We start from the raw sequence: 55,638 nt of genomic DNA, 5'->3' as shown, positions 1-55,638 counted from the left end.
GGCGAAGCCATCAAGGAAAACGGCAAAGTCATCGTCACCGGCTGCATGGGCGTGGAAGAAGGCAACATCCGCAACGTGCATCCGAGCGTGTTGGCCGTGACCGGCCCGCAACAGTACGAACAAGTGGTCAACGCCGTGCACGACGCAGTGCCACCGCGCCAGGACCATAACCCGCTGATCGACCTGGTGCCGCCACAGGGCATCAAGCTGACCCCGCGTCACTACGCTTACCTGAAGATCTCCGAAGGCTGCAACCACAGCTGCAGCTTCTGCATCATCCCGTCGATGCGCGGCAAATTGGTGAGCCGCCCGGTGGGCGATGTGCTCGACGAGGCCCAGCGCCTGGTCAAGGCCGGCGTCAAAGAGTTGCTGGTGATTTCCCAGGACACCAGCGCCTACGGCGTCGACGTGAAATACCGCACCGGTTTCTGGAACGGCGCGCCGGTGAAAACCCGCATGACCGAATTGTGCGAAGCCCTCAGCACCCTCGGCGTCTGGGTCCGCTTGCATTACGTCTACCCGTACCCGCATGTCGACGAGCTGATCCCGCTGATGGCGGCCGGCAAGATCCTGCCGTACCTGGACATCCCCTTCCAGCACGCCAGCCCGAAAGTCCTCAAGGCCATGAAGCGCCCGGCTTTCGAAGACAAGACCCTGGCCCGCATCAAGAACTGGCGCGAAATCTGCCCGGACCTGATCATCCGTTCGACCTTCATCGTCGGCTTCCCCGGCGAAACCGAGGAAGACTTCCAATACCTGTTGGATTGGCTGACCGAAGCCCAGCTCGACCGCGTCGGTTGCTTCCAGTATTCCCCCGTCGAAGGCGCACCGGCCAACGACCTGGACCTGGACGTGGTGCCAGACGACGTCAAGCAGGACCGTTGGGAGCGTTTCATGGCGCACCAGCAAGCCATCAGCTCGGCGCGCCTGCAAATGCGCATCGGCCGTGAAATCGAAGTCTTGGTGGATGAAGTGGACGAGCAAGGTGCCGTGGGGCGCTGCTTCTTCGACGCGCCGGAAATCGATGGCAACGTCTTCATCGACAACGGCAGCAACCTCAAGCCAGGCGACAAGGTCTGGTGCAAGGTGACCGACGCCGACGAGTATGACTTGTGGGCTGAACAGATCGGTTGATCTGTCGAACCCCAACCCCGCAGTAAATTTCAAAAGCCCTGCCCTTGCGACAAGATGCGGGGCTTTTTTACGGCTATCGTATGGAGAAACACCGGATATCCAGCATAAGGAACAGGCGGGCATGCGGCAGCATTCGGTCATCCATACACCGAAACCAGGCGATTATCAGGAACTGACCCAGGTTTGGGAGGCATCTGTGCGGGCCACCCATGATTTCCTGCCGGACAGCTACATCGAGCTGCTGAAGAACCTGGTGCTGACCCGTTACCTGGACGCGGTGATGCTCATTTGCACCCGCGACGCTCGCCAGCGGATCACCGGTTTCGCCGGCGTCGCGGCCGGCAAGATCGAAATGCTTTTCATCGCCCCACAGCACCGTGGCCAGGGCCTGGGCAAGCAACTGCTGCGCTACGCCATGGAACAGTTGAACGCCGATCAACTGGATGTCAACGAACAGAACCCGCAAGCCCTGGGCTTTTACCTCAAGCAAGGCTTCGAAGTGGTCGGTCGCTCGGAACGGGACGGCATGAACCAGCCCTACCCGCTGCTGCACATGCGCTACAAACAGCCGGACCTCAAGGCCCGACGCGGCTAAAAGCCACGCGAGGCAAATGGACCCGCGATTAACCGGCGCCAGGCAGGTACAATGCCCACCCTCTTTTTGTTACGGCCCTGTCATGACTGACCCGATTCGTCTCTCCAAACGCCTCATCGAACTCGTCGGCTGTTCCCGTCGGGAGGCTGAGCTGTTCATCGAGGGCGGCTGGGTCACCGTGGATGGCGAAGTGATCGACGAGCCGCAGTTCAAGGTCACCACCCAGAAGGTTGAACTGGACCCCGAGGCCAAGGCCACCGCGCCGGAACCGGTGACCCTTCTACTGAACGCCCCGGCGGGCATGGATGTGGACACCGCGATGGCCTCCCTTGGGCCACAGACCTTGAGCGAGGAGCACCGCTTCGGCAAACGGCCGCTCAAGGGCCACTTCCTGCGCCTGACCGCCAGCGCCGACCTGCAGGCCAACGCCAGTGGGCTGCTGGTGTTCACCCAGGACTGGAAGATCTTGCGCAAGCTCACCGCCGATGCCGCCAAGATCGAGCAGGAATATGTGGTGGAAGTCGAAGGCGACATGGTTGCCCATGGCCTCAATCGTTTGAACCATGGCCTGACTTACAAGGGCAAAGAGCTGCCAGCGGTCAAGGCCAGTTGGCAAAACGAGAACCGCTTGCGCTTTGCCATGAAAAACCCGCAACCGGGCGTAATCGCACTGTTCTGCCAGGCGGTCGGCCTCAAAGTGGTCGCCATCCGCCGCATCCGCATCGGCGGCGTGTCCATCGGCAAGGTGCCGCTGGGCCAGTGGCGCTACCTGTCTACCAAAGAGAAATTCTAATTTTCCGGCGCCGCACCGAGTTGGGGCGCCCACTGCCGATTAATCAGGATTGCACACATGATTCACAACGACGTACTGCGCAGCGTGCGCTACATGCTCGACATCAGCGACAAGAAAGTCATCGAGATCATCAAGCTTGGTGGCCTGGACGTGTCCCTGGCGGACCTGGCGGGCTACCTCAAGAAAGATGAAGAAGAAGGCTTTGTGTTCTGCCCTGACGACGTCATGGCGCATTTTCTCGATGGCCTGGTGATCTTCAAGCGTGGCAAGGACGAAAGCCGTCCGCCGCAGCCGATCGAAGTGCCAGTGACCAACAACATCATCCTCAAGAAACTGCGGGTGGCCTTCGAGCTGAAGGAAGACGACATGCACGCGATCCTCAAGGCCGCCGAGTTCCCGGTGTCCAAGCCGGAACTGAGCGCGCTGTTCCGCAAATTCGGCCATACCAACTACCGCCCGTGCGGCGACCAGTTGCTGCGCAACTTCCTCAAAGGCCTGACGCTGCGCGTCAGAGCCTAAATAACAGCCATAAGCTGCAAGCGACAAGTTCAAAGCTTGCAGCTTGCAGCTTGCAACTTGAAGCTTTCAAAATGGCCTACAACGTCTCCCCCATCGGCTTCGTCCGCTCCTGTTTCAAGGAGAAGTTCGCCATCCCCCGCCAACCGCAACTGGCCCCGGCCGCACGCGGCGTGCTGGAGCTGGTGGCGCCGTTCGATCAGGGGGATGCGGTGCAGGGCTTGGAGCAGGTCAGTCATGTCTGGCTACTGTTCCTGTTCCACCAGGCGCTGGAAGACAAGCCACGCTTGAAGGTCCGTCCGCCGCGCCTGGGCGGCAACAAGTCCATGGGTGTATTCGCCACCCGCGCCACCCACCGCCCCAATGGCATCGGCCAGTCGGTGGTGAAGCTGGAACGGGTCGAGGCCGGTCGGCTCTGGATCTCGGGCATCGACCTGCTGGACGGCACGCCGGTGTTGGACATCAAGCCCTACGTACCTTACGCCGACATCATCGACGCGGCGTCCAACAACATCGCCAGTGCAGCGCCTGAGCTGATCCCCGTGCAATGGGTAGACACAGCCCTGCTACAAGCCCAGGATCATGCCACGCGCCTGGCAGAGCCCTTAGTGGAGCTGATCGAACAGTGCCTGGCCCAAGACCCACGCCCGGCGTACCAGATTCCTACAGCCGAACGGGAATATGGCGCGCAGTTCTGGGACCTGGATGTTCGCTGGCATTACCCGCAGCCGGGGTTGATCCGGGTGTTGGAAGTCGTTCCTGTCGTTAAATAAACCCGGAAACGAAAAAGCCCGCGCGGCCTTTATCAGGCGGCGCGGGCTTTTTTATGCTCTGTCAGCTGGACCGAGTCGCTGCCATCGCGAGCAAGCTCGCTCCCACATGGGTATTTGGATTGAATCCAAACGCGTGAACAACCTGTGGGAGCGAGCTTGCTCGCGATGGCGATCTATCAGTCACCACAACACCTTACTTCTCTACAAACGCCCGCTCGATCAGGTAATCACCCGGCTCACGCATGCGTGGCGAAACGGTCAGGCCGAAGCTGTTGAGTACTTCGCTGGTTTCGTCGAGCATGCTCGGGCTGCCGCACAACATCGCACGGTCGTCCTGCGGGTTGATCGGTGGCAGGCCAATGTCGCGGAACAGCTTGCCGCTGCGCATCAGGTCGGTCAGGCGGCCTTCGTTCTCGAACGGCTCGCGAGTCACGGTCGGGTAATAGATCAGCTTGTCCCGCAGGGCTTCGCCGAAGAACTCATTCTGGGGCAAGTGCTCGGTAATGAACTCGCGGTAGGCGACTTCATTGACGTAACGCACGCCGTGGCACAGGATCACTTTTTCGAAACGCTCATAGGTTTCCGGATCCTGGATGACGCTCATGAACGGCGCCAGACCAGTGCCGGTGCTGAGCAGGTACAAATGCTTGCCAGGCTTGAGGTCGTCCAGCACCAGCGTGCCGGTGGGCTTCTTGCTGATGATGATCTCGTCGCCTTCCTTCAGGTGCTGCAACTGGGAAGTCAGCGGACCGTCAGGCACCTTGATGCTGAAGAATTCGAGATGCTCTTCCCAGTTCGGGCTGGCAATCGAGTAAGCGCGCATAAGCGGGCGGCCATTGGGCTGCTGCAGGCCGATCATCACGAACTGACCGTTCTCGAAGCGCAGGCCCGGATCGCGGGTGCACTTGAAGCTGAACAGAGTGTCGTTCCAGTGATGAACACTGAGGACACGCTCGTGGTTCATGTTGCTCATGTACGGGGACTCCTGGGAATGATGCCTGCGTCGTCAATGTGCGCAATTGCATCGCATTCTAATGGCGGCGACAATATCTGTTAAATGGATTATTAAGATAAGGGTTATCGGTTATATCGATATGCGATTTACTCTACGTCAACTTCAAGTCTTCGTCGCCGTCGCTCAGCAAGAGAGTGTGTCCCGTGCTGCGGGCTTGCTCAATCTTTCGCAGTCGGCCGCCAGCACCTCCATCACCGAACTGGAGCGTCAATCCAGCTGCCAATTGTTCGACCGCGCCGGCAAACGCCTGAGCCTCAATGCCCTGGGCAAGCAACTGTTGCCCCAAGCGGTGGCGCTGCTGGACCAGGCCAAGGAGATCGAAGACCTGCTCAACGGCAAGTCCGGTTTCGGCTCACTGGCGGTCGGTGCGACCCTGACCATCGGCAACTACCTGGCGACCCTGCTGATCGGCGGCTTCATGCAGCGCCATCCGGAAAGCCAGGTGAAGCTGCACGTACAGAACACTGCCAATATCGTGCAACAGGTTGCCCACTATGAAATTGATCTGGGTCTAATCGAAGGCGATTGCAGCCATCCGGACATCGAAGTACAGAGCTGGGTCGAGGACGAATTGGTGGTGTTCTGCGCACCTCAACATCCGTTGGCCAAGCGCGGCCAGGCGACCATGGAGGAGCTGACCCATGAAGCGTGGATTCTACGCGAACAGGGCTCCGGCACACGCCTGACCTTCGACCAAGCCATGCGCCACCATCGCAGCGCGTTGAACATCCGCCTGGAGCTGGAGCACACCGAAGCCATCAAGCGTGCCGTGGAGTCCGGCCTGGGGATTGGCTGCATCTCACGCCTGGCCCTGCGCGACGCTTTCCGCCGGGGCAGCCTCGTCGCGGTGGAAACCCCGGACATGGACCTGGCCCGGCAATTTTATTTCATCTGGCATAAACAGAAATACCAGACATCGGCCATGCGTGAGTTCCTCGAACTGTGCCGAGCCTTCACCGCCGGGGTCCAGCGCAGCGATGAAATCGTGCTGCCGGCCATTGCCTGAACGCCTGAACGCTTAAAGCAGCACCACGCCCCACACCAACGCGATCATCGTCAGCGCCACCAACTGGGCGGCGCTGCCCATGTCCTTGGCGTTTTTCGACAGTGGGTGCAGTTCCAGCGAAATGCGATCGATGGCCGCCTCCACCGCAGAGTTGAGCAATTCCACAATCAACGCCAGCAGGCAGACCGCAATCAACAGCGCCTGCTCGACGCGGCTGACATTCAGGAAAAACGACAACGGAATCAGCACGGCATTGAGCAACACCAACTGGCGGAAAGCCGCTTCGCCGACAAACGCTGCACGCAGCCCGTCCAAGGAATAGCCAGAGGCGTTGAGGATGCGTTTGAGGCCCGTTTGGCCTTTAAAAGGTGACATATGAGTAGGCAACTGATCGAAAGGAGTGGGAGAAGCTAATTCAAAACCGGTCAAAAAAGCGTGAATAAAGGCATTAAGGCTGCGGTGAAATTGACTCAAGTTGTTGCAACAACAAGGCCGCCTGGGTCCGGGTGCGCACGTTCAGTTTACGGAAGATAGCCGTTACGTGGGCCTTGATGGTGGCCTCTGACACGCTCAGCTCATAGGCAATCTGCTTGTTCAGCAAGCCTTCGCAAACCATGGTCAACACTCGGAACTGCTGCGGCGTGAGGCTGGCCAGGCCTTCGCTGGCGGCTTTGGCTTCGGCGGACACGCTGACCGCTTCGAACGCCTGGGGCGGCCAGGACGCATCGCCATCCAACACAGCCTTCACGGCTTTTTGAATCTGTTCCAGAGAGCTGGATTTGGGAATGAAGCCGCTGGCACCGAATTCCCGGGCCTTGACCATCACCGACGCTTCTTCCTGGGCCGAAACCATCACCACCGGGATCTGCGGGTATTGACCACGCAATAGCACCAAACCTGAAAAGCCATAGGCACCTGGCATATTCAAATCCAACAGCACCAGGTCCCAGTCGGCCTTTTCGGTCAACTGGACCTCCAGTTCCGCAATGCTGGCCACCTCCGTCAGCCGGACATCCGGGCCAAGACCCAGGGTCACTGCCTGATGCAACGCACTGCGAAAGAGCGGGTGATCATCAGCAATCAGGATTTCGTATGTGGCCATTTTTAAAATGATCCTGTTTTTTAATGGCAGGCCCGATGCATTCGCGCCTCGCCAAAACCACTCAAGATACCGCCCAGCAGCGGTATCCACAGGGGCCTGTTCAACGCCAAACACAGCGTTTCAAACTTGGGCCGCACCCTGGTCGGCGCTCAGCATGCCCAGCGAAGCCAGGGTGGTCAAGCAGCACTGCCACCGCTGCGTGCAGTATGGGCCACTATTGGGCCAACACTGCTTGCGCCGTACGGATAAAGGGCTGCAACTGCGCATGGGCCGGGGTCGATACATTCACCTCCTGCTGGCGTTTGGCGCCCAGGTAATGCTGGCTGAACACATCGAAATAGGCGTCCAGGGCCGACGCGGCATCGCGGTCCCCTGCCAACTCCAGGCACAACGCCGCCACTTCGGCGGTGCACAGGTGCTCACTGCGGGTGGAACGGCGCAGACGGTAGCGCGACAACTTGTCGGGCAGCAGGCTCAGGATCGGCAGCCGATCAAAATAGGGGCTTTTACGGAAAATCTTCCGCGCCTCGGTCCAGGTCGCGTCCAACAGAATGAACAGCGGACGCTTGGCAGAATCGAGTTCCACCGTGTGGGTGACCCGAGATGGCTCGACGTATTCGCCAGGAAATACCAGGTACGGCTGCCATTGCGGGTCCTTCAGCAGCGCCAGCAATTGTGCGTCGACCTCGGTGCGTGACCAGATGAAGGCGTGATTGTCGCGCACCACGTCGGCAATCAACCAACCGGTGTTGCTCGGCTTGAACACTTCCTTGTTGGTCATGATCAGGCAGATCCCGGAGCGGGTCTCGACGCTTGGACGCCAGGCACACAGGCAATGACTCTCGATCACCCGACAGGCGCCGCAACGGGGAGCGCGCCAACCACGGGCCTGAATCGGCTTGATACCCTCATCGATGCGCTGGTCGCGCAGGCGGGCTACGGCGTTAGGGGCATGATTCATCGTAGGCGACGCCGACAGACAGGAAAACTCGACACGAACAACACTCGGCAAGGCAATTGAGGCCGGCAGTCTATCAGAGCGCGCAAGCCTGTACCGTGCGCCCGGGCTCCCCTATAATTTCCCGCCACTGAACGCACAGTCATGTGATCGGTCGAACCACCAGTCACTGAACCAGGAGAGTTTCATGCTGCGCCTTATCGTCCCTACCGTTGCCGTTCTGCTGGCGACGTCCCTCAGCGCTCAGGCTGCTTCGCTGAAAGAACTCGAACTGAACAAGATGCTGCAGAACGTGGCCACGCAAAGCAGCGTCGGCACGCCACGGGCGATCAACGAAGACATTCTCGACCAGGGTTATACCGTCGAAGGCACCGAGCTGATCAACCACCTCAGTGTGCAAAGCAGCCACGCCCAGAAAATGCGTGCCGACCCCAAGGCCGTGTATTTCCAGCTGGGCTCCACGGTGTGCACCAATCCAGGCTTTCGCAAGCTGATGGCCAAGGGCGCCACCATGCGCTACGAGTTCACCGAGGTTAAGACCAATCGCCCGGTCGCGACCGAACGCTTCCAGGAATCGGACTGCCCGAAACCGGCCAAGACGAAGAAGTAATCAACCCGAACGTGCGCGCCGCTGTTCATCGTCGGCGCGCAGTTCCGCCACCAGCGCCTGCAGATAACGCGAGCGCCACGCCCGGCCTTCCAACCGTCGGCAGCATTCCTCTTCAAGACTTACCTGATTGGCCTGAGCCGCTTCCAGCAATGTCAGGTACAACTGCCTGTCGAGTTCCAGAGTCACCCTGGTCATCTCTCCCGCCTCCATGCCCGATCCCGTTCAGTCCATCGCGTGGCGCCCAGCCCTGAGCGCCGAATTGCATTGGCACGCTTACTATCAGTAAATCAGAGCGGCACCTACCCGGTCGGCCATCTGACGAGCGGCAGGTATTTCAGCGCGTGTATCCAGCGGTTGCCAACGGTCACTTTTGAGCGCCATGATCAGGACAGCGAAGATCAGCTAGATTCAGAAGTATCTGTGTTTCATCGGGCAGAACGAGGCTGCCCCGCCAACACCTTGCTGTGTGATTGTTCTTTCATTCAAGGAAAAAGCAGGACCCGCAGGATGGCTTGATCGCCTGCCATAGATCGCGTCGAGCCAGGTCGAACGTCCAGGCACAGGCCTGGGCCGACAACGACACACGGAGTGTCGTGGCCCTGACGAATCTCTCGTTCGGGCCGGGGTCCTGTTAAGAAGGAGAAGTTGAATGCCTTATAAACCGAATGACCTGCTCAGTCGGCATTTTGAGAGCCATGGCCACGACCTCACCCGCAAGGTCGAAGAGCAACTCAACCTGGTATCACCCAACAGCCCGAACCTCCCCATCTACCGCGACATGATCCTGACCGTGCTGCGCATGGCCCAGGAAGATCACAACCGCTGGAATGCCAAGATCACCTTGCAGGCCCTACGGGAACTGGAGCACGCGTTCCGCACGCTCGAACAGTTCAAGGGTCGACGCAAGGTCACGGTCTTTGGCTCGGCCCGCACGCCCATCGAACATCCGCTGTACGGCCTGGCTCGAGAGCTGGGGGCGGCGCTGGCCCGTTCGGACATGATGGTCATCACCGGCGCCGGCGGTGGCATCATGGCCGCCGCCCATGAAGGCGCGGGGCGGGACCACAGCCTGGGTTTCAACATCACCCTGCCCTTCGAACAGCACGCGAACCCGACCGTTGAAGGCACACCGAACCTGCTGCCGTTCCACTTTTTCTTCACCCGCAAACTGTTCTTCGTCAAGGAGGCCGATGCACTGGTGCTCTGCCCGGGCGGCTTTGGTACCCTCGATGAAGCGCTGGAAGTCCTGACACTGATCCAAACGGGTAAAAGTCCCCTGGTGCCCGTGGTACTGCTGGACGTTCCAGGCGGCAAGTTCTGGCAAGGCGCCCTGGATTTCATCCGTGAGCAACTGGCGGAAAACCGCTACATCCTGCCCACTGACATGAAATTGATGCGCCTGGTGTACAACGCCGAAGAAGCCGTGGAAGAGATCAACCAGTTCTATCGCAACTTCCACTCCAGCCGCTGGCTCAAGCACCAGTTCGTGATTCGCATGAATCACAAGCTCAGCGAGCAGGCGCTGCAGCAAATGCAGGGAGAATTTGCCGACCTGTGCCTGAACGACTGTTTTCATCAACATGACTACAGCGGCGAGGAGCACGACGAAGCCCGGTTCAGTCATTTGACACGACTGGCGTTTACCTTCAACGCCCGCGACCACGGCCGCTTAAGGGAATTGGTGGACTACATCAACCTGTCGGAAAACTGGGCCCGGCCCACTCCCGAACCTCACCCGCTCACGTGGGAACCGATCAAGGCAACCTGAGCCCATAAAAAAACGGCCCGCTATCGAAATAGCGGGCCGTTCTTGTTTAATCATCGATGCCGCGACCGCTGAACAATCGGTTGATCATTTCCATGGAGTACCCTCGATACGCCAGGAAACGCCCTTGCTTGGCTCGCTCTCGTGCATCGATGGGCAAATGCCCTGAGAATTTGCGACGCCAGGTGTCCGCCAGTTGCGCCTGCCAATCGATACCACTTTCGCGCAGGGCGAGTTCGATATCCGGGCGTTGCAAGCCACGCTGCCCGAGCTCCTCGCGAATCCGTAACGGACCGTAACCCGAGCGGGCGCGATAAGAGACAAAGCTCTCAAGGTAGCGGGACTCCGACAACAAGCCCTCTTCCGTCAAACGGTCGAGCGCCGTGTCGATCAGTTCATCGGGAGCACCGCGCTGACGCAGTTTACGCGTCAGCTCGACCCGACCATGCTCGCGTCTGGCGAGCAGGTCCATCGCGGTTCGTCGCACCGCGACGAGGGTATCGAGTACGGCGGTCATCGAATCAATCAGAGATCAGCGTCAGCCAGGTCATCAACAGTTTCGCGATTCGCTACTGCCTTGACGTCCGCCACCGGGCTCAACAGCTTGTCACGCAGTTGCTTCTCGAGGGCTGCGGCAACTTCCGGGTTGTCCGCCAGGAACTTGGCCGAGTTGGCCTTGCCCTGACCGATCTTGGTGCCGTTGTAGGCATACCAGGCGCCAGATTTTTCGACGAAACCGTGCAACACACCCAGGTCGATCATCTCGCCATTGAGATAGATGCCCTTGCCGTAAAGAATCTGGAACTCCGCCTGACGGAACGGCGAAGCTACTTTGTTCTTCACAACCTTGACGCGGGTTTCGCTGCCGACAACCTCATCACCTTCCTTCACCGCGCCAGTACGGCGGATGTCCAGGCGAACCGAGGCGTAGAACTTCAGTGCGTTACCACCGGTGGTGGTTTCCGGGCTGCCGAACATCACGCCGATCTTCATGCGGATCTGGTTGATGAAGATCACCAGGCAGTTGGCGTTCTTGATGTTACCGGTGATCTTGCGCAGGGCCTGGGACATCAGGCGAGCCTGGAGGCCCACGTGCATGTCGCCCATTTCACCTTCGATTTCAGCTTTCGGCACCAGCGCCGCCACGGAGTCGACGATGATCACGTCGACGGCATTGGAACGCACCAGCATGTCGGTGATTTCCAGGGCCTGTTCACCGGTGTCCGGCTGGGAAACCAGCAGGTCATCGACGTTGACCCCCAGTTTGCCGGCGTATTCCGGGTCCAGGGCGTGTTCGGCGTCGACGAAGGCGCAAGTCGCGCCGGCTTTTTGAGCCTGGGCAATCACGGACAGGGTCAATGTGGTTTTACCGGACGACTCAGGACCGTAGATTTCAACGATACGGCCTTTTGGCAGCCCGCCGATGCCAAGCGCGATGTCCAGGCCCAGGGAGCCGGTGGAGATGGAAGGAATAGCCTGACGGTCCTGATCACCCATACGCATTACGGCACCCTTGCCGAATTGACGTTCGATCTGACCCAAGGCCGCAGCCAAGGCTTTCTTCTTGTTGTCGTCCATTAAAGTCCTCACGTAATCAATAAGGCCTGACGGCCAACACCTGTATAAGTAGCCAGTATTATTCCACAGCGATTCAGGATCGCCTACCCCTGATTTGAGATTTCTACAGAGGCATGTTGTAACAGCCCCTCTAGCGCGGCCTTCACCGTTTGTCGGCGGACCTCATCGCGGTTGCCCGGAAAGAATCGCTGCTCGCTGAAAACCCTGTCGCCGACGCCCCAGGCGAGCCACACGGTGCCCACCGGCTTGCTCGGCGAACCACCGTCCGGTCCGGCCACACCACTGACCGCCACGGCAAACCGCGCCAGGCTTTTCTGCTGGGCACCCCGCGCCATGGCCTCGACCACCTCACGGCTGACCGCCCCGACCCTCTCGAACAGCTCGCCCGGCACATTCAGTTGCTGGGTTTTCTGGCGATTGGAATAGGTCACGTAGCCCGCCTCGAACCAGGCCGAACTCCCGGGAATCCGGGTGATCGCCTCGGCAATCCCACCACCGGTACAGGACTCGGCCGTGGTCACATGGGCATTGAGCAATTGCAGGCGCCGGCCCAGCTCAGCGGCCAGCTCAGTAATGTCGTCCATGATGCTCTCCTGATTCGACGCAATTGGGGCCTACCGTACACGAGCGTTCGTAGCTTGCAAGGCTCGGCGGACTACTGACCCAACGCCTTGACGTAAGCCTGGCAGGCCTGCAAGGCGATCAATCCACGGTCGCCTTCGTCGGTGATGGCGATAATTCGTTGAGCATGCGCCGGGTCAAGTCGGGCGCGTGGGGCGCCATGATCCAGGCCGCCGGCGCCGGCGGTGGCAGGCACTGCACAGCCGGCGGCAACATCGTTGGCGTCGAGGAGGACTGACAACCGGACATCGGCAGTAGCAAGGCGATCGCGCAGGCGATCCTGGTCACGTTGGGCATCGCTCAAGGCTCGGTAATGGGTGTGTTCGCTGGTAGAGAGTTGTTGTTCCAGGGCCAGGCGTTTGTCTTGCTCGGCCTTTTGCTGCATCGCTGCCGCCTGGCTTATCTGACTCAACGTCGCGGCCTGGGCTTGGGCCAGTTGCGCCAATTGTTGGCCATAACGCCAATCCTGGAGTCGCCACGCCAGCATCGCCGGACCACCCGCCAACACTGCCAGTAAAACGACAATGCCCAGGGTGCGAGCAGAAAAAGGCATCAGGCCGAAGGCTGGCATAACACCGCCCTCGCCCGCGCCCAGAGTTGCAGGCGATCCTCCAAACCGTTCAAGCCGCCGTTGATGCGTCGGGTGATGCTGTTGAACTGGTCGCGATCAGCCAGTTCGTTCAAGCCGTTTTGCTCCCAGAACCATGCAGCCGATTCAGCGGCCCATTGCGGTTGCTCCAGCAACTGCGGCAAAGCCAGCAGGCGTTCGTCGCCAAACAAACCCAGGCTGCAACGAAGGTAATTGTCGTGACCGGTTATCTGAATCAGGCCTCGGCCACGGTATTTCTGACCGTCCCCGTCGGCCTGGGGCGTATTGCCCAGGCGCACGGCCAACGGTCCCGTGTCGTACTGGCTGAGGTATTGCTCACCGCCGAGCTCGCGCACATAGCGCAATTGCCCCGATTCATGGCCGACCTGCGCCAGAAACGCGGCGATGCGTTTAGGCCTGTCGATATGGTGCCGGGACATGGCGGTGTTAAGGGGAGAAACAAAAACGCCCGCTTGGGAGCGGGCATTGGGCATGATGTTGATGAGTTGCTGCTGTGTCACGTCCATAGCCAGGTCATCGAAGTTCGTTATTTAGAGTCGCCCACTCGCAAGCAAGCTCGCTCACACGGGGACCAGAGTCAGCCCCTGGCATCGATGCAGGTCGCGTCAATCTTGCAGCGATAGCTGTTTGCACGGTCACCGGAGGCGGTAACTTTGTCGATCGACCAGCGACCGCGCATAAAGTCCGGCCAGGTGGGGTCCAGCAGCACGATGCCTTCCGCCGACAGCCCCGGGTTGCCCGGGCATTCGATCTTCACCTTGAGTGCTTCGCGCATCATCCGGCGCACCTCCCCTTCACCGGCGGCGCGGGCGTCGTTGGCGCTCTGGAAACGCTGGCGAAGGGTCTTGAACGGCGCGATGCCGCTCTCCTCCACTCGCAATGTGCCGGTTGCCGCGTCCCACCAACGGGTCTTGCAACCCTGGTATTTCGCCCGGGCGGTTTCATCAAGGACAGCCGAGATAAAAGCCTGGTCGCCCGGACGATTGTTCGTCGTCACCGACAGTTGGATCTGCGGCAGGACTTTGCCAGACAACGACTTCGCCTGACCGCGCCGCGCCAGTACATACAACTCGTTGACCGGCTTGGCGACCGCGTCGTAACGGTGGGCCAGGCGCGTCAGGAACCCCATGTCGGTTTCGTTGGACTGGTCGATGTGTTCGATCTTGATCAGCGACAAGTCCGGCGCCACACGCGGAGAAAAGCCGTGCCTGGAGGTCAATTGACGAAACAGCGCACCCAAGGTCGTCGGGCCATGGCTGACGGAGCGGCGCTGTTTGAATCCGGTCTGGTCCGCCGCACTGAACGGCGCGGCCATGGCCACCAAGGTCAGGCGCAACGGGAACAGCGTCGGCGTGCGCCGGGTAATGACGAACTCGCCCTTGTCCACCAGCCCCGACTCCAGGTAACCGACCCGCAGACCGATTTTCCCGCCCAGGCTGGGCAAGCCTTCAAGCCCCTCCAGGCTGATCGTCAACGTCAGTTGGTCGGACTCGATTCCCGCCGCGTCGACGTGGCTCCAACTGAGCAATCGTTCGTTGAGCAGCGCGGCGTTCGCGCCGTAAATTTCTACCGAGGGAGTGAAACCCAGTGACATATCGCCTCCTTAATCCCAAGCCGAAACCGGCGGGGTTGCCACGGGCTTGAGGTCCACTTCCGGCAACACGACCCACACACCTGCCGGCAGGACCGACCCCCATTCGGCCAACGTCGGATTGAGCCGCCACAGCGCTTCCTCGGAGGCATCGTCACAACGCTCAAGCTCGCGGTACAGCAACAGATTCACCGAATCACCGGCGATGCTTCGAACTCTACGCATTGGCGAACTCCGTCAATTCAATGACCCAACCGACCACCATCGCGGTGCCGTCATCGATGATCTCGGTCTGGGTTTCCGTCACCTTGTTGATCTGCCAGAGGCCCCAGTTGCGGCCGATGCCATCCACCAACGGCAGGGGGATGCGCCGGGCCTGCAATGCCCTTAGCTCATCGAGTCGATCCATGGCAGTCGCATACATCGACTTGCCCGTGATCGTCAGCCCTTGCAGGCCCTGGCCGACCTGGCTGGACTTGGGTTTGCTGGTGAGGATGTCGATGCTCTTCCAGCCGCCATCCGAGGTGTGCACCAGGTTGTGGTAAGCGAAATTCCTCGACAGACCGAAAATGAAACTGCCAAGTGCCATTTGTTGACGCATCACGTACCTCCGTCGGTCAGGGCCGCATCACTGCGCATGGCCAGTGAGTTGGGCACGGTCGTTAAGCCGAATTGGCCCGAGAGCTGCTGCACGACCAGGTTGGCCAATTGACTGGCGCTGGCCTGGTCCTGGCCGTTGATGTAGATGTTGGCGGTCATGCTGTTCTGCGCGATGGTGGTCTGGGCATTGCTCAGATCCTTGGCGGCTTGATCCGGAGGGGGGAGCTTGTCGGCCGGCGCGGCGAGTTTGTCCCCCAACCAGGCACCCGACTCTCCCCCGATCCAGCTGCCTGCCAGTCCGCCAGCGACCGCACCGAGCGCACCACCAATAGCCGCGCCTAGCGGACCGAAAAAAGCGCCGACAGTGGCTCCGCCGGTAGCACCTGCCGATGCTCCCGCCCAGCCGCCGCCAGCACTGCCCAGGCCAGCCCCGACCTTGCGGGTGTCGCCGTCCATGGCGCCGCCCACCACCTCGGGAACCGCACTCAACGCGAACATGCCGGGTATCCAACGGGTAAACGAGCGCAACGAGGCCATCACGCCTCCCGAGGAAAGCGCGGAGCTCCCCACAGCCTCGGCATTCGCAATGTTCGCAGTCCCCAAGACTCGCTTGGCTGCTTGGCTGCTCACCTCATCCCCGAGGGCTTTGAGCAGCATGCCCACCAGCGGCTTGATCGCGGCGGCAACCAGCACAATGGCAGCGGTGGCTTTAGGTGAGGACTCAGCCAGTTCACTCATGCCATCGGCCAGCGAACCCAGCGCCTGAAGCGAGATAGCCTCGACGGGCGCCAGGGCATTGCCCGTGTTCACCGATAGCCGCTCAGCACGCGCACTCAAGACGTTCAACTGACCTTGCCGAGTGTTCGACAGCGCCAACGCGTCCTGCCTCACCGAGCCCCCATTACCCAGCTGCGATGTGGCGTACTGGGCTGGATCTTTCACCTGTCCGAAGGCTTCGTTCACATCGGCCAGTTTCTGCGCCATGCGCAGCACCGCTTCATCACCGGAGCTAAACAACGTGGAGGCCAGCGTCGAACGCTTCTCGGCAGGTTGCGCATTCAAAGCCGCAAGCACCGACATTACTGTGCCAGGCGCGGTGTCCTTGTCGCGCAAGCCGCTCGCCACCGCACTCGGTTCCAGCCCCAACTGCTTCCAGGCCGCTTGCTCAGTGGCGGAGGCTTGATCACCCTTGCCCATGGCAGTCGTGAAGGTATTGAGCGCTACGCTGGCTTCAGTTTGTTGCGAACCGGTATTGAGCAATGCCGCTGTCAACGCAGCGGCATGCGCAGGGGCCAGGCCCGCCGCCGTCGCCGCCGCACCGTCACGCTGCAAGACGGCGCCGATGTCACCCGCTTTCGCGCCACCGGGGATCTTGCTCAGATGGTTGGAGGCATCCGCCAGGTCAAAGGCTTGAGCGCCGCTGAGCTTCATGGACGTGCGCCAGCCGACCATCATCTCGGCGACCTCCATGGCCGGTAGCCTGAATGCCGAGGCAGCAACGCCCGCATCACTGGCGAAGCGCAGCAGCTCGAACTGTCGGTCCGAGGCATTGGGCAGATCGCTACCGATTCCGGCCGTGGCGGCCAGGCTTTCGATCCTCACCAGATCAACCGCTTGGGTCCCCCCTGCCGCCACTAGCGGAGCGATGGCGATCCGCTGAGTCGGCTCAGCCATCTCTTCGATCTGGCGAGGAGTAAACCGGGCCGCCTGCTTCAGATCGGCCATGGCCAGATCCATCGCTATCGCCGGTTTCAGCAACTTCGGCGGTTCGAGACCGCCACCTGAGCTGCCCTTTGACTGATTGGCCGACTCAGCCTTGGCTGCCGCGCCCATTGCCCGTTGCGCCGAAAGCCTCAAGGTCAATGATTCGATAGCCGTCGTCAGCAGACCGAGCTTGAGCCCAAGTCTTTCCAGCGCCAGGTCGAGGCCCGGCAGCTGATCCCTGGCGGACGGGCCTGTGCTTTGTGCTGACACACCACTCGTGAGGCTGGTATTACCGAACGCCAGCCCACGGTCGTTAAAGGCTGCGTATTTGAGCGAATATCTATCGTCCGCCATCCCGCTCTACTCCTGTTTCACGCCAAGGCGAGCGATCGCGATGTCGTAGCGGCGCAAGGCCTTGCCGGCGTCCCACTCCAGGATTTCCGCCTCACTTACCGAGTAAATGAGCGGCACCACATCGAGGATCACTTCGATGTCGCGCTCCGAAAGAAGTCCGCCGGTTTGTTTAAAAAATCGTCGATGCGCACCTGCAACTGGGTCCAGTCAGGCACGGTCAGCCGATCGAGATCGGGAATCATCAGGCCAGTGCAGTGGGCGGTGATGAACTCCGCGCGTTCCTTGGCCGTCTTCAGTTTCTTCATCGCCTTAGTGGCGCGCAGTATCGGCATCTCCAGGCTCAGCGACGTCACGCTGCGGCCCGCTGCGTTGAGCGGTTGCAGCAGCTGCACCTGGTCGGGGTCGGCGGGTACACCGTCCACCTGTTCCAGGAAGTGGGACGTCGGACGGGTGGACATTTCATGCACGTATTGCGCAATGCTCACGTAGTCCGGGCGCTTGAGCTGGTCGAGCTCCTTGACCGACAGTCCGGTGGCCAGTTTGGCCAGCTCGAAGAACTGATCGTCTTCGTCATCGCCGGCCCGGGCCAGGGCGTCTTTCTGCGCGGCGTAGTACAGCGGCTTGAGTTGGAGTTGCTTGATCTGCGTTTCGTCGTCACCGGTGATCGGCGACAGCAGGACGTGAACGGGAGGCGTCCAGGACATGGAATCAGTTCCTTGGTGAATCAGAGGACAACCTGTGGGAGCGAGCTTGCTCGCGATGGCGGCGGATCAGTCAGCATCGATGTTGGCTGACCCACCGCTATCGCGAGCGAGCTCGCTCCCACAGGGATTGTGTTCAACTGACGGGCATTCGTTTACGGCAACAACACCGCACGGCGAGCATCGCCAAGAATATCGACGCCGTTGAGCACGAACTTCTGGGTGCGTACGTCGATGTCGATCACCGGGACGCCGTTTTCGAGGCGGTTGTAGGTGCGGCAGGAGAGGTCCAGCGTGGTGGTCGGTTTATCACCCATTTTCAGCGGCGCTTCGACCAGGGACTTCAACTTCCCGCCGACGGTGTGGTAGGTGAACCAGGTATTGCCATCCTGGTCCTGACCGGCCTCGCGCACGTTCAGCAGGATGTCGTCGCCGACACTCACCCCCAGGGCCAACATGATTTCCGGCCCCACGCCTTGCAGCACCAACGTAGCCCCGAGCACGGTGCCACTCTTGGCCATTTCCTCGCCAATAAAGCGCCCACCGCTCATCGTCTCCATGGCGAACTCAATCTTGGGAGGGGTGAAACTTTCCACGGTCGCCGACAACGGCAGGCCCTGCAGGGTGGCCGCGATGGCCTGTCTTACGCGGTTGGTAAACATTAGAGAACATCCTCCAGGAACTGCTCGATGATTTCATCGCGGGCGTTGAGTTGATAAATCATGTGTTCGTTCGGCGCGTAGCGGCCGTAGTCGATGACCACGTACCAGGTGCCGTTCTTGTACTTCTCGACGCTGTTCAATTCCGGGTGCAGGTACACGCTGCCGCCGGGAATGGTTTCGTCGGCGACCAGGGTTTGCAGCCAGTCGTTGATGCGCTTGACCTCTTGGTCCATGAACGACTTGGTCAGGTTCTTGGCCATGGCCTTCTGGCCGGCCTTGACCAGCTTGCGGCTGATGGCATCTTCAAGGCCGACGTAGCTGATGAACTTGCCGGTGATGGAGCGGTTGCCCAGCAACGAGAAGCCGCCAAGGATGGTCCGGGCGTAGTAGCTGACGCCGTAGCGGTTGAGCAGATCGCCTTCGGTGGAGGTGTCGAGGATGTTGTATTCCACGGTACGCGACACGTCTTCGGCGTAGGTGACCTGGTTGCCCGGGCTCTCCCATTGCTTGACCTTGGCGAGCGCGGCGATGGCCAGGCTCGACGGCGCCAGGAAGACGTTTTTCTTCGCCGCCTTGGAGTACACCGCCGGCATGTTGTGCACCACCAGGCAACGGTCGAAACCCAGGTCCGCGCCGCCCAGTTCCTGGCTGTAAGTCACTTGATCGGCGACCGCGGCATCCTTGCCATCGAGCACCACACGGGCCTTGATACGCTTGCCGAACGAGGCGAACTCGCTGGCCACGGCCTTGGTGCCGGTGAAGCCCGGCGCGCCGATGATGGTCAGGTCCTCAGCGACCCCACTCAACGCGGCCAAACCGAGTTTGCGACCGGTCTGCGCCTCGATGCCGCCGATCACGTTGTTCTGCGTGTCGGCCGGTGTGGCGCCCTCTTCGACGATGACCACGTACACCGGCACCTTGACCACTTTGAGGATCTGGTAGACCGCCTGAAACAACGTCCCCGCTTCGGCACCAGTCGGGTCCAGCTGGGCCTGGGTGGTGAAGCTGTTGATGCGGAACGGGGTATTTTTCGGAATCAGCGGGTTGGCATTCGGCGCGGTGCCGACCAACCCGATGACGTTGTCACCCAGGCCACCCATGGCCTCGGGAGATTCAGTGGCATTGACGGTAATGCCGTTGTGCTCGAAGTTCAAAACCTCAGCCATGGTTATTCAGCCTTCTTGGTGGTGGCCTTTTTGGCCGGGGTGGATGCGGAGACCGATTCGCCGGCCTCGGTTTTTTTCAGCTCCAGGCGACCGGCACTGCGCAAGGCATTGGCCTCGACGTCGAGCAGGTCGAGTTCCTGGCCGGTGGTCGACCAGTGACCACCTCCGGTGGGAAATGGAAGGAGCACGGTGTAGGTTTGGCGTGGTGCCATTTTTGGGTTCTCCAGATACGAAAAAGCCCCTTGGGAAGGGGCTGTTGGGTGTTGGACGGATAAGAAAACGCCCCGTCGGTGCGGGGCGTTTATTTGGGTTGCTCAGGTAGCCAGGCGGGGGCTATCGGACGGTGATCCAGCCGAGGAAACGCTTGCGCTTCAGGCCAATTGCGAAGCGCACGCCGGTATTGCTGAAGATCGAGATACTGTGCAGGAGATAACGTGGTTCCAACATTCTCCTCCAGTTCGTCGCGATGGCGAGCCACCACGCCGTCCGTTTCGGACAAGCACTGATCCCGCCAAGCCCGCTCGACAACTGCCAGCTCCTCATCGCTGGATGGTTGCGGATCCACAAGCACAGGAAGACCATCATCATCCCAGGCAATAACCTTACCCTCCGATTGTCCCGCCAGCAGCTCAGCGTGGCGTTCAGCAGAAATTTCGACCACATCATCCGGCATCGAAATATTGATAGCTGCGTCGTAGAAACCACAGGCTATTTTTGAAGCGAACATACTTTTCTCCTTAGTAACCGATGGCTAGGAACTGGACGTTTTCAGACTTTCCGGCGCCGGTACTCCCGTTGAAGCAGTTAATTCCGACCGAGTTGGTAGCAACCACACCGACCGTCGGGACAGAGTTAGTTCCAGATGCAGAAACCAGAACCTTCATTACCGCGTTCGGAAACGTGATAGGAAGGGCGATGGTAGCGGCCCCCCCCGTAGAAGTTATCCCTGCCCCCCACTGTAAAACCAAACCATCCGGTAATTTTTGATAGCCCGCGGAACCGAATAAGGCAGCAAAGGAGGCAGCGTACTTAAGGGCTAAGGACCCGCCACGCAAGCGCCAAGTCGTCGACACCTTTACGAATTCTGCGTTATCCCCCATACCTAGAACGACAGTGATCCCTGTCGCAACCGGAGACGCCAATACGTCCCCCCCTGAAGCAAGAACAGTTACAGCACCACTTCCAGTAGCCACTACCTCAATAGTCGCACCCTCTGCAACTCCGGCGGTCGGCGGCAACGTGATGCTGATCGGTGTAGGTGATATCGCCGATATGATGCCGCCGATACTCGAAGCACCGAGTGCGGAACTGGCAGTAAGCGGCACAAACACCGAATACTCGACGCCCATCCGCTTGGCAAAGGCAGCGTTCACCAATCTGAGAGAGCTGTCGAACTGGGCCGCAGTCGAGCCAAATATCCTTGAATATTGCAACTGTGCCGTCCCACTCGCCCACCACGCGCTCGCACCATTACCGGTCAACTCCAGGGTCGCACCTACCTGCAAGTCGATGCTCGTAATCTGACCTGCCCCCGAGTTAATGTTGTCAGCATCGACACAAACAACGGTGACAATGCCGCTACCGATATTCCGAAAATGGATCGCACCACCTGCCGGCAGGGAATTGACTGGAGGCAAGGTGATAGAGAAAGATCCGATGGCAGTAACCAGCGTGCCAACAGCTGATGCCGTCAACGTGGTGGTCGCAGTCAAACTGGTAAAGCCACGATAGCTGCCACTAGCGCGCATAACGTATTCAGTCGTCGCGATCGACTTCGTGTTGTCGAATAGCGGCGGCGTATTTGCCGTCGGATTAACGAGCACCGGCGAATTGAGCGGCGCAAACCCTTGAGTGATGTTCTGAAACACCAACCCCGTAGTGCCCAACACAATCGCCCCATCGGTAACCAACTGCCAGATCGTGTTGGCAAGCGTCGTCCCCTCCTCCACCGAGACAACCAACCCCGAAGTCACTTCGGCGCTCGCATCGGCATCCTTTGCCCGAACCCAAGCGTCGTTCGCGGCCACGTAAATACCGTTGTCTTTCGCCAAAGTCTGGGACTTTACCAAGACCCGATTCCCGGCGATCACTGCAATACCATCGATCGCCTGCGCGCCACTCAAGACAATGTTGGCCGTCGTCGCTACCCGCACCGACTGTTTCCTGTCGAGCTTGGCAAGTTCATCAGCGACATAACTCGCCACCCAAGCCCGCGTCGCCTTGACCACTGTATCGTCAATCAGCAACGTCACCGACTCAGCATTACTGGTCTCGAAAATCGACCGAATGTAAAACTCTTTCCCCGAACCGGAAGTCGCCAGCACCGGCTTGAACGACTCAGGATATTTGACAATCGCATACAAAATCCCGGTATCGGTCCAGATCCCGGCCTCTCGCACATACCAGCCGCCCACTTCCGGCGGGATGGTCACTTCGGCCAGTAACCAGCTCGGGTTTTTCTCATCCTGGAACAGCGCATTGAGCGGCCCGCGCCACACTTCGCGTTTGAGCGCCGTGGCGGTGGCGGCTGGGTTGTAGACCGAGCCGCCGCCGTCACCGACGGAAATCTGCGACAGCTTGATGGGTGTGCCCGCCGCCTTGCAGGCGGTTTCGTAGGCGATCCCCGCATCGGTGAGCAGGGTGTAGTAGTCGGCCATTTAGGACCCCTGTGGATAAATAGTGGAGGTTTCGACGCTATAGAGCGCGGCAGCCATGAAGGCTTGGCCCGAGGCTTCGAGCCCTTCGATGACGACTGGATAAACCGTGGTCAGCTCGCCACACAGCGTCGCGGCGCCGATGACGTGACGGCCGAAGGCACTCAAGCCGACCGAAACCGTCAGGATGTCGCGCTCGCTTTTGGCATCGGCCAGGCGACGGTCGAGACGTGCGTCGATGGCTTCGCTGTAGGGTTGTTCGGTGAAAGCCCTGACGGAAAAACTGTAGGGTGGGCCGGGTGGCGTTTGCTCATACCAGGCGCGCACGTCGGGCATAAGCTGCAGGCCCTTGGCGGCATTTTCCAGTGCCTTTCGTGTTCCGGCTTGCCGAGCAGTGGGCCAGGCGAGTTCCACCGTCAGACGCTTTTCAGCCTCGGCCGCCTCAGAACTCCACTCACTGACACCGCGATCCGCCGCCAGATACGGCAGAAACGCCAGGGGCGTCGAGAGCGGATTCATCAGCTCGGGAAACGGCGGATCGATGCGTTCAAGCAAGCGGGCGAAACCCAGGTCAAGCGCTCTTTCCAGCGGCGAACTGTTGGCCGGCAAAAGGCTCGGGCGTGGTGTGTCGTCACTCATAACGTCTCCACCTCGACCTCGACGCCCGTGCAGTACGGGGCTTGGAAAGCCGTCGTCACAATCGGTGCAAGTGGTTCGAGAATCTGGAGCTGAACCGCGCCAGCACTGTGCAGCGTGTAGTCAATCCAGCTCGGGTCCACCCGACCTTCCAATCGATGGCACGCCTCGGCGTATTCCCGCAATTGCTGTTCGGCGGCAACCTGGGTCAAGCCTGAATCCGGGCCGGCGTTGATCTTCGCCACGACGCGGATTTTGTAGGGCTTGATTTGCGCGGCCTCCACGATAACCAGGTCGGTTTCCGGTCGTACATCAGGCCGGGCGAAGTGCAGGCGAACACCGTTCAGCAGCGCTTCGGACGGTGTGCCGTCGCCCTCGCGGGACAGCACCGTGACCGTGACTTCGCCCGGTGCCGTCCGGCGTCCGTTGCCGTCCTTGACTTGCGCGGCGAGACCATCCGGATCGAACGTGTAGGTCACGTTCACCACACCGCCTGCGGCACTGTCCACCTTCACCGCAGGCCGTTCACCGAGGGTAAAGACCTCCCGCCGATACTGCATGCGCGAGCCCGCCGCCGGAGCATGGGGCGCCAGGTAGTAACGCAAGCGAGCGTCATCGTCGCTCTCGTAGACCGGAGCAATGGGCGGGAACGCTGCCGGATCGCCCGGGTCGAGCAACTGACGTTCCAGCCCCATGTCCGCCAGGCGAGCATCGAGGTTGGTCCCGGTGGCCCACCACGCCAGCATCTGCTTGATGCGGGCGTTGTATTTGCGTTCGTGGGTTTGCAGCCGGACGCAGAACGCCTCAAGGGCCAGGGTCAGCAGTTCGCTTTCGTTCTCAAGACTTTCCAACAACTTGGCCGCACTCCCGGGAGAGCGGGCGCCGACGTACTCGATAACGAAGGTCTTGAACTCCGCGAGCAAATCCTCGAACGCGTCGACGGTGACGATGGCCGGTTCAGCCAACTGGTTCTGACCGGGGATCAACATGCTCATGTCACCACCTCGAAGGTTTGCTTACGGTTTTTCCAGGTGCCGGCGAAGCGCAACAGCAAGCCGGCGCCGTGGCGGCTGGCGACAATGACCTGCGGCTCGAAATCACTGATGCCGTTTTGCGGGTTGTAGAACGCTTGGGCTGCGTGGCTCTGGGCCAGGATCAGCAGGTCGTCGCCAAGGTTCTGCCCCAGCAACTGCGTGAGTGCGCAGCCATACAAAGGACGCTTCTGACGAGTGCCTAAAGGCGTGGTCAACGCCCGGGTGGCGCGCTGCACGAATTGCAGCCAGTCGTCCACCGTGGTGCCGGTATTTCGATCGATTCCAATCATGAGGAAATCTCTTATGCGGTACTGATGACGCGCCCCTGGTGATCCACCACCGGACCGCTCAGGTGCACGCCGGAAGCGTCGAGCCGCAGGCCGACGGCGCCCAGTTGCAGGTCGATGGCCTCGGGGGTCATCGCCAGCCGCGCCGGGCCGATGTTCAGTTCGAGGGATTCACGAGAGCCGGTAAACGCCGCCGGGCCGTTTTGCCAGTGCAGGACATGGCTGGCATGGTCGTAGCCGTTTTCCGTACCGTCCTGATAGAGACGACGCGTCAGCGAAGCCAGGGTCGAGACGGGCGGGAACTGACCGCCGTTGAGGCCGAACAACGCCACCGACTGCCCTCCGCCCTCGCCGCCGCCATGATTCAACAACAGGCATTGCTCGCCAACGGAGGGAATCCGCGACTCGCTCTGGGCGCCGGCACTGGGATTGAAAAAGCGGATTGCCGGGGTCAGCAGCCCACCGTGACTGACTTTGCAGGTGTTGCTGGCGGCATCGACCTCCTGACAAACGCCGATGCGGCAGAAACTGTCGGCACGCCGATGCAGGTCTTCCAGCTCGGTTTCCATCTCGGCCAGACGCTCGATGATCGGCCCCAGATGCAGGTTTAACAGCGCATCGAACATGGGTCAGGCCTCGAGCGTGGTGTATTGATCCGGGTCGTCGATGTTCGACACTTCCCAGGTACGGGCAAATTTCGGGATGCCCAGCGGGTCCTCCAGCAGCGTTGGGCCGAGGTACAGGGTTTGGGTGAAGGAAAGGGTCCAGGCGGTGTACGACTGGGTTTCGCGGGTAAACGTCGATGCGATACCACTGATGTCAGCGGGCAGGTCGCATTGATCACCCGGAAGGTTCCAGCGGTTATCCACCACCAGGCGTTTCAACTCACAACCCAAGTCGCAAGCGGCCGACGCTGTGCCCGACAACACGACTTGCAAAGAAATCGTCAGGACATGGGCAATGCGTCCGTCGCTGGATCGCATGCCTGCTGCATCCTGCTCAATGGCAACCAATACCCAAGGCGGATCGCCAGCACCATTGAAATCCTGAGGGCTGGCGACATTCAAACCAGGAATGAAAGCGCGCAATGTTTCGGCAATGGCCGTTAACAGCTGCGAGGGGTTTTCAAGGACGGCAGGCATCAAGGCCTCCTGTTTATATGGCCGCACGAAGGGATCATTTTTGGTCGGAACGAGGGTCACGCGGCGATGGTCCATCAACGCCCATACGCTTGGCGGCCCAACGCTCATAAAGCCCGATGGCCACGTCCGCCCCCGCCATCGCCGTCAGGCAACCAAAGGCACCCGCGGCCCAGATCGACAGGCCCATGGCGTACAACAGCATGATCGCCGAGACGCCGCAGACCATGCAGGCGCCGGAGCGCAGGGCCAGGCGGCGCAACAGCGACCAACCACGGGCGCCCTCTTTGTCGGCACGCCACATCTCGCCAGTCACCCCGCCCACCAGGGCGAGCACGATGACCAGCCAGATCGGCATGTCCAGCAACGCTTGTTGCTCGTTTGTCATGTCACGCCTCCTGGGGGGTGGATGAATGTTTGGAAAGCTGCAAAAAAGCCCGGCACAGAACCGGGCTTTTCAAAACGACGCTCCGTTTAGGGCAACTCCGGCCAAACAATGCTCAGCGGAAAACCGGGTTGTTTGTTGACTTGAGTGAAGGCGACGCAATATTCCTTGAAGGCAATCAAGTAAGCCTGCTCGGCAGCGGTGGCCACGCCCAGATCGACTTTGAATTGCAGTCCCGAAGACGCCACACGGGTCATGACAGCATCGAACCGCAGGGCTTTTTCATTACGCATCTGGTCTGCAAGTGCAGTCTGCGGCCAAGGGAACCCGGAGTTGAACGACCAGACCCCATCGGTATTGATTGCGTTGTAGTCGTAATCGACCTCAACACTGGAGCGGCCAGTCACATCAATCCAAAGTTGATCGGCTGGGAACTCCTCAGAGATCAGGTTGACGGTTTCGTAGATGTTGTCGACTTTACCGTTCACGACACGTGCGTATTTTTTCATGCTTATATCCTTATTTTTTGCCGACACTCCGGCACTCTTCGATCTGCCTGCTTTAGGTAGGCATTCCAAAAAGCCCGGCAACGAACCGGGCTTTTCAGTAATGCGTTCCTACGTCTTCCTTGACCGATGGCCAGCAGGAAGTTGATCTTTCGGCGCGACTGGCGCGGTACGGATCCATTCAAATTGTTTTTCCGACCGCGGTCCCTGCCCGCCGGATAACTGCTTCTGGTGCTTTACGCTGCACACCCGGGTCAGTTGCCAACCCTCTGAACCGTTAAGGCCGGTTCATCGCTGCCTGTTGGTGGAACTAAAGAGCTTTGTTGCCAGCCGCTTTGTCGAGCGGCTTGGACACAGAATATGCATGGATGCATATACAGTCAATGCGTAAATGCATTTATTTATGCATATCGAATGCATCAGCGCATCAACGCTCAATGGCTACGGGGGTTAGGCGATTTTCAGAGGCGAAAAAAAACCCGCACGGCGGCGGGTTTTATCTGACAGCGGAGGGATTAACGGGCGTACATGCCCCACCAGAAGACGTGGCCGAGGATGACGATTTGCTCGTCCTGCATTTCCTGGAACGTGTAGTCCTCATCCGGATGTTCGTCGCGGTTGAAGCTGCGCAGGCGGATGCCGGTGGGCAGGCGATAAAGTTGCTTCACCCGCAGTTGGCCGTTGTGATTGATGGCATAGAGGTCACCGTCGACGATGTCGCCGATCCCGCATTTGCCGGCGTTCACCCCAACCGTGGCGCCGTCGCGCAGCACCGGCAACATGCTGTTGCCGCGTACCGTCACGCACTTGGCCTGGTCGAACTGCACACCGTTATGCCGCAGGCTGCGCTTGCCGAAGCGCAGGCTAGAGCGCTCGCTTTCCTCGATGACGAATCTTCCTGATCCAGCAGCCAATTCAACCTCGCGCAGAAAAGGGACCGACACCTCGTCTTCTTCAACGGGTGTTTCGTCGTCCCACAGGCTTATGTCCTTGAGTTCGGAATGCGGCTCGTCGCGGCGAGCATTGCCGGCGGGCACAACGTCCGCGCGCCCGCGCAACTGATCGGTGCTCACGGCGAAGTACTCGGCGATCTTCGAGATGTGTTTATCCGAAGGATCGACAATCTTGCCGCTGAGGATCCGCGAGAGGGTGGACTGAGGCACGCCAGTACGACGGTGAAGCTCCGTGGGGGAGATCCCGTGCTGATCGAGCAATGCTCTTAATACGGTAGAAACGTTGCGTTTTTGCATAACGCGCATAGTGCTTGTTCTTTTCGCAGAAGACAAATGCTGTTTTGCATAAGCGTGCATATGAATGAACAAATCACCGCCTCAAGGTCAGTTGATCGTTCCCACGCTCTGCGTGGGAATGCATCCCGTGACGCTCTGCGTCACCTTCCAGAAGCGGAACGCGGAGCGTCCCTGGCGGCATTCCCACGCGGAGCGTGGGAACGATCCGCTGGATATCAGGCCGATTGCGTTCTATCCAATCCTTGGATGAGGAATTTTCCCTACAACCTCTTGGGAAATCCCTCGATCCGCTTCCTTCAAATGTGCGACACCAGGCTACATCGCCTTGCGCCTCTGCCTACGACTGCGCCAGAATCCGCCGGCTTGTCCACCTTGGATCCCATCGGTACTTTGATTCTCGTCACTGCCCATCAGTGATCGGGTTTAGTAGCTCGATATCCAAGATGTTCATTGCTCCATTCAGTCAGGTATTCCTGCACTCAATGGTGGCTGTGCGCAGGGCGCCTTCGGGTGCGCCGGTTTCTTGGATCCCCGGTCTACTAACCTGCGTACAGCTGCCACTCTCTTCGTTTAGTAGCGAATGGGTGGCCGCTCCAACTCAAGGATCTAAGAAGCATGTTCAAGAACACTCCGAATCCCCCTAATCCCGACGATCACGTCTCCCGCAGCCAGTCTGCCAACGCCAAGAAACTCGACGAAGCCGCCACCCGCGCCTTGGACTATTACCTCAAGCCAAAAGACGACAAAGAAACATCCGACACCCTCGACACCCTTTTCATCATCGCCCCCAACAGCGACGCCGAATGCCTGCTCGTCAACCTCAGCGAAACCCTGGCCTCGGCCAATGCCATGGTCAGCGACCTGGCATTCGACCTGGAGGGCTCACGACGACATATCGCGTTGGGGGTCCAGCAGATGATTGAGTTGGGCCAGTTGTTGGCGAATCGGGCGTTGGATGTGGTTGAAGTGAGGTAGGCATTCATGATGCAGGCCGAGACCTAAGAGAAGCCCGAGTAATCACTGTGGGAGCGAGCTTGCTCGCGATAGCGGCCATCCAGTTACAACTAAGTTGTATTGGCAGCCGTCATCGCGAGCAAGCTCGCTCCCACAGTTGGATCGGGGTACAGCCGAAGAAACAGGTCGGCTGTCAGGCCGCCTTCGCGAGCAAGCTCGCTCCCACAGTTGATCGGGGTACAGCCGGAGAGACAGGCCGGCTGTCAGGCCGCCTTCGCGAGCAGGCTCGCTCCCACAGGGGAAACGCGGTCCCCCAGAACCAGGTCGGCTATCAGGCCGCCTCGCGGTGGATGTTGATCTCGGCGCCCCATTAACCACGCTGGCTGAACGAAGGTATTGCGCAGTGGGCAACCCGGCATGGATGCCGGGTTAGCCGCGCTGGGCCATGGATGGCCCTTCGCGGCGGCCCACGGAGCGATGCCTTCGTTCAGGCATGCCGAGCCTAGGCGAGGCACCGAGTGGTGGGGCAAAAGCGCTTTGCTTACTTTCGCGCTCTTCGAAAGTGAGCCGCCGTAAGGGCGGAACCATAAGTAGCCGTTACCGAAAAAACGGATAAGCACACAATCCCAAGCATCACTCACATATGGGTAGCACCAGACCGCCCATGTTAACCTTGCGCCCATCGCGGAAAAGCCGGGCCAATGCCCCTCCTTTTGCCCCACATCTTTCAACGAGCTTGCCTGACACCCATGAATACAGCCGTGAACGACCTCTCCAGCCACACGCCCATGATGCAGCAATACTGGCGCCTGAAGAACCAGCACCCCGACCAGCTGATGTTCTACCGCATGGGCGACTTCTACGAAATCTTCTACGAGGACGCGAAGAAGGCCGCCAAGTTGCTGGACATCACCCTGACGGCGCGTGGGCAATCGGCAGGCATGGCGATTCCGATGTGTGGGATTCCTTACCACGCAGCAGAAGGTTACCTGGCGAAGCTGGTCAAGCTCGGCGAGTCGGTGGTGATTTGCGAGCAAGTCGGCGACCCGGCCACCAGCAAGGGCCCCGTGGAACGCCAAGTCGTGCGGATCATCACCCCGGGTACGGTCAGTGACGAGGCGTTGCTGGATGAACGCCGGGACAACCTAATCGCCGCAGTGCTGGGCGATGAACGCCTGTTCGGCCTGGCGGTGCTGGACATCACCAGCGGCAATTTCTCGGTACTGGAAATCAAGGGTTGGGAAAACCTGCTTGCGGAGCTGGAGCGGGTCAACCCGGTGGAACTGTTGATCCCGGATGACTGGCCCAAAGACCTGCCGGCAGAAAAACGCCGTGGCGTGCGGCGTCGGGCGCCGTGGGATTTCGAGCGTGATTCGGCGCTGAAAAGCCTTTGCCAACAGTTCTCCACCCAGGACCTCAAGGGCTTCGGCTGCGAGAACCTGACCCTAGCCATCGGCGCGGCCGGCTGCCTGCTGGCCTATGCCAAGGAAACCCAGCGCACCGCCCTGCCCCACTTGCGCAGCCTGCGTCATGAACGCCTGGATGACACCGTGGTGCTGGACGGCGCGAGCCGCCGCAATCTGGAGTTGGACACCAACCTGGCCGGTGGGCGCGACAATACCCTGCAATCGGTGGTCGACCGCTGCCAGACCGCCATGGGCAGCCGCCTGCTGACGCGCTGGCTGAACCGCCCGTTGCGAGACCTGACCGTGCTGCTGGCGCGCCAGACCTCCATTACCTGCCTGCTGGATCGTTATCGCTTCGAGCAGTTGCAACCGCAGCTCAAGGAAATCGGCGACATCGAGCGGATCCTCGCCCGTATCGGCCTGCGCAACGCCCGTCCCCGTGACCTGGCGCGCCTGCGCGATGCCCTCGGCGCCTTGCCCGAGCTGCAAGTGGCGATGACCGACCTCGAAGCGCCGCACCTGCAGCAACTGGCGCGCACCACCAGCACCTACCCGGAACTGGCCGCGCTGCTGGAAAAAGCCATTATTGACAACCCGCCGGCGGTGATCCGCGACGGTGGCGTGCTGAAAACGGGCTACGACGCCGAACTCGACGAGTTGCAGTCACTGAGCGAAAACGCCGGCCAGTTCCTGATCGACCTCGAAGCCCGGGAAAAAGCCCGCACCGGCCTGGCCAACCTCAAGGTCGGCTACAACCGTATCCACGGTTATTTCATCGAATTGCCGAGCAAGCAGGCCGAGCAAGCCCCGGCCGATTATGTTCGCCGCCAGACCCTCAAGGGCGCCGAGCGTTTCATCACCCCGGAACTCAAGGCCTTTGAAGACAAGGCGCTGTCGGCCAAGAGCCGTGCCCTGGCCCGGGAAAAGATGCTCTACGAAGCGCTGCTCGAAGACCTGATCAGCCAACTGCCACCGTTGCAGGACACCGCCGGCGCCCTGGCGGAACTGGACGTGCTGAGCAACCTGGCCGAACGCGCGCTGAACCTGGACCTCAACTGCCCGCGCTTCGTCAGCGAGCCGTGCATGCGCATCAGTCAGGGTCGTCACCCGGTGGTCGAGCAAGTACTGACCACGCCGTTCGTGGCCAACGACCTGAGCCTGGACGACAACACCCGCATGCTGGTGATCACCGGTCCGAACATGGGCGGTAAATCCACCTACATGCGCCAGACCGCACTGATCGTGCTGCTGGCCCACATCGGCAGTTTCGTGCCGGCGGCCAGTTGCGAACTGTCCCTGGTGGACCGGATCTTCACCCGGATCGGCTCCAGCGATGACCTGGCCGGCGGGCGCTCGACCTTCATGGTGGAAATGAGCGAAACCGCGAACATCCTGCACAACGCCACCGAGCGCAGCCTAGTGCTGATGGACGAAGTCGGACGCGGCACCAGCACCTTCGACGGCCTGTCCCTGGCCTGGGCGGCGGCCGAGCGTCTGGCGCACCTGCGGGCCTACACGCTGTTCGCTACCCATTACTTCGAGCTGACAGTGTTGCCGGAAAGCCAGCCGCTGGTGGCCAACGTTCACCTCAACGCCACCGAACACAACGAGCGCATCGTGTTCCTGCACCATGTGCTGCCCGGCCCGGCCAGCCAGAGCTACGGCCTGGCGGTGGCGCAACTGGCCGGTGTACCCAGCGAAGTGATCAGCCGTGCCCGCGAGCACCTGAGCCGCCTGGAAACCACCAGCCTGCCCCACGAAGCGCCACGCCCGACCAAGGGCAAACCGGCCGCACCGCAGCAAAGCGATTTGTTCGCCAGCCTGCCGCACCCGGTGCTCGATGAACTGGCCAAGCTCGATCTGGACGACCTGACCCCACGTCGGGCGCTGGATTTACTCTATACATTGAAGACACGGATCTAACGCACAGGCTTTCAAGCTGTTAGAATCTCGCGCGGTTTGGGATGCTGCAGGCAATTAGCCTGGTCTGCAGACTATCGCTCCCGAACCTGGCGAGCCCACCGTGAACGGGTTCCGCTGCCGCCGCCTGAGGAGAGAATTAGAAATGACCTTCGTCGTCACCGACAACTGCATCAAGTGCAAGTACACCGATTGTGTAGAAGTCTGTCCGGTGGACTGCTTCTACGAAGGCCCGAACTTCCTGGTCATTCACCCGGATGAGTGCATCGACTGCGCCCTGTGTGAGCCGGAATGCCCTGCCGTGGCCATCTTCTCCGAAGATGAAGTGCCCGCTGGCATGGAGAATTTCATCGAACTGAACGCCGAGCTGGCGGACAAATGGCCGAACATCACCGAGAAGAAAGATCCTCTGCCGGACGCCGCTGAGTGGGATGGCAAGGACGATAAGCTCAAGGAGCTCGAACGCTGATTATCCCTGCGTTCGTCGAAAAGGCCCATTGCGGGCCTTTTTGCTTTTCCGGATTCAAGGAATCGCAGGCAAAAAAAAGGGGCGGTTTGACCCGCCCACATTTTTTCCCTAATCCCTTTGATCCTTTTCATCGTCCTGATGAATCGCATCCTGCGATGTCCTTCCTTCCCCATCGTCCGTGACGGGTGTGTCTGTCCGTCGACACAGGATTGATATTAGTGTTTTCCCAGCCGAGCGCAATCCGCCTGCCTCGGTCGGCTGTCTCTGTCATGATACAGTCACGAATTAAATCGCCTTATAAATCATACAGTTAAAAAAATACGACAGCCTTTATAGTCGTCTATCCCGTGCACGGGAATCCGAACGCTTACATAACACTAGGCAAAAGCTTACACGCCGAATCTATAAATAGAGAAGACGTAGAACCCCCATCGCAGAAACGAAAAAGCCCCGAACCAGTCGGGGCTTTTGCTGCTGCACTTGCGTTCGTTACTGGAACAGCGACTCACTCGAGAGGCCATTCTTCTCCAGGATCTCCCGGAGACGCTTGAGGCCTTCCACCTGGATCTGTCTGACGCGCTCACGGGTCAGTCCAATCTCCAGGCCTACATCTTCAAGGGTGCTGCTTTCATGACCGCGCAAGCCGAAGCGGCGAATCACCACTTCCCGTTGCTTGTCCGTGAGCTCCGACAACCATTGGTCGATGCTCTGGGACAGGTCATCGTCCTGGAGCAACTCGCACGGGTCGGTGGGGCGGTCGTCAGTGAGGGTGTCGAGCAAGGTTTTATCCGAGTCCGGCCCCAGCGAGACGTCTACCGAAGAAACCCGCTCGTTGAGCCCAAGCATGCGCTTGACCTCACCTACCGGTTTTTCCAGCAGGTTGGCGATTTCTTCGGGTGAGGGTTCATGGTCGAGTTTCTGGGTCAACTCACGGGCAGCCCGCAGGTAGACGTTCAGCTCCTTGACCACATGAATCGGCAACCGGATCGTCCGGGTCTGATTCATGATCGCCCGCTCGATGGTCTGGCGGATCCACCACGTGGCGTAGGTCGAGAAACGGAAGCCTCGTTCGGGGTCGAATTTCTCGACGGCGCGAATCAAGCCCAGGTTGCCCTCTTCGATCAGATCCAGCAGCGAAAGCCCGCGATTGACGTAGCGTCGGGCGATTTTCACCACCAGGCGCAGGTTACTTTCAATCATGCGTTTTCGACCGGCTGGGTCGCCACTTTGCGACAGGCGCGCAAAATGAACTTCTTCCTCGGGAGAGAGCAGCGGCGAGAAACCGATTTCGTTGAGGTACAGCTGAGTGGCGTCGAGCGCCCGGGTGTAATCGATGTACTTATGTTGTTTAAGTGAAGCGGAGTGTTTGGATTTGGCACGAACGGAAGGTGGAGTCGCCCCTTCATCATTCGACATCGAATCCATAGCGATGCCGGTCTCCATAAGGAGAACCTCATCGTCGATGTCAAACTCCGGCACTTCTTTACTGAGAGCCATTGTTATAGTCCTTTGGTGAGTTCGACCTCAAGCTCAAGCGACGCCTTTATCCTTGGCAACGCTGGAGCCTGTTCCCTCTACGTGACGGAACAGGCTGACAATCAAATCAACGACGTGGCAGGAATTGCAACGGATCTACAGGTTTACCTTGTCGGCGAATCTCGAAGTGCAGTTTCACCCGGTCCGTTCCCGTTGAGCCCATTTCCGCAATTGTCTGTCCGACCTTGACCTGCTGCCCCTCCCGAACCAACAGCCTGCGGTTGTGACCGTAGGCACTGACGTAGGTATCGCTGTGTTTGATGATCACGAGTTCGCCGTAGCCCCTCAAACCACTCCCGGCGTACACAACCGTGCCATCAGACGCGGCTAAAACAGGCTGTCCCAAATCCCCGGCGATATCAATTCCTTTATTCAAACTACCGTTTGAAGAGAATTTTCCAATGAGAACGCCATTAGAAGGCCATCCCCAGCCTGTCGGGGCGGGGCCTGCGGGAGGCATCGGCGCGGGGGGTGGTTTGCTCGCGACGGACGGTACTGTCGCGGTTGCCGCCCCCGCTGGGCGGCGGATAACCGTGGTTTTACTCGACGACGAAGCCGACGAATCCGACTGCGTGACCACCGCCGTAGGCGTTGAACCACTGCGGCCGTCAAAGCGAATTGTCTGACCCGGATGGATCGTATAGGGCGCAGGAATGTTGTTGCGCGCCGCGAGGGCTTTGTAGTCCCAGCCGTAGCGAAAAGCGATGGAAAACAGCGTATCACCGCGACGGACTACATACTGACCGGTCGTTACTGTAGGACGTTGTGGCGCCGCATTGTTATTGCGATCGACGACCCGGACGTTACCCGACTGCGTACTGGAACAACCGACCAGCAAGGTACTCAAGACAAGGCCAGTCACCAGGCGCTGAAAGCTCGTGATACCCATACGCTGCGCAATGACTGTGAGACTCACCCGCCGCTCCCTTTGTGGTGGCTGAAAAATGGGAAACTGCCTATCCAGGCAGAGGTGCTACCGATACAACTGACCATGACCGCACCTCTATAAAGGAAGCACGAAGGGTGGTCGCACACGTTTGCTCGACACCGTTGAACGCTGTTTAACAAATCAGCCTTTAACCTATCGATGCCGCTGTAAGACACAACCCATGCCACGGAATTCAGCGTCTGTTTATAAATGCTCAGGCCAACGGCCCGTTGAGCAATGGTACAAATCGTACCGCCCCGAGGACGTGTCGAGAAAAACCGTGCTCCTCACGCACGATCAGCATCAGCTGCTGGACCTCTCCAGCCCCCACCGGAATCACCAGTCGCCCACCTGGAGCGAGCTGATCCAGCAAGGCCTGGGGGACATCGGTGGCGACGGCGGTCACAATGATGCCGTTATAAGGTGCCAAGGCCGGCCAGCCCTCCCACCCGTCGCCCCAGCGAAAGACCACGTTGCGCAAGTTCAGCTCGACCAGACGCTCCTTGGCGCGGTCCTGCAGGACCTTGATTCGCTCGACGGAAAACACCCGCTCCACCAGTTGCGATAACACCGCCGTCTGATAGCCCGACCCCGTGCCGATCTCCATCACCTTGTCCAACGGACCCGCCTCCAGCAGCAACTCGCTCATGCGGGCCACCATATAAGGCTGGGAAATGGTCTGGTTGTGGCCGATCGGCAACGCCGTGTCTTCGTAGGCTCGATGGGCCAGGGCTTCATCGACGAACAAATGCCGTGGCGTGCGGCGAATCACTTCCAACACCTGGGCGTTGGACAGGCCTTCTTCGTAAAGCCGCTGGATCAGCCGTTCCCGGGTGCGCTGGGAAGTCATGCCAATTCCGCGGCGCATCATATCGTCTTGCTCACGAGCCATCAGTGCAGCCCCTCCAGCCAGCCATCGAGATGTCGAAAGGCGTCGTTGAAGGTACGGTCGAACTGCAACGGCGTGATTGAGACATAACCTTGCATCACCGCGTGGAAATCGGTGCCCGGCCCACCGTCCTCGGCATCACCGGCGGCGGCGATCCAGTAACCGGCCTTGCCCCGCGGATCGACCACGTGCATGGGCTGGGCGGCGCGGGCACGATGTCCCAGGCGCGTGAGCTGGATGCCACGGATGTGATCGAGCGGCAGGTTCGGGATGTTCACGTTCAGCACCGTACGGGGCGGCAGGTCCAGCGCGCCATGGGCTTCGACCAGTTTACGGGCGAAGTAGGCGGCGGTCGGCAAGTTATCCACCTGCCGCGAAACAAAGGAAAAGGCAAACGACGTTTTCCCCAGGAAGCGACCTTCCAGGGCCGCGGCGACCGTGCCGGAATACAGCACATCATCGCCCAGGTTAGCGCCCAGGTTGATGCCCGACACCACCATGTCCGGCTCGCGCTCCAGCAAGCCGTTAAGGCCCAGGTGCACACAATCGGTCGGGGTCCCGTTGAGGCTGATGAAACCGTTATCCAGATAGCAAGGGTGCAACGGACGGTCGAGCGTCAGCGAGCTGCTGGCGCCGCTTTTGTCCTGGTCCGGAGCGATTACCACGCACTCGGCAAAATCCGCCAGCGCAGCATAAAGCGCGGCAAGACCGGGTGCTGTCACCCCGTCGTCGTTAGAAATCAGAATACGCATGGGCTGTCCGTCTGCCCCACCGGCACCAAATCGACAAGTTCGCGCACCAAGACAGTGGCGAAACATCCGGCCGGCAGGACGAATTCCAGTTGCAGAATGTCAGGCTGGGGATAATGCCACGACAGCCCGCCAATGGGCAGTCGCAGGATGCGACGTTCGTGACTCATTCCCGCGTTTATCAACCAGTCCCGCAAATCGGCTTCGCCCTCGGCGATGGCCTGTTCCAGCTCAAAGGTCGCGCCAGCCGTAGGCGAAGGCCCCTCGCCCCACTGCGGCCCGGTCGGGTGCAGATCGAGGATCGCCAGGCGCGGATCGCTGCATTCAGCCTCGCCCGCCGGGAAAAAGCTGCGGCTGTCAGTGAAGGCCAGCAAGTCGCCGATCTGCGCCTGCTGCCAGGTGCCGTCGGCCACCCGTGCCGCCAGCACGCGGTTGAACAGGAAACTGCGGGCGGTGGACAACAACCGCGAACGCACGTTGCGCTGTTCCGGCAAGGCCTTGCGCGCCGCCCAGGCACGGGCGTCGACGACATTGCCACCGTCATGGCCGAAGCGCTGGGCGCCGAAATAATTGGGGATGCCCTGGCGAGCAATCTGTTGCAGCCGAGCATCGATGGCCGCCACGTCCCCCTTGAACTGGGTCAGGCGCAGGGTGAAGCCATTGGCCGAGTGCGCGCCGCGTTGCAGCTTGCGTTTATGCCGGCCGGTCTTGAGGATTTTCAGCGTGTCGTTCTCTGCCGCCGATAGATCAGGATCGGCCTTGCCCGGCAATTGGACGCTGAACCATTGGCGGGTCAGGGCCTGACGGTCCTTGAGGCCGGCGTAGCTGACGGTGCGCAACGGCACGCCGGCGGCCTTGGCAATTCGCCGGGCAGCCTCTTCCGTGTTCAAGCCGCGTTTTTCCACCCAGATCCACAAATGCTCGCCATCGCCGGTCAACGGGATGTCGAGCACTTCATCGACCTGGAAATCTTCAGCGATAGCCTTGAGTACCGCACTGCCCAGCGGCTCGCCATAGGCCCGTGGGCCCAACAGTTCCAGTTCAGTCATGGGCGCAGCAACAAGGCAACGCTATGGACGGCAATGCCTTCCTCGCGACCGACGAAGCCCAGCTTTTCGGTGGTGGTGGCTTTCACGTTCACTTGGTCCAACTCAACTTGAAGATCCTCGGCAATCAGCTGGCGCATCGATTCGATGTGCGGTGCCATTTTCGGCGCCTGGGCGACGATGGTGCTATCGACATTGCCGACTTTCCAGCCCTTGGCGTGGATCAGCGAAACCACATGACGCAGCAGCACGCGGCTGTCGGCGCCCTTGAATTGCGGGTCGGTGTCGGGGAAGTGCTTGCCGATGTCCCCCAGGGCAGCCGCGCCGAGCAACGCATCGCTCAAGGCGTGCAGCAGGACATCACCGTCAGAATGCGCGAGCAGCCCGAAGCTGTGTGCGATACGCACGCCGCCCAGAGTAATGAAGTCGCCTTCAGCGAAACGGTGAACATCGTAGCCGTGGCCAATACGCATAAAAAAACGCCCCGATTTTTGTCAGGGCGTGATTCTACCTGCATTAGACGTTTAGAGCGCGTGCATGATGTTGCAAGTGATCATCGATAAAGCTGGCAATGAAGAAGTAGCTGTGGTCGTAGCCCGGTTGCAGGCGCAATTCCAGCGGATGACCGGCGGACTTGGCGGCTTGGCGCAGGGCTTCAGGCTTGAGCTGGTTGGCCAGGAAGTCGTCGCGATCGCCCTGGTCCACCAGCAGCGGCAATTTCTCGTCAGCCTCAGCGATCAACGCGCAGGCATCCCACTCGCGCCATTTCGAGCGATCTTCCCCCAGGTAGCGAGAGAAGGCCTTCTGGCCCCAAGGGCAATCCATCGGATTGTTGATGGGCGAAAAGGCCGACACCGAACGATAACGTCCCGGGTTGCGCAGGGCGCAGACCAATGCGCCATGCCCGCCCATGGAATGACCGCTGATACCGCGTTTATCCGAGGCCGGGAAATGCGCTTCGACCAGCTCCGGCAACTCCTGCACCACGTAGTCATGCATCCGATAGTGCCGCGCCCATGGATCCTGCGTGGCGTTCAGATAAAAGCCTGCGCCCAGACCAAAGTCCCAGGCACCGTCCGGATCACCCGGTACGTCGGCACCACGGGGGCTGGTGTCGGGCGCGACAATGATCAACCCCAACTCGGCGGCCATGCGCTGGGCACCGGCCTTCTGCATGAAGTTTTCATCGGTACAGGTCAGCCCGGACAACCAGTACAGGACAGGCAATTTGCCGCCCTGCTCGGCTTGCGGCGGCAGGTACACGGCAAACACCATGTCACACCCGAGCACTTCGGAACGGTGCCGGTAACGCTTGTGCCAACCGCCGAAGCTTTTCTGGCAGGAAATGTTTTCGAGGTTCATTGCATTTCAGCCTCAAGCCTCAAGCCTCAAGCTACAAGAGAACGCGATGCCCACTTGCAGCTTGTAGCTTGCCGCTTACAGCTGCTCCTTAGAAATGAATAACGGTACGGATGCTCTTGCCTTCGTGCATCAGGTCGAACGCCTTGTTGATATCTTCCAGGCCCATGGTGTGAGTGATGAAAGTATCCAGCGGAATTTCGCCCTTCTCGGCCATTTCCACGTAGCTAGGCAACTCGCTGCGACCGCGCACGCCGCCGAATGCCGAACCGCGCCAGACGCGCCCGGTCACCAACTGGAATGGACGAGTGGCGATTTCCTGGCCAGCCCCGGCCACGCCGATGATCACCGACTCTCCCCAGCCCTTGTGGCAGCACTCCAGCGCGGCACGCATCAACTGGACATTGCCGATGCATTCGAAGGAAAAGTCCACGCCGCCATCCGTCATGTCGACGATGACTTCCTGGATCGGACGGTCGAACTCCTTCGGGTTGACGCAATCGGTGGCGCCCAGTTGCTTGGCGATTTCGAACTTGGCCGGGTTGATGTCGATCGCGATGATGCGCGATGCCTTGGCCTTCACGGCGCCAATCACTGCCGACAGGCCGATGCCGCCCAGGCCAAAGATGGCCACGGTGTCACCCGGCTTGACCTTGGCGGTGTTGAGTACCGCGCCGATACCGGTGGTGACGCCACAGCCCAGCAGGCAGACTTTTTCCAGCGGCGCTTCCTTGGGGATTTTCGCGACGGAGATTTCTGGCAGCACGGTGTATTCGGAGAAGGTCGAGGTGCCCATGTAGTGGAAAATCGTCTCGCCCTTGTAGGAAAAGCGCGAAGTGCCATCTGGCATCAGGCCTTTGCCCTGGGTGGCGCGAATCGCCTGACACAGGTTGGTCTTGCCCGACTTACAGAATTTGCACTGACCGCACTCCGGCGTGTACAGCGGAATCACATGGTCGCCCACCGCGACCGACGTCACGCCCTCGCCGATGGCTTCGACAATGGCACCGCCTTCATGGCCGAGGATCGACGGGAAGATCCCTTCCGGGTCGGCACCCGACAAGGTGTAGGCGTCGGTGTGGCAGACACCGGAAGCCACCACACGCAGCAGCACTTCGCCCGCCTTGGGCATGGCGACGTCGACTTCAACGATTTCCAGGGGTTTCTTGGCCTCGAAGGCAACGGCAGCGCGCGACTTGATCATCCGGTCTCTCCAGTGAAATAAAAACAAGACCGGGAGTGTAATCCTCCGCCGGACGATGAATAATCCAGCCAAAAGCAAAACATTATTGCTGTACAGGGATAATCAATCATGTCCGACAACCGCTGGGAAGGGATTGACGAGTTCGTCGCCGTGGCCGAATGCAGCCAATTCACCGCGGCTGCCGAGCGTCTTGGGGTTTCCTCCTCCCACATCAGTCGACAAATCGTACGGCTTGAAGAACGCCTACAGACACGACTGCTGTATCGCAGTACCCGCCGGGTCACCCTGACCGAGGCTGGCCAGACCTTTTTGCAGCATTGCCAACGCCTGCAGGACGGACGCGAGGAAGCCCTGCGAGCCGTGGGCGATCTCACCAGCGAACCCAAGGGCATGCTGCGCATGACCTGTGCCGTGGCCTATGGCGAGCGGTTCATCGTGCCGCTGGTGACGCGGTTCATGGGACTCTACCCGCAGCTACGGGTGGACATTGAACTGAGCAACCGCCCTCTCGACCTGGTTCACGAATCGCTGGACTTGGCGATTCGCCTGGGGCGCCTGCAGGACTCACGCCTGGTTGCCACGCGCCTGGCCCCGCGGCGCATGTATTTATGCGCCTCGCCGTCCTACCTCGAACGCTACGGTCGTCCCCACAGCTTGTCGGAATTGAGCCGTCACAACTGCCTGATTGGCAGCTCCGACATCTGGCAATTGGAGCAAAACGGGCGGGAATTTTCCCAGCGAGTACAGGGAAACTGGCGTTGCAACAGTGGACAGGCAGTGCTCGATGCGGCCCTGCAAGGTGTGGGGTTGTGTCAGTTGCCGGATTATTACGTGCTGGAACACTTGCACAACGGCGCGTTGATATCGTTGCTGGAGGCGCATCAGCCGCCGAATACAGCCGTTTGGGCGCTGTATCCGCAGCAGCGGCATCTCTCGCCGAAGGTGCGCAAGTTGGTGGAGTATTTGAAGGAGGGGTTGGCCCAGCGGCCGGAGTATCGGGGTTAAAGTCAGCTGGCTTCTGTCAGTAATTTATCAGGTGCCTGATCTATCGCCATCGCGAGCAAGCTCGCTCCCACAGGGATTTCGGCAGATACAAATATGTGTCTGGAGAAGATCCAATGTGGGAGCGAGCTTGCTCGCGAAGGCCGCGACACGGTATCGGAACTGATCAGAAGTTGATCAGCGACGACCCGCCCAGTGCCGGCGCAACCACTCCAAATCTTCCGGCCGAGTGATCTTGATGTTATCGGCCCGCCCCTCGATCAACCGTGGCGCCTGCCCCGCCCACTCCATGGCAGACGCTTCATCGGTAATCAGCGCATCCGCCACCAGGCTGTCGGCGAGGGCTCGATGCAAGGCGCCGAGGCGGAACATCTGCGGCGTGTAGGCTTGCCAGATCACGCTGCGATCGACGGTTTCCAGCACGCGACCCTGTTTGTCGACGCGCTTGAGGGTATCGCGCGCCGGAACGGCCAACAGGCCACCGACCGGATCGTTCGCCAACTCGCTGAGCAGCGTGTCCAGGTCGTCCCGGGCCAGGTTCGGCCGGGCGGCGTCGTGGACCAGCACCCAATCGAAATCGTCGGCGCCTTGCTCGTGCAGATGCAGTAATGCGTTGAGCACCGAGTCCGAACGCTGTTCGCCACCGTCCACGCGCTGGATGCGCGGATCATTGGCACAGGCCAGGGTCGGCCAATAAGGATCATCGTGTGCAACGCTGACCACCACGCCCTTGACGGTGGGATGGTCGAGGAAACAGCCGAGGCTGTGTTCAAGAATAGTGCGCCCGCCCAGTTGCAGGTATTGCTTGGGACGGTCCGCGGCCATGCGGGCACCGACGCCCGCGGCAGGAATCACGGCCCAGAAGGCCGGCAAACGAATACTCATTGGGCCAACTGGTAGAGGGTTTCACCCTCCTTGACCATGCCCAGTTCATGACGAGCCCGCTCTTCAACGGTCTCCATGCCTTTTTTCAACTCGCTGACCTCGGCATCCATCACCCGATTACGCTCCAGCAATGCTTCGTTTTCAGCGTGCTGGTCGGCTATTTGCTGAGTCAGGTCGGCCACTTGCGCCAGACTGCCATTGCCCACCCACAGGCGGTACTGCAGGCCAGCCAGCAACAGGAGCAAGACAAGAAACAACCAATTGGGACTGCGCATCGAATATCAGGTATCCAGTGAAAAAAGACAGCCATGCCAAACTTTGAAACGTCTGATAGCACGAAGCCTGGAAAAACCAGGCTTGTGCTTGATAAGGCATCAGATTAGAGGCAAAACCGTCGCCAGGGCGACCTTTTCGACACTATCCGCTGTCTTTTTACCATTTACTGCTTAACCGCGAAACTCGGCGCGACCGTTGTACTTGGCCTTGCCGTTCAACTGCTCTTCGATACGCAGCAGTTGGTTGTACTTGGAAACGCGGTCGGAACGGCACAGCGAGCCGGTCTTGATCTGGCCTGCCGCAGTGCCCACGGCCAGGTCGGCGATGGTCGAGTCTTCGGTTTCGCCGGAGCGGTGGGAGATCACAGCCGTGTAGCCGGCGGCCTTGGCCATCTGGATGGCTTCCAGGGTTTCGGTCAGGGTGCCGATCTGGTTGAACTTGATCAGGATCGAGTTGGCGATCTTCTTGTCGATGCCTTCTTTCAGGATCTTGGTGTTGGTCACGAACAGGTCGTCACCCACCAGCTGGGTCTTCTCGCCGATCTTGTCGGTGAGGATTTTCCAGCCGGCCCAGTCGGACTCGTCCAGGCCGTCTTCGATGGAAATGATCGGGTAGCGTTCGGTCAGGCCCTTGAGGTAATCGGCGAAACCTTCGGCGGTGAATACCTGGCCTTCGCCGGACAGGTTGTACTTGCCGTCTTCGTAGAACTCACTGGCGGCGCAGTCCAGGGCCAGGGTCACGTCGGTGCCCAGCGTGTAACCGGCGTTGGCCACGGCTTCGGAGATCACTTTCAGCGCGTCTTCGTTGGACGCCAGGTTCGGTGCGAAACCGCCTTCGTCGCCAACGGCGGTGCTCAGGCCACGGGCCTTCAGCACGGCCTTGAGGTGATGGAAAATCTCGGTGCCCATGCGCAGGCCTTCGGAGAAGGTCTTAGCGCCAACCGGCTGTACCATGAATTCCTGGATGTCGACGTTGTTATCGGCATGCTCGCCGCCGTTGATGATGTTCATCATTGGCACCGGCATCGAGTACACGCCCGGCGTACCGTTGAGGTTGGCGATGTGCGCGTACAGCGGCAGGTCCTGGTCCTGGGCAGCGGCCTTGGCAGCGGCCAGGGACACGGCGAGGATCGCGTTGGCGCCCAGGGTGGCTTTGTTTTCGGTACCGTCGAGCTTGATCATTGCGTGATCGAGGGCTTTCTGGTCGGCAGGATCCTTGCCCAGCAACAGGTCGCGGATCGGACCGTTGATGTTGGCGACGGCTTTGAGCACGCCCTTGCCCAGGTAACGGCTCTTGTCGCCATCACGCAGCTCCAGCGCTTCGCGCGAGCCAGTGGAAGCACCGGAAGGCGCGCAGGCGCTGCCGATGATACCGTTGTCGAGAAGCACGTCCGCTTCAACAGTGGGGTTGCCACGGGAGTCGAGAACTTCACGACCTTTGATGTCGACGATTTTTGCCATTGTTGTAAACACTCCAAAGTTGACGAAAACGACGCAGCGAGAGGAAATCTTTTACCGTCGGCGGGTATGGAACGGCAGGCAAGCGCACCGACGATAACGCCAGGCCCGCAGGCCAGAGCGTTTATCGAGCGGTACTTTACCGGAGAAAACCGCGTTACGCGGTTTCTATCGTCGGAAAACCCTTGACCAGCTCGTCCAACGCCTTGAGCTGAGACAGGAAAGGTTCCAGCTTGTTCAAGCGCAGGGCACAAGGGCCGTCGCACTTGGCGTTGTCCGGGTCCGGGTGGGCCTCGAGGAACAGCCCCGCCAGGGATTGGCTCATGCCAGCCTTGGCCAGGTCGGTCACCTGGGCGCGACGGCCGCCGGCGGAGTCGGAACGACCGCCTGGCATTTGCAGGGCGTGCGTCACGTCGAAGAACACCGGGTATTCGAACTGCTTCATGATGCCGAAGCCGAGCATGTCCACCACCAGGTTGTTGTAGCCGAAGCTCGAACCACGCTCGCAGAGGATCAACTGGTCATTGCCGGCCTCTTCGCACTTGCTCAGGATGTGTTTCATTTCCTGGGGGGCGAGGAACTGGGCTTTCTTGATGTTGATCACCGCGCCGGTCTTGGCCATCGCGACCACCAGGTCGGTCTGGCGCGACAGGAAGGCCGGCAGTTGGATGATGTTGCAGACTTCGGCGACCACTGCGGCCTGGGCCGGCTCGTGGACGTCGGTGATGATCGGCACGCCAAAGGCTTGCTTGATGTCCTGGAAGATCCGCATGCCTTCTTCCAGGCCCGGGCCACGGTAGGAGCTCACGGACGAGCGGTTGGCCTTGTCGAAGCTGGCCTTGAAGACATAAGGGATCCCCAGTTTCTGCGTGACCTTCACGTATTCCTCGCAGACCTGCATCGCCATGTCGCGGCTTTCCAGCACGTTCATGCCGCCGAACAGCACCATGGGCTTATCGTTGGCAATCTCGATGTCGCCGACGCGAATGATCTTCTGGGCCATCGTCTTATGCCTTTTTCTGATGTTGAGCCAAAGCGGCTTTCACGAAGCCGCTGAACAGTGGATGACCGTCCCGTGGCGTCGAGGTGAACTCGGGGTGGAACTGGCAGGCGACGAACCATGGATGATCCGGGGCCTCGACCACTTCCACCAACGCGCCGTCACCGGAGCGACCGGAGATTTTGAGGCCGGCCTCGATCAGTTGCGGCAGCAGGTTGTTGTTCACTTCGTAACGATGACGGTGACGCTCGACGATCACATCCTTGGCATAGCAGTCATGCACCAGGGAACCGGCTTCGAGCAGGCAATCCTGGGCGCCGAGGCGCATGGTGCCGCCCAGGTCGGAGGCTTCGGTGCGTACTTCCACGGAACCGGTGGCATCTTCCCATTCGGTGATCAGCCCGACGACCGGATGGCCGCTGGCGCGATCGAATTCGGTGGAGTTGGCGTCTTTCCAGCCCAGCACGTTACGGGCGAACTCGATGACCGCCACTTGCATGCCCAGGCAGATACCCAGGTAAGGCACCTTGTTTTCACGCGCGTACTGCACCGCGGTGATCTTGCCTTCCACGCCACGCAGGCCGAAACCGCCCGGAACGAGGATCGCATCGGCACCTTCGAGCAGGCCGGTGCCCTGGTTCTCGATGTCTTCGGAATCGATGTAGCGCAGGTTGACCTTGGTGCGGTTGCTGATGCCGGCGTGACTCATCGCCTCGATCAGCGACTTGTAGGCGTCCAGCAACTCCATGTACTTGCCGACCATGGCGATGGTGACTTCGTGTTCCGGGTTGAGCTTGGCATCGACCACGGCTTCCCATTCGGACAGGTCGGCGCCGGCACACTGCAGGCCGAAGCGCTCGACGACGAAATCGTCCAGGCCCTGGGAGTGCAGGATGCCCGGGATTTTGTAGATGGTGTCGGCGTCTTCGAGGCCGATGACCGCACGCTCTTCAACGTTGGTGAACTGGGCGATCTTGCGACGCGAAGAGATGTCGATCGGGTGGTCGGAGCGGCAGATCAGGACGTCTGGCTGCAGGCCGATGGAGCGCAGTTCCTTGACCGAGTGCTGGGTCGGCTTGGTCTTGGTTTCGCCAGCGGTGGCGATGTACGGGACCAGGGTCAGGTGCATCAGCATCGCGCGCTTGGCGCCGATTTCGAAACGCAACTGGCGGATGGCTTCGAGGAACGGCTGGGACTCGATGTCGCCCACGGTACCGCCGATCTCGACCATCGCCACGTCGGCGTCGCCAGCACCCTTGATGATGCGGCGCTTGATTTCGTCGGTGATGTGCGGGATGACCTGGATGGTCGCGCCCAGGTAGTCACCACGACGCTCCTTGCGCAGCACGTGTTCGTAGACACGGCCGGTGGTGAAGTTGTTGTTCTGGGTCATGGTCGTGCGGATGAACCGCTCGTAGTGGCCCAGGTCCAGGTCGGTCTCGGCGCCGTCGTGGGTGACGAACACTTCACCGTGCTGGAACGGGCTCATGGTGCCCGGGTCGACGTTGATGTACGGGTCCAGCTTGAGCATGGTGACCTTAAGTCCCCGCGCCTCCAGGATGGCCGCCAATGAAGCCGAGGCAATGCCTTTCCCCAATGAAGAAACAACACCGCCCGTGACGAATATGTAGCGCGTCATGAAAAACCCTAGAAGTCTGCGTTAAAGCGGTCCGAGCCGCCGGGGAAAGCGAAGGAAGGCCGAAGCCCCCGATCACCTGCATTAATCACAGTGCACCTTTCAAAAAAACCGCCGCGTTGGGACAGACCGGAAGTGAAATCACCGGTACGTTGCTCGCTACACATTTTTTGGAATCGCCCAGCAAAGACTGCTTGGTAATCGGCAACTCCTGCAATTCAGGCGAATCCACAGAAGTTGTATCAAGAAGGGAGCGTAGTCTACCGGAAAGCCCCTATCAGCTCAAACCCAGATCTTGGCTTCATGGTGTCCAGATCAATTTCCAACAACCACCAGCGTCTGTGTCGAGCCCCTTCAGGTTGGCCACCGCCAGCAATTGCTCACCCCGATACAGCAGCGGCAATCGGCCGCGAACAAAAGCAGGCACGCCGTTTTCATTGAGCAAACGCTTGAGATCCCGATGACCGCGGCCGGGTAATTCCATCACCTCTCCGCCTTGACGATAGCGCACGCAAAGTGGGCCCGCAGGCGGCTTGCCACCCAGCGTGACCCCGCCATTGCCCGACAAGCGCAGCGGTACCGAGGGATCGGGCCACGGGACGGCGCCTGGAGCCGGACGCAACCAGTGGTCGGATAACCACCAGATCCGCCCGCCGGTCCGATGCAGCTCACCGTCGGCCAGGCGCCAGATGGGATGGGCATCACCCTTGGCATCACGCAGCGAGTCCCAACCGGACCAGTGATCGCTGTCGGGCAACGTCGTCATCGACGCCAGCCAGTGGCTCATTGCATTGCGTTGGCGGGCCGGCGACAGCGCCTGTAGCGGTGCCAGTTCGAGCGATCGCAAGCCAAGCCAGTCAAACGCACCGGGGGTTGTAGCGCCGGCCAGATCGATCCGCGCCAGGTCACCCAGCAAGCCTTGGGCTTCACTCAAGTGCGCAGCGCTGCGAGCCAGGGTCATCGAGGCCTGGGGCCACTGTTCGGTCAATACGGGGAAAACCCGCTGGCGCAGGTAATTGCGCGCGTAGCGGTGATCGTCGTTGGAAGGGTCTTCGACCCAGCTCAAGCCCTGTTGCGTCGCGTAGCCTTCCAACTCCGCGCGGGACACATCGAGCAAGGGCCGCAGCAAGTAACCCTGGCCCAAAGGACGCTGACTCGGCATCGCCGCCAAGCCCCTCACCCCCGCCCCGCGCAGCAAACGAAACAACAGGGTTTCAGCCTGGTCGTCGCGGTGCTGGGCCGTGAGCAGCACTTCATTGTCGTGGATCGCTGCCAGGAAAGCGCCATAACGCGCCTCCCTGGCGGCACGCTCGAGGCTGGCGCCAGGCTGGACCTGGACATGAACCACCTGCAACGGCACCCCAAGGACATCGCAGACCGAACGACAGTGGTCCGGCCAGGTATCAGCCACAGCCTGCAGGCCATGATGGACATGGATCGCGCAGAGCGTTGGCAGGGAATGGTTTTTTGAGAGAGATGCGAGCAGGTGCAACAGAACGGTGGAGTCGAGGCCGCCGGAGAAGGCGATGCGCCAGGTGACGGCGTCGCGCCAGGGGGATAGCTGTGTGAGGAGCCGGGTTGGCAGATCAATCCTGGGCTGATTCATAGAAACTGGCCTTCACACAAATCAAATGTGGGAGCGAGCTTGCTCGCGATAGCGGCGTATCAGTCAACTTATCTGTTGAATGTTAAACCGTTATCGCGAGCAAGCTCGCTCCCACACAGGGGTACAGCGCTTGGCTCAGAGACCGTAGCTCATCAACCGCTCGTAGCGACGGGTCAACAGCGCATCGTTGTCGAATTTCTTCAGCATCGACAGTTGCGAGCTCAGCTCGGCGCGAATCAACGCCGCCGCCGCAGCCGGGTCGCGATGAGCGCCGCCCACAGGCTCGCTGATCACTTTATCGACAATGCCCAGGCCCTTGAGGCGCTCGGCGGTGATGCCCATGGCTTCAGCGGCATCCGGCGCTTTCTCGGCGGTTTTCCACAGGATCGAGGCGCAGCCTTCCGGCGAGATCACCGCGTAAGTGGAATATTGCAGCATGTTCAGTTGATCGCAGACGCCAATGGCCAGCGCACCGCCAGAACCGCCTTCGCCGATCACAGTGGCGATGATCGGCGTTTTCAGGCGCGCCATGACGCGCAGGTTCCAGGCGATTGCCTCGCTCTGGTTGCGCTCTTCGGCGTCGATGCCCGGGTAGGCGCCCGGCGTGTCGATGAAGGTCAGGATCGGCATCTTGAAGCGCTCGGCCATTTCCATCAGGCGGCAGGCCTTGCGGTAGCCTTCAGGGCGCGGCATGCCGAAGTTGCGACGGACCTTCTCACGCACTTCGCGGCCTTTCTGATGGCCGATAACCATCACTGGCTGGTCGTCCAGACGGGCGACACCGCCGACGATGGCGGCATCGTCGGAGAAGTGACGGTCGCCGTGCAACTCATCGAACTCGGTGAAGATATGCTCGATGTAGTCCAGGGTGTAGGGACGACGCGGGTGACGCGCCAGACGCGCGATCTGCCAGCTGGTCAGCTTGCCGAAGATGTCTTCGGTCAGCGTACGGCTTTTGTCCTGCAGACGAGAGATTTCATCGCCGATATTCAGCGAATTGTCATTACCGACCAAGCGCAACTCTTCGATCTTGGCTTGCAGGTCGGCGATCGGCTGTTCGAAATCTAGAAAATTCGGGTTCATAGGCGTCCGTCTTGGGTCGACGTCCAAGAGAGCTTGGGCCGGCCGGTTGTCTATTCGCGCCTACCTTAAGGGAGAGGCGCGTTCAGGTCGAGATTAAAAATTCAGGTCGAGATCAGGGTCGTTCTGGTTTCCAGAGTGGCACCTGGCCGTCAACGGTATTGGAGGAAGACGTTGTCTTTGCCGAACTGGTCACGCAAGGCTTGAATCAACGCATCCGCCGGATCGATTCGCCAGCCCTCGCCGAACTGCAACACGGCCTTGGCGTCGGGGCGCACATACTCCATGGTGATCGGGCAGGCACCGCGATGGCGCTTGAACAATTCGCCCAACCAACGCAGCTGATCGCCCTTGAGGTCCTGGGTCTGCAACTTCAGGCGCAGGCTTTCGGCCAGGTTGGTACGGGCATCTTCCATGCTCATCACCCGCTTGACCCGCAGCCGCAGGCCACCGGAAAAGTCGTCGTTACTGACCTCGCCTTCCACCACCACCATCGCGTCAGTCTGCAACAACGACTGCGCCGAGTGGAACGCCTCGGCAAACAACGAAGCCTCGATGCGCCCGGAGCGGTCGTCGAGGGTGATGAAGCCCATCTTGTCGCCCTTCTTGTTCTTCATCACCCGCAGGGCAATGATCATCCCGGCGACGGTTTGTGTATCGCGTGCCGGCTTGAGGTCGATGATGCGCTGGCGGGCGAAACGGCGGATCTCGCCTTCGTACTCGTCGATGGGGTGCCCGGTCAGGTACAGGCCCAAGGTGTCTTTCTCACCTTTGAGGCGTTCCTTGAGGGTCAGCTCCTTGGCCTTGCGATGATTGCCGTAGACATCGGCATCTTCCTCGACGAACAGCCCGCCAAACAGGTCGGCGTGGCCGCTGTCGTGGGTGCGAGCCGTCTGCTCGGCGGCCTTGATCGCTTCTTCCATGGCCGCCAGCAACACCGCGCGGTTGCGGTCGATGTTGGCCTGATAGGCCTTGGGCTCATCCTGGAAGTACGGACCCAAACGGTCCAGCGCGCCACTGCGGATCAAGCCGTCGAGGGTGCGCTTGTTGATGCGCTTGAGGTCGACCCGGGCGCAGAAATCGAACAGGTCCTTGAACGGCCCGTCCTGGCGCGCTTCGGTGATGGCCTCCACCGGCCCCTCGCCCACACCCTTGATCGCACCGAGGCCATAGATGATGCGGCCCTCGTCGTTCACCGTGAACTTGAACTCCGAAGCATTCACGTCCGGGGCGTCGAGGCGCAGCTTCATGGTCCGCACTTCTTCGATCAAGGTCACGACCTTGTCGGTGTTGTGCATGTCCGCCGAGAGTACCGCGGCCATGAACGGCGCCGGGTAATGCGCCTTCAGCCAGGCAGTCTGGTAGGACACCAGGCCATAGGCGGCGGAGTGGGATTTGTTGAAGCCGTAGCCGGCGAATTTTTCCACCAGGTCGAAAATGTTACCGGCCAGGTCAGGGTCGATGCCGTTGGTGGCGCAACCGTCAATGAAACCGCCGCGCTGCTTGGCCATCTCCTCGGGTTTCTTCTTACCCATGGCCCGACGCAGCATGTCCGCGCCGCCGAGGGTGTAGCCGGCCATGACCTGGGCAATCTGCATCACCTGTTCCTGGTACAGGATGATGCCGTAGGTCGGTGCCAGCACCGGTTTCAAGCCTTCGTACTGATAATCCGAGTGCGGGTACGCCAGTTCGGCGCGGCCGTGCTTACGGTTGATGAAGTCATCCACCATGCCGGACTGCAACGGGCCCGGACGGAACAGGGCCACCAGTGCGATCAAGTCTTCCAGGCAGTCGGGCTTGAGCTTTTTGATCAGCTCTTTCATGCCCCGGGATTCCAGCTGGAACACCGCCGTGGTTTCGGCTTTTTGCAGCAGGCTGTAGGTCGGTTTGTCATCGAGCGGGATGAAGGCGATGTCCAGCGGCTCTTCGCCCACCTTGGCCCGGTCACGGTTGATGGTTTTCAGCGCCCAGTCGATGATCGTCAGGGTCCGCAGGCCGAGGAAGTCGAACTTCACCAGGCCCGCCGCCTCGACGTCATCCTTGTCGAACTGGGTGACCAGGCCATCGCCCTCTTCATCGCAATAGATCGGCGAGAAGTCAGTCAGCTTGGTCGGCGCGATCACCACGCCACCGGCGTGCTTGCCGACGTTACGCACCACGCCTTCGAGCTTGCGGGCCATCTCCCAGATTTCGGCGGCTTCTTCATCGACCTTGATGAAGTCCCGCAGGATTTCTTCCTGCTCGTAGGCTTTTTCCAGGGTCATGCCGACTTCGAACGGAATCATCTTCGACAGGCGATCCGCCAGACCGTAGGACTTGCCCTGCACCCGCGCCACGTCACGCACCACCGCCTTGGCGGCCATGGAACCGAAGGTGATGATCTGGCTTACCGCGTTGCGGCCGTATTTCTCGGCCACGTAGTCGATCACCCGGTCGCGGCCGTCCATGCAGAAGTCGACGTCGAAGTCGGGCATGGATACCCGTTCCGGGTTGAGGAAACGTTCGAACAGCAGGTCATATTCCAGCGGGTCGAGGTCGGTGATCTTCTGCACGTAGGCCACCAGCGACCCGGCACCCGATCCACGGCCAGGGCCCACCGGCACGCCGTTGTTCTTGGCCCACTGGATGAAGTCCATCACGATCAGGAAGTAACCGGGGAAGCCCATCTGGATGATGATATCCAGCTCGAAATTCAACCGGTCGACATAGACCTGGCGCTTGGCTTCGTAATCTTCGGTGGTGTCCTTGGGCAGAAGGACGCGGAGGCGGTCCTCGAGACCGTCAAAAGACACCTTGCGGAAATACTCGTCGATGGTCATGCCATCGGGGATCGGGAAGTTGGGCAGGAAGTGCTTGCCCAGCTTCACTTCGATGTTGCAGCGCTTGGCGATCTCGACGGTGTTTTCCAGCGCCTCGGGCAGGTCGCTGAACAACTCGGCCATTTCCTCGGCGCTCTTGAGGTATTGCTGGTCGCTGTAATTCTTCGGACGGCGTGGATCGTCAAGGGCCCGGCCCTCACCAATACAGACGCGGGTTTCGTGGGCCTCGAAATCTTCCTGCTTGATGAAGCGCACGTCGTTGGTCGCCACCAGTGGCGCGCCGATCCTGTCAGCCAGGGCCACGGCGGCGTGCAAGTGTTCTTCATCGTTGGGGCGATTGGTGCGTTGCACTTCGATGTAGAAGCGATCGGGGAACACCGCCATCCAGTCGCGGGCCAGGACTTCGGCCTCTTCGGCGTTGCCACTGAGCAGGGCCAGGCCGATTTCACCTTCCTTGGCCGCCGACAGCATGATCAACCCTTCGCTGGCTTCGGCCACCCACTCGCGCTCGATGATGATCGAGCCGTTACGCTGGCCGTCGATAAAGCCGCGGGAAATCAGCTCGGTCAGGTTGCGGTAACCCACGGCATTCATCACCAACAGGCTGATGCGGCTCAGCGGCGCGTCCGGGTCCTTGTTCGACAGCCAAAGGTCGGCACCGCAGATCGGCTTGATCCCGGCGCCCATGGCAGCCTTATAGAATTTGACCAGCGAACACATGTTGTTCTGGTCGGTGACCGCTACGGCAGGCATGTTCATGCCCACCAGGGTCTTGACCAATGGCTTGATCCGCACCAGGCCATCGACCAGGGAGTATTCAGTGTGCAGGCGTAGATGAACGAATGAAGCCGGCATAGTGATCCTGCGTTAAGTCATGAAAACAACAAGGCCCGGATTGTACCGGGCCTTGGGTAAAACATCAGCCATGAGTGTCCGGTCTTGAAAACGCGAACACGGCTTTTGTGGCGAGGGGATTTATCCCCGCTGGGGCGCGAAGCGGCCCTTAAACCTGACAACCCGTTACGCCTGATAGACTTCGGGACTGCTTCGCAGTCCAGCGGGGATAAATCCCCTCGCCACAAAAGCATCGTTCGTCTTAAGAAACAGGGCACTGACTGTTTATGATCAACCCTTCACGGGCTTCATAGGCCAGTCGCACCGGAGCGAACGAACGCCGGTGGATGGGCGTTGGCCCAAGGCGCGCCAGGGCTTCCAGATGAACGGGGGTCGGGTAGCCTTTGTGACCGCCGATGCCATAGCCTGGGTAGATCAATTCGAAAGCAGCCATTTCCCGGTCGCGGCTGACTTTGGCCAGGATCGAGGCCGCCGCGATGGCGGGCACCTTGCCGTCGCCCTGGATGACCGCTTCGGCGCGCATCGACAGCTTCGGGCAACGATTGCCATCGATCATCGCCAGCTTCGGCGTGATGTGCAGGCCTTCCACGGCACGCTGCATGGCGAGCATGGTGGCGTGCAGGATATTCAGTTCGTCAATTTCTTCGACTTCAGCCCGGGCAATGCACCAGCTCAGGGCTTTCTCGCAGATTTCGTCGTAGAGTTTTTCGCGACGGGCCTCGGTGAGCTTCTTGGAGTCGTTGAGGCCCAGGATCGGCCGGTTCGGGTCGAGAATAACCGCCGCCGTCACCACCGCGCCGCACAACGGGCCGCGCCCGACTTCATCGACACCGGCCACCAGCTCTTCCACTTCGGCGACCAGGTTGAAGTCCAGGCCCATCTGTAGCTTTACGTTGCTCATGGTTTTGCGCCGATCAGGGTCAGCACCGCGTCTGCCGCCTGGTTAGAGGCATCGCGACGCAAGGTACGGTGGATTTCGTCAAAGCCCCGGGTTTGCTCCTGGCCGCCGTCGATCAAGGGCGAAAGCGTGTTGGCCAACGCCTCGGCGGTCGCCTCGTCTTGCAACAACTCGGGCACCAGCAAGCGCTGGGCCAGCAAGTTCGGCAGGGAGACATAAGGGCTCTTGACCATACGCTTGAGAATCCAGAACGTCAGCGGCGCCAGGCGGTAGGCGACCACCATCGGGCGTTTATACAACAATGCCTCAAGGGTAGCAGTGCCGGAAGCAATCAACACCGCATCACAGGCCGCCAACGCGTCATGGGAACGGCCGTCGAGCAACGTCACCGGCAAATCGCGACCGACCAGCAGGGCTTCCAGCTGGACGCGACGCTGCGGACTGGCACACGGCAGGACAAAACGCACATCAGGACGCATCGCCCGCAGGCGCTCAGCGGCATCGAAAAACAAGCCACCCAGGCGGCTCACTTCGCCACCCCGGCTGCCAGGCATCAAGGCCACCAGCGGTCCTTCCGGCAGGCCCAACACCTGGCGAGCGGCTTCGCGGTCGGCCTCCAGGGGAATGGTATCGGCCAGGGTGTGACCGACAAACCGCACCGGCACGCCCTTCTCCTCGTAGAACCGGGCTTCGAACGGCAGCAGCGTCAGCATCAGGTCGCAGCCTTCGCGAATCTTCAGCACCCGCTTCTGCCGCCAGGCCCAGACCGACGGGCTGACGTAATGCACGGTCTTGATACCGGCCTGGCGCAATTTGAGTTCGATGTTGAGGGTGAAATCCGGTGCATCGATGCCGATGAACACATCCGGCTTTACATCGATCAGGGTCTGGATCAGTTTCTTGCGACGGGCCAGCAACTCCCGCAGGCGACCGAGCACTTCCACCAACCCCATGACCGACAGACGTTCCATCGGGAAATAAGACGTCAGCCCCTCGGCTTGCATCAATGGACCGCCGACCCCGATGAATTCCACGGCGGGGTGCTGCACCTTGAGCGCGCGCATCAGACCGGCGCCCAGAATGTCACCGGAAGCCTCTCCCGCCACCAGTGCGATACGCAAATTAGCCATGATTAGCGCGTGATGCCGCGGGTCGAAGACTGGATGGAGTCGCGGAATATCGCGACTTCCGGATACTGCACCGAAGCCTCGGCCAGTTCGGCAAGCGCCTGCTCGACCGTCAGGCCCTGGCGATACACAACCTTGTAGGCGCGACGCAGCGCAGTAATGGCCTCTTCGCTGAAACCACGACGCCGCATGCCTTCGAAGTTCATGCTGCGCGCTTCAGCCGGATTGCCGAACACGGTGACGTAGGCCGGGACATCCTTGCCGATGGCGGTGCCCATCCCAGAAAAGCTGTGGGCGCCGATGTGGCAATACTGGTGCACCAGGGTGAAGCCGGACAGGATCGCCCAGTCAGCCACATGCACGTGACCGGCCAGCGCGGTGTTGTTGACCAGGATGCAATGGTTACCGATAACGCTGTCATGGCCGATGTGGGCGTAGGCCATGATCAGGTTGTGGTCGCCCAGGGTCGTTTCGCTGCGATCCTGAACGGTGCCACGGTGAATCGTCACGCCTTCGCGGATCACGTTGTGATCACCGATGACCAGACGGGTTTCCTCGCCTTTGTACTTGAGGTCGGGCGTGTCCTCGCCTACCGAAGAAAACTGGTAGATGCGGTTGTGACGACCGATCCGGGTGGGTCCCTTGAGAATTACGTGGGGACCAATCACCGTACCCTCGCCGATTTCCACACCTGCGCCGATGATCGACCACGGGCCGACCTCGACATCGGCGGCCAGGACGGCCGTCGGATCGATGATTGCGCGAGGGTCAATCAAACTCATAGTTTGCGTT

61 protein-coding genes (2 of these 61 running past the window's edge) are annotated in these 55,638 nt (G+C 60.3%); 12 read left to right on the top strand and 49 right to left on the bottom strand.

Translation table 11 applies throughout. The features are described from left to right. The 5 genes from rimO to tsaA form a co-directional block, all read left to right on the top strand. Window positions 1-1,134, top strand: partial view of a 30S ribosomal protein S12 methylthiotransferase RimO gene (gene rimO, locus LOY70_RS06325; protein ID WP_025212174.1) — the 3' portion only. The gene continues 207 nt to the left of window position 1, outside the view; 1,134 of the gene's 1,341 nt are visible here — the last part of the coding sequence; its start codon lies off the left edge, out of view; its stop codon occupies window positions 1,132-1,134. A 121-nt stretch (window positions 1,135-1,255) separates the two neighbouring features. Further along, window positions 1,256-1,729 carry a GNAT family N-acetyltransferase gene (locus LOY70_RS06320; protein ID WP_265034225.1) on the top strand — a complete coding sequence of 158 codons (474 nt, stop codon included), beginning with the start codon at window positions 1,256-1,258 and terminating at the stop codon, window positions 1,727-1,729. A gap of 82 nt (window positions 1,730-1,811) precedes the next feature. Further along, window positions 1,812-2,522, top strand: a complete 711-nt coding sequence (locus LOY70_RS06315) for an rRNA pseudouridine synthase (protein WP_265034224.1) — start codon at window positions 1,812-1,814, stop codon at window positions 2,520-2,522. 57 nt (window positions 2,523-2,579) lie between these two features. Then, window positions 2,580-3,041, top strand: a complete 462-nt coding sequence (locus LOY70_RS06310; RefSeq protein ID WP_265034222.1) for a DUF1456 family protein — start codon at window positions 2,580-2,582, stop codon at window positions 3,039-3,041. A 71-nt stretch (window positions 3,042-3,112) separates the two neighbouring features. Then, window positions 3,113-3,811: a tRNA (N6-threonylcarbamoyladenosine(37)-N6)-methyltransferase TrmO gene (gene tsaA, locus LOY70_RS06305; RefSeq protein WP_265034221.1), complete on the top strand. Its 699-nt coding sequence runs from the start codon at window positions 3,113-3,115 to the stop codon at window positions 3,809-3,811. Between the two features lie 193 nt (window positions 3,812-4,004). Here tsaA and fpr read toward each other — a convergent pair whose 3' ends face one another. After that, window positions 4,005-4,784, bottom strand: coding sequence for a ferredoxin-NADP reductase (gene fpr, locus LOY70_RS06300; protein WP_003184787.1), 780 nt, complete (start codon window positions 4,782-4,784; stop codon window positions 4,005-4,007). A 121-nt stretch (window positions 4,785-4,905) separates the two neighbouring features. Between fpr and LOY70_RS06295 the strand changes: the two genes are divergently transcribed. Then, window positions 4,906-5,832, top strand: a complete 927-nt coding sequence (locus LOY70_RS06295) for a LysR family transcriptional regulator (RefSeq protein WP_025212169.1) — start codon at window positions 4,906-4,908, stop codon at window positions 5,830-5,832. A gap of 12 nt (window positions 5,833-5,844) precedes the next feature. On the opposite strand, the gene LOY70_RS06290 is transcribed toward LOY70_RS06295, so the two are convergent. From LOY70_RS06290 to LOY70_RS06280, 3 genes are all read right to left on the bottom strand, one after another. After that, the gene (locus tag LOY70_RS06290) at window positions 5,845-6,207 is read right to left on the bottom strand and encodes a diacylglycerol kinase (protein ID WP_025212168.1); all 363 of its coding nucleotides are present in this window, start codon (window positions 6,205-6,207) and stop codon (window positions 5,845-5,847) included. A gap of 73 nt (window positions 6,208-6,280) precedes the next feature. Beyond that, on the bottom strand, window positions 6,281-6,934 hold the full coding sequence (gene erdR / locus LOY70_RS06285) for a response regulator transcription factor ErdR (RefSeq protein ID WP_265034218.1): 654 nt from the start codon (window positions 6,932-6,934) through the stop codon (window positions 6,281-6,283). Window positions 6,935-7,148: 214 nt separating this feature from the next. Further along, the gene (locus LOY70_RS06280) at window positions 7,149-7,895 is read right to left on the bottom strand and encodes a tRNA-uridine aminocarboxypropyltransferase (protein ID WP_265034216.1); all 747 of its coding nucleotides are present in this window, start codon (window positions 7,893-7,895) and stop codon (window positions 7,149-7,151) included. Window positions 7,896-8,079: 184 nt separating this feature from the next. Between LOY70_RS06280 and LOY70_RS06275 the strand changes: the two genes are divergently transcribed. Further along, complete coding sequence (locus LOY70_RS06275; protein WP_025212165.1) at window positions 8,080-8,502, top strand: quorum-sensing-regulated virulence factor family protein; 423 nt, start codon at window positions 8,080-8,082, stop codon at window positions 8,500-8,502. Here the strand turns inward: LOY70_RS06275 and LOY70_RS06270 are convergent, their stop codons facing one another. Continuing rightward, complete coding sequence (locus LOY70_RS06270; RefSeq protein WP_025212164.1) at window positions 8,503-8,697, bottom strand: hypothetical protein; 195 nt, start codon at window positions 8,695-8,697, stop codon at window positions 8,503-8,505. Between the two features lie 454 nt (window positions 8,698-9,151). Here LOY70_RS06270 and LOY70_RS06265 point away from each other — a divergent pair, with 454 nt between their 5' ends. Continuing rightward, window positions 9,152-10,270 (top strand): TIGR00730 family Rossman fold protein, encoded by a 1,119-nt coding sequence (locus LOY70_RS06265; RefSeq protein ID WP_265034215.1) that lies wholly within the window; start codon window positions 9,152-9,154, stop codon window positions 10,268-10,270. Between the two features lie 46 nt (window positions 10,271-10,316). On the opposite strand, the gene recX is transcribed toward LOY70_RS06265, so the two are convergent. The 24 genes from recX to LOY70_RS06145 all read right to left on the bottom strand — a co-directional run bounded on the left by recX (window position 10,317) and on the right by LOY70_RS06145 (window position 27,745). Further along, window positions 10,317-10,784: a recombination regulator RecX gene (gene recX / locus LOY70_RS06260; RefSeq protein ID WP_265034214.1), complete on the bottom strand. Its 468-nt coding sequence runs from the start codon at window positions 10,782-10,784 to the stop codon at window positions 10,317-10,319. Between the two features lie 8 nt (window positions 10,785-10,792). Continuing rightward, window positions 10,793-11,845 (bottom strand): recombinase RecA, encoded by a 1,053-nt coding sequence (recA, locus tag LOY70_RS06255; RefSeq protein WP_003184807.1) that lies wholly within the window; start codon window positions 11,843-11,845, stop codon window positions 10,793-10,795. Window positions 11,846-11,928: 83 nt separating this feature from the next. Continuing rightward, the gene (locus LOY70_RS06250) at window positions 11,929-12,429 is read right to left on the bottom strand and encodes a CinA family protein (RefSeq protein WP_123342489.1); all 501 of its coding nucleotides are present in this window, start codon (window positions 12,427-12,429) and stop codon (window positions 11,929-11,931) included. Window positions 12,430-12,500: 71 nt separating this feature from the next. Continuing rightward, window positions 12,501-13,037, bottom strand: a complete 537-nt coding sequence (locus LOY70_RS06245) for a lysis protein (RefSeq protein WP_265034211.1) — start codon at window positions 13,035-13,037, stop codon at window positions 12,501-12,503. After that, a complete protein-coding gene (locus LOY70_RS06240) occupies window positions 13,019-13,582 on the bottom strand; it encodes a glycoside hydrolase family 19 protein (protein ID WP_265034209.1) in 564 nt (187 codons plus the stop codon). Before LOY70_RS06240 ends, LOY70_RS06245 begins: the two co-directional genes overlap by 19 nt. Before the next feature lie 71 nt (window positions 13,583-13,653). Beyond that, window positions 13,654-14,670, bottom strand: a complete 1,017-nt coding sequence (locus tag LOY70_RS06235) for a contractile injection system protein, VgrG/Pvc8 family (RefSeq protein WP_265034208.1) — start codon at window positions 14,668-14,670, stop codon at window positions 13,654-13,656. 9 nt (window positions 14,671-14,679) lie between these two features. Next, window positions 14,680-14,892, bottom strand: a complete 213-nt coding sequence (locus LOY70_RS06230) for a tail protein X (RefSeq protein ID WP_265034207.1) — start codon at window positions 14,890-14,892, stop codon at window positions 14,680-14,682. After that, the gene (locus tag LOY70_RS06225; protein WP_265034205.1) at window positions 14,885-15,268 is read right to left on the bottom strand and encodes a phage tail protein; all 384 of its coding nucleotides are present in this window, start codon (window positions 15,266-15,268) and stop codon (window positions 14,885-14,887) included. Before LOY70_RS06225 ends, LOY70_RS06230 begins: the two co-directional genes overlap by 8 nt. After that, a complete protein-coding gene (locus LOY70_RS06220; RefSeq protein ID WP_265034204.1) occupies window positions 15,268-17,325 on the bottom strand; it encodes a phage tail tape measure protein in 2,058 nt (685 codons plus the stop codon). Before LOY70_RS06220 ends, LOY70_RS06225 begins: the two co-directional genes overlap by 1 nt. 6 nt (window positions 17,326-17,331) lie before the next feature. Beyond that, entirely contained in the window at window positions 17,332-17,457 is a 126-nt protein-coding gene (locus tag LOY70_RS06215; protein WP_256573040.1) for a hypothetical protein, read from the bottom strand. Continuing rightward, entirely contained in the window at window positions 17,454-18,029 is a 576-nt protein-coding gene (locus LOY70_RS06210) for a phage tail assembly protein (RefSeq protein WP_265034202.1), read from the bottom strand. Before LOY70_RS06210 ends, LOY70_RS06215 begins: the two co-directional genes overlap by 4 nt. A gap of 152 nt (window positions 18,030-18,181) precedes the next feature. Further along, window positions 18,182-18,688 (bottom strand): phage major tail tube protein, encoded by a 507-nt coding sequence (locus LOY70_RS06205; RefSeq protein WP_092443712.1) that lies wholly within the window; start codon window positions 18,686-18,688, stop codon window positions 18,182-18,184. Continuing rightward, window positions 18,688-19,854, bottom strand: a complete 1,167-nt coding sequence (locus tag LOY70_RS06200; protein WP_265034198.1) for a phage tail protein — start codon at window positions 19,852-19,854, stop codon at window positions 18,688-18,690. Before LOY70_RS06200 ends, LOY70_RS06205 begins: the two co-directional genes overlap by 1 nt. 2 nt (window positions 19,855-19,856) lie before the next feature. Next, window positions 19,857-20,066, bottom strand: a complete 210-nt coding sequence (locus LOY70_RS06195) for a hypothetical protein (protein WP_265034197.1) — start codon at window positions 20,064-20,066, stop codon at window positions 19,857-19,859. Window positions 20,067-20,155: 89 nt separating this feature from the next. Beyond that, a complete protein-coding gene (locus tag LOY70_RS06190) occupies window positions 20,156-20,581 on the bottom strand; it encodes a tail fiber assembly protein (protein WP_265034195.1) in 426 nt (141 codons plus the stop codon). Between the two features lie 10 nt (window positions 20,582-20,591). Beyond that, window positions 20,592-22,511 carry a phage tail protein gene (locus LOY70_RS06185; protein WP_265034194.1) on the bottom strand — a complete coding sequence of 640 codons (1,920 nt, stop codon included), beginning with the start codon at window positions 22,509-22,511 and terminating at the stop codon, window positions 20,592-20,594. Then, window positions 22,512-23,147, bottom strand: a complete 636-nt coding sequence (locus tag LOY70_RS06180; protein ID WP_265034193.1) for a phage tail protein I — start codon at window positions 23,145-23,147, stop codon at window positions 22,512-22,514. Beyond that, entirely contained in the window at window positions 23,144-24,139 is a 996-nt protein-coding gene (locus LOY70_RS06175; protein WP_265034192.1) for a baseplate J/gp47 family protein, read from the bottom strand. The genes LOY70_RS06180 and LOY70_RS06175 overlap by 4 nt, the downstream gene beginning before the upstream one ends. Beyond that, window positions 24,136-24,468: a phage baseplate protein gene (locus tag LOY70_RS06170; protein WP_265034191.1), complete on the bottom strand. Its 333-nt coding sequence runs from the start codon at window positions 24,466-24,468 to the stop codon at window positions 24,136-24,138. Before LOY70_RS06170 ends, LOY70_RS06175 begins: the two co-directional genes overlap by 4 nt. 11 nt (window positions 24,469-24,479) lie before the next feature. Next, the gene (locus LOY70_RS06165; RefSeq protein WP_265034190.1) at window positions 24,480-25,091 is read right to left on the bottom strand and encodes a phage baseplate assembly protein V; all 612 of its coding nucleotides are present in this window, start codon (window positions 25,089-25,091) and stop codon (window positions 24,480-24,482) included. A 3-nt stretch (window positions 25,092-25,094) separates the two neighbouring features. Further along, the gene (locus LOY70_RS06160; RefSeq protein WP_265034189.1) at window positions 25,095-25,607 is read right to left on the bottom strand and encodes a hypothetical protein; all 513 of its coding nucleotides are present in this window, start codon (window positions 25,605-25,607) and stop codon (window positions 25,095-25,097) included. 34 nt (window positions 25,608-25,641) lie between these two features. Continuing rightward, complete coding sequence (locus tag LOY70_RS06155; RefSeq protein WP_265034188.1) at window positions 25,642-25,992, bottom strand: phage holin family protein; 351 nt, start codon at window positions 25,990-25,992, stop codon at window positions 25,642-25,644. Window positions 25,993-26,078: 86 nt separating this feature from the next. Then, window positions 26,079-26,498, bottom strand: a complete 420-nt coding sequence (locus tag LOY70_RS06150; RefSeq protein ID WP_265034187.1) for a tail fiber assembly protein — start codon at window positions 26,496-26,498, stop codon at window positions 26,079-26,081. A 512-nt stretch (window positions 26,499-27,010) separates the two neighbouring features. Continuing rightward, window positions 27,011-27,745, bottom strand: a complete 735-nt coding sequence (locus LOY70_RS06145; RefSeq protein WP_003198297.1) for a helix-turn-helix transcriptional regulator — start codon at window positions 27,743-27,745, stop codon at window positions 27,011-27,013. Between the two features lie 615 nt (window positions 27,746-28,360). On the opposite strand from LOY70_RS06145, the gene LOY70_RS06140 reads away from it, so the two are divergent. From LOY70_RS06140 to fdxA, 3 genes are all read left to right on the top strand, one after another. Beyond that, window positions 28,361-28,720 carry a DUF6124 family protein gene (locus LOY70_RS06140; protein WP_265034185.1) on the top strand — a complete coding sequence of 120 codons (360 nt, stop codon included), beginning with the start codon at window positions 28,361-28,363 and terminating at the stop codon, window positions 28,718-28,720. Window positions 28,721-29,460: 740 nt separating this feature from the next. Continuing rightward, on the top strand, window positions 29,461-32,028 hold the full coding sequence (mutS, locus tag LOY70_RS06135; RefSeq protein WP_167310214.1) for a DNA mismatch repair protein MutS: 2,568 nt from the start codon (window positions 29,461-29,463) through the stop codon (window positions 32,026-32,028). A 142-nt stretch (window positions 32,029-32,170) separates the two neighbouring features. Beyond that, complete coding sequence (gene fdxA, locus LOY70_RS06130) at window positions 32,171-32,494, top strand: ferredoxin FdxA (RefSeq protein ID WP_265034183.1); 324 nt, start codon at window positions 32,171-32,173, stop codon at window positions 32,492-32,494. A gap of 489 nt (window positions 32,495-32,983) precedes the next feature. Here the strand turns inward: fdxA and rpoS are convergent, their stop codons facing one another. From rpoS to LOY70_RS06090, 8 genes are all read right to left on the bottom strand, one after another. Continuing rightward, complete coding sequence (gene rpoS / locus LOY70_RS06125) at window positions 32,984-33,991, bottom strand: RNA polymerase sigma factor RpoS (RefSeq protein ID WP_003198289.1); 1,008 nt, start codon at window positions 33,989-33,991, stop codon at window positions 32,984-32,986. Window positions 33,992-34,097: 106 nt separating this feature from the next. Beyond that, window positions 34,098-34,946, bottom strand: coding sequence for a peptidoglycan DD-metalloendopeptidase family protein (locus LOY70_RS06120; protein WP_123342528.1), 849 nt, complete (start codon window positions 34,944-34,946; stop codon window positions 34,098-34,100). Window positions 34,947-35,172: 226 nt separating this feature from the next. After that, complete coding sequence (locus LOY70_RS06115) at window positions 35,173-35,808, bottom strand: protein-L-isoaspartate(D-aspartate) O-methyltransferase (protein ID WP_170862085.1); 636 nt, start codon at window positions 35,806-35,808, stop codon at window positions 35,173-35,175. 41 nt (window positions 35,809-35,849) lie between these two features. After that, window positions 35,850-36,599 (bottom strand): 5'/3'-nucleotidase SurE, encoded by a 750-nt coding sequence (surE, locus tag LOY70_RS06110; protein WP_265034181.1) that lies wholly within the window; start codon window positions 36,597-36,599, stop codon window positions 35,850-35,852. Next, on the bottom strand, window positions 36,587-37,645 hold the full coding sequence (gene truD, locus LOY70_RS06105) for a tRNA pseudouridine(13) synthase TruD (protein WP_265034180.1): 1,059 nt from the start codon (window positions 37,643-37,645) through the stop codon (window positions 36,587-36,589). Before truD ends, surE begins: the two co-directional genes overlap by 13 nt. Next, complete coding sequence (gene ispF / locus LOY70_RS06100; protein WP_123415592.1) at window positions 37,642-38,115, bottom strand: 2-C-methyl-D-erythritol 2,4-cyclodiphosphate synthase; 474 nt, start codon at window positions 38,113-38,115, stop codon at window positions 37,642-37,644. Before ispF ends, truD begins: the two co-directional genes overlap by 4 nt. A 43-nt stretch (window positions 38,116-38,158) precedes the next feature. Beyond that, window positions 38,159-39,004 carry an S-formylglutathione hydrolase gene (gene fghA, locus LOY70_RS06095; protein ID WP_265034179.1) on the bottom strand — a complete coding sequence of 282 codons (846 nt, stop codon included), beginning with the start codon at window positions 39,002-39,004 and terminating at the stop codon, window positions 38,159-38,161. 88 nt (window positions 39,005-39,092) lie between these two features. Continuing rightward, window positions 39,093-40,205: an S-(hydroxymethyl)glutathione dehydrogenase/class III alcohol dehydrogenase gene (locus LOY70_RS06090; protein ID WP_123342531.1), complete on the bottom strand. Its 1,113-nt coding sequence runs from the start codon at window positions 40,203-40,205 to the stop codon at window positions 39,093-39,095. Window positions 40,206-40,313: 108 nt separating this feature from the next. On the opposite strand from LOY70_RS06090, the gene LOY70_RS06085 reads away from it, so the two are divergent. Then, entirely contained in the window at window positions 40,314-41,210 is an 897-nt protein-coding gene (locus LOY70_RS06085; RefSeq protein WP_265034178.1) for a LysR substrate-binding domain-containing protein, read from the top strand. Between the two features lie 174 nt (window positions 41,211-41,384). On the opposite strand, the gene ispD is transcribed toward LOY70_RS06085, so the two are convergent. From ispD to fabZ, 12 genes are all read right to left on the bottom strand, one after another. After that, window positions 41,385-42,092: a 2-C-methyl-D-erythritol 4-phosphate cytidylyltransferase gene (ispD, locus tag LOY70_RS06080; protein ID WP_123415589.1), complete on the bottom strand. Its 708-nt coding sequence runs from the start codon at window positions 42,090-42,092 to the stop codon at window positions 41,385-41,387. Then, window positions 42,089-42,367, bottom strand: a complete 279-nt coding sequence (ftsB, locus tag LOY70_RS06075) for a cell division protein FtsB (RefSeq protein WP_025212129.1) — start codon at window positions 42,365-42,367, stop codon at window positions 42,089-42,091. Before ftsB ends, ispD begins: the two co-directional genes overlap by 4 nt. Before the next feature lie 171 nt (window positions 42,368-42,538). Next, window positions 42,539-43,828, bottom strand: a complete 1,290-nt coding sequence (gene eno, locus LOY70_RS06070) for a phosphopyruvate hydratase (RefSeq protein ID WP_058542192.1) — start codon at window positions 43,826-43,828, stop codon at window positions 42,539-42,541. A gap of 154 nt (window positions 43,829-43,982) precedes the next feature. Further along, on the bottom strand, window positions 43,983-44,828 hold the full coding sequence (gene kdsA, locus LOY70_RS06065) for a 3-deoxy-8-phosphooctulonate synthase (protein WP_265034176.1): 846 nt from the start codon (window positions 44,826-44,828) through the stop codon (window positions 43,983-43,985). A 4-nt stretch (window positions 44,829-44,832) separates the two neighbouring features. Beyond that, window positions 44,833-46,464: a CTP synthase gene (locus LOY70_RS06060; RefSeq protein WP_123342534.1), complete on the bottom strand. Its 1,632-nt coding sequence runs from the start codon at window positions 46,462-46,464 to the stop codon at window positions 44,833-44,835. Window positions 46,465-46,762: 298 nt separating this feature from the next. Then, a complete protein-coding gene (tilS, locus tag LOY70_RS06055) occupies window positions 46,763-48,067 on the bottom strand; it encodes a tRNA lysidine(34) synthetase TilS (protein WP_265034175.1) in 1,305 nt (434 codons plus the stop codon). A gap of 135 nt (window positions 48,068-48,202) precedes the next feature. After that, window positions 48,203-49,150: an acetyl-CoA carboxylase carboxyltransferase subunit alpha gene (locus LOY70_RS06050; RefSeq protein ID WP_123342536.1), complete on the bottom strand. Its 948-nt coding sequence runs from the start codon at window positions 49,148-49,150 to the stop codon at window positions 48,203-48,205. Window positions 49,151-49,299: 149 nt separating this feature from the next. Continuing rightward, window positions 49,300-52,821 (bottom strand): DNA polymerase III subunit alpha, encoded by a 3,522-nt coding sequence (gene dnaE / locus LOY70_RS06045; protein ID WP_265034174.1) that lies wholly within the window; start codon window positions 52,819-52,821, stop codon window positions 49,300-49,302. 241 nt (window positions 52,822-53,062) lie between these two features. Beyond that, window positions 53,063-53,722, bottom strand: a complete 660-nt coding sequence (gene rnhB / locus LOY70_RS06040) for a ribonuclease HII (protein WP_265034173.1) — start codon at window positions 53,720-53,722, stop codon at window positions 53,063-53,065. Continuing rightward, entirely contained in the window at window positions 53,719-54,849 is a 1,131-nt protein-coding gene (gene lpxB / locus LOY70_RS06035; protein ID WP_265034172.1) for a lipid-A-disaccharide synthase, read from the bottom strand. The genes rnhB and lpxB overlap by 4 nt, the downstream gene beginning before the upstream one ends. Before the next feature lie 2 nt (window positions 54,850-54,851). After that, entirely contained in the window at window positions 54,852-55,628 is a 777-nt protein-coding gene (lpxA, locus tag LOY70_RS06030; RefSeq protein ID WP_123342540.1) for an acyl-ACP--UDP-N-acetylglucosamine O-acyltransferase, read from the bottom strand. Continuing rightward, on the bottom strand, window positions 55,625-55,638 hold the 3' end of the coding sequence (gene fabZ / locus LOY70_RS06025) for a 3-hydroxyacyl-ACP dehydratase FabZ (RefSeq protein ID WP_008154051.1). 427 nt of this gene lie beyond the right edge of the window; the window shows 14 of its 441 coding nt (coding positions 428-441); its start codon lies off the right edge, out of view — the gene reads right to left on this strand; the stop codon is at window positions 55,625-55,627. The genes lpxA and fabZ overlap by 4 nt, the downstream gene beginning before the upstream one ends.

It is taken from the genome of Pseudomonas sp. B21-054, assembly GCF_026016345.1.
In the GTDB taxonomy this organism is placed as follows: domain Bacteria; phylum Pseudomonadota; class Gammaproteobacteria; order Pseudomonadales; family Pseudomonadaceae; genus Aquipseudomonas.
This window is presented reverse-complemented; position numbering and strand designations above follow the sequence as displayed.

Bases quoted from the DNA above. Each gene is read 5' to 3' on its own strand.
- surE (WP_265034181.1), bottom strand. From the start codon at position 36,599: ATGCGTATTCTGATTTCTAACGACGACGGGGTGACAGCACCCGGTCTT.
- rpoS (WP_003198289.1), bottom strand. From the start codon at position 33,991: ATGGCTCTCAGTAAAGAAGTGCCGGAGTTTGACATCGACGATGAGGTT.
- tsaA (WP_265034221.1), top strand. From the start codon at position 3,113: ATGGCCTACAACGTCTCCCCCATCGGCTTCGTCCGCTCCTGTTTCAAG.
- erdR (WP_265034218.1), bottom strand. From the start codon at position 6,934: ATGGCCACATACGAAATCCTGATTGCTGATGATCACCCGCTCTTTCGC.
- rnhB (WP_265034173.1), bottom strand. From the start codon at position 53,722: ATGAGCAACGTAAAGCTACAGATGGGCCTGGACTTCAACCTGGTCGCC.
- LOY70_RS06225 (WP_265034205.1), bottom strand. From the start codon at position 15,268: ATGCGTCAACAAATGGCACTTGGCAGTTTCATTTTCGGTCTGTCGAGG.
- LOY70_RS06295 (WP_025212169.1), top strand. From the start codon at position 4,906: ATGCGATTTACTCTACGTCAACTTCAAGTCTTCGTCGCCGTCGCTCAG.
- LOY70_RS06235 (WP_265034208.1), bottom strand. From the start codon at position 14,670: ATGTCACTGGGTTTCACTCCCTCGGTAGAAATTTACGGCGCGAACGCC.
- LOY70_RS06195 (WP_265034197.1), bottom strand. From the start codon at position 20,066: ATGGCACCACGCCAAACCTACACCGTGCTCCTTCCATTTCCCACCGGA.
- LOY70_RS06220 (WP_265034204.1), bottom strand. From the start codon at position 17,325: ATGGCGGACGATAGATATTCGCTCAAATACGCAGCCTTTAACGACCGT.
- LOY70_RS06170 (WP_265034191.1), bottom strand. From the start codon at position 24,468: ATGATTGGAATCGATCGAAATACCGGCACCACGGTGGACGACTGGCTG.
- LOY70_RS06250 (WP_123342489.1), bottom strand. From the start codon at position 12,429: ATGGACGACATTACTGAGCTGGCCGCTGAGCTGGGCCGGCGCCTGCAA.
- LOY70_RS06200 (WP_265034198.1), bottom strand. From the start codon at position 19,854: ATGGCTGAGGTTTTGAACTTCGAGCACAACGGCATTACCGTCAATGCC.
- truD (WP_265034180.1), bottom strand. From the start codon at position 37,645: ATGACTGAACTGGAACTGTTGGGCCCACGGGCCTATGGCGAGCCGCTG.
- LOY70_RS06180 (WP_265034193.1), bottom strand. From the start codon at position 23,147: ATGAGTGACGACACACCACGCCCGAGCCTTTTGCCGGCCAACAGTTCG.
- LOY70_RS06150 (WP_265034187.1), bottom strand. From the start codon at position 26,498: ATGAAAAAATACGCACGTGTCGTGAACGGTAAAGTCGACAACATCTAC.
- kdsA (WP_265034176.1), bottom strand. From the start codon at position 44,828: ATGGCCCAGAAGATCATTCGCGTCGGCGACATCGAGATTGCCAACGAT.
- ispD (WP_123415589.1), bottom strand. From the start codon at position 42,092: ATGAGTATTCGTTTGCCGGCCTTCTGGGCCGTGATTCCTGCCGCGGGC.
- recX (WP_265034214.1), bottom strand. From the start codon at position 10,784: ATGACCGCCGTACTCGATACCCTCGTCGCGGTGCGACGAACCGCGATG.
- ftsB (WP_025212129.1), bottom strand. From the start codon at position 42,367: ATGCGCAGTCCCAATTGGTTGTTTCTTGTCTTGCTCCTGTTGCTGGCT.
- eno (WP_058542192.1), bottom strand. From the start codon at position 43,828: ATGGCAAAAATCGTCGACATCAAAGGTCGTGAAGTTCTCGACTCCCGT.
- LOY70_RS06060 (WP_123342534.1), bottom strand. From the start codon at position 46,464: ATGACGCGCTACATATTCGTCACGGGCGGTGTTGTTTCTTCATTGGGG.
- fdxA (WP_265034183.1), top strand. From the start codon at position 32,171: ATGACCTTCGTCGTCACCGACAACTGCATCAAGTGCAAGTACACCGAT.
- LOY70_RS06145 (WP_003198297.1), bottom strand. From the start codon at position 27,745: ATGCAAAAACGCAACGTTTCTACCGTATTAAGAGCATTGCTCGATCAG.
- LOY70_RS06230 (WP_265034207.1), bottom strand. From the start codon at position 14,892: ATGCGTAGAGTTCGAAGCATCGCCGGTGATTCGGTGAATCTGTTGCTG.
- LOY70_RS06265 (WP_265034215.1), top strand. From the start codon at position 9,152: ATGCCTTATAAACCGAATGACCTGCTCAGTCGGCATTTTGAGAGCCAT.
- LOY70_RS06240 (WP_265034209.1), bottom strand. From the start codon at position 13,582: ATGGACGTGACACAGCAGCAACTCATCAACATCATGCCCAATGCCCGC.
- dnaE (WP_265034174.1), bottom strand. From the start codon at position 52,821: ATGCCGGCTTCATTCGTTCATCTACGCCTGCACACTGAATACTCCCTG.
- fpr (WP_003184787.1), bottom strand. From the start codon at position 4,784: ATGAGCAACATGAACCACGAGCGTGTCCTCAGTGTTCATCACTGGAAC.
- tilS (WP_265034175.1), bottom strand. From the start codon at position 48,067: ATGAATCAGCCCAGGATTGATCTGCCAACCCGGCTCCTCACACAGCTA.
- LOY70_RS06270 (WP_025212164.1), bottom strand. From the start codon at position 8,697: ATGACCAGGGTGACTCTGGAACTCGACAGGCAGTTGTACCTGACATTG.
- LOY70_RS06160 (WP_265034189.1), bottom strand. From the start codon at position 25,607: ATGCCTGCCGTCCTTGAAAACCCCTCGCAGCTGTTAACGGCCATTGCC.
- LOY70_RS06205 (WP_092443712.1), bottom strand. From the start codon at position 18,688: ATGTTTACCAACCGCGTAAGACAGGCCATCGCGGCCACCCTGCAGGGC.
- LOY70_RS06140 (WP_265034185.1), top strand. From the start codon at position 28,361: ATGTTCAAGAACACTCCGAATCCCCCTAATCCCGACGATCACGTCTCC.
- lpxB (WP_265034172.1), bottom strand. From the start codon at position 54,849: ATGGCTAATTTGCGTATCGCACTGGTGGCGGGAGAGGCTTCCGGTGAC.
- LOY70_RS06175 (WP_265034192.1), bottom strand. From the start codon at position 24,139: ATGAGCATGTTGATCCCCGGTCAGAACCAGTTGGCTGAACCGGCCATC.
- LOY70_RS06280 (WP_265034216.1), bottom strand. From the start codon at position 7,895: ATGAATCATGCCCCTAACGCCGTAGCCCGCCTGCGCGACCAGCGCATC.
- fghA (WP_265034179.1), bottom strand. From the start codon at position 39,004: ATGAACCTCGAAAACATTTCCTGCCAGAAAAGCTTCGGCGGTTGGCAC.
- LOY70_RS06155 (WP_265034188.1), bottom strand. From the start codon at position 25,992: ATGACAAACGAGCAACAAGCGTTGCTGGACATGCCGATCTGGCTGGTC.
- LOY70_RS06315 (WP_265034224.1), top strand. From the start codon at position 1,812: ATGACTGACCCGATTCGTCTCTCCAAACGCCTCATCGAACTCGTCGGC.
- ispF (WP_123415592.1), bottom strand. From the start codon at position 38,115: ATGCGTATTGGCCACGGCTACGATGTTCACCGTTTCGCTGAAGGCGAC.
- LOY70_RS06050 (WP_123342536.1), bottom strand. From the start codon at position 49,150: ATGAACCCGAATTTTCTAGATTTCGAACAGCCGATCGCCGACCTGCAA.
- lpxA (WP_123342540.1), bottom strand. From the start codon at position 55,628: ATGAGTTTGATTGACCCTCGCGCAATCATCGATCCGACGGCCGTCCTG.
- LOY70_RS06290 (WP_025212168.1), bottom strand. From the start codon at position 6,207: ATGTCACCTTTTAAAGGCCAAACGGGCCTCAAACGCATCCTCAACGCC.
- recA (WP_003184807.1), bottom strand. From the start codon at position 11,845: ATGGACGACAACAAGAAGAAAGCCTTGGCTGCGGCCTTGGGTCAGATC.
- LOY70_RS06320 (WP_265034225.1), top strand. From the start codon at position 1,256: ATGCGGCAGCATTCGGTCATCCATACACCGAAACCAGGCGATTATCAG.
- LOY70_RS06165 (WP_265034190.1), bottom strand. From the start codon at position 25,091: ATGTTCGATGCGCTGTTAAACCTGCATCTGGGGCCGATCATCGAGCGT.
- LOY70_RS06245 (WP_265034211.1), bottom strand. From the start codon at position 13,037: ATGCCAGCCTTCGGCCTGATGCCTTTTTCTGCTCGCACCCTGGGCATT.
- LOY70_RS06185 (WP_265034194.1), bottom strand. From the start codon at position 22,511: ATGGCCGACTACTACACCCTGCTCACCGATGCGGGGATCGCCTACGAA.
- LOY70_RS06310 (WP_265034222.1), top strand. From the start codon at position 2,580: ATGATTCACAACGACGTACTGCGCAGCGTGCGCTACATGCTCGACATC.
- LOY70_RS06190 (WP_265034195.1), bottom strand. From the start codon at position 20,581: ATGTTCGCTTCAAAAATAGCCTGTGGTTTCTACGACGCAGCTATCAAT.
- LOY70_RS06275 (WP_025212165.1), top strand. From the start codon at position 8,080: ATGCTGCGCCTTATCGTCCCTACCGTTGCCGTTCTGCTGGCGACGTCC.
- LOY70_RS06090 (WP_123342531.1), bottom strand. From the start codon at position 40,205: ATGATCAAGTCGCGCGCTGCCGTTGCCTTCGAGGCCAAGAAACCCCTG.
- LOY70_RS06085 (WP_265034178.1), top strand. From the start codon at position 40,314: ATGTCCGACAACCGCTGGGAAGGGATTGACGAGTTCGTCGCCGTGGCC.
- LOY70_RS06210 (WP_265034202.1), bottom strand. From the start codon at position 18,029: ATGTCCTGGACGCCTCCCGTTCACGTCCTGCTGTCGCCGATCACCGGT.
- LOY70_RS06115 (WP_170862085.1), bottom strand. From the start codon at position 35,808: ATGACTTCCCAGCGCACCCGGGAACGGCTGATCCAGCGGCTTTACGAA.